The sequence below is a fragment of the Mesobacillus subterraneus genome (genome assembly GCF_000934845.1).
In the GTDB taxonomy this organism is placed as follows: Bacteria; Bacillota; Bacilli; order Bacillales; family Cytobacillaceae; genus Mesobacillus; species Mesobacillus stamsii.
On the sequence record NZ_JXIQ01000016.1, the window covers coordinates 57,672 to 115,342 of the forward strand.

Genomic DNA, 57,671 nt, shown 5'->3' on the forward strand with positions numbered 1-57,671 from the left:
AAAAAAACTTGGAAAAGGTAAGTTGCTTATGCTAGGAGTCGGCTTTGACCTTGACTTTGAATATAAAAAGGACATTGTCAATGAAATTGTCGGTAAAGCCGGAATCCAAAAACGTTTCAAAGTAACTGAGGATTTGGATATTACAGTGAGGGAAGGTTTAACTGGAGAAAAGTTCTTCTTTATCGAAAACTTTGATGAATATGAGAAGGAAACCGCAATCACTTATCAAGGAGTTGCTCTTTTCGAAGGTAAGAAGCTGACAATTCGCCCAAGGAGCGGTCTAATGCTACCTGTAAATGTATCCTTGAACAAGGAATTGACGATCGTTTACGGAACGGGTGAGATAAATACGACTGAAAATAAAAATGACAAGCTCTTAGTAACCTTTAGAGTAATCCAAAAGGAAGAGGTATTCATCTTTGATTCTGCAATCTGGATGGTTGAAAAAAATGAGTCGGTCAGAGTGGAAGTAATAGATGATAAAAAATATAAGATAACAATCCGCACAAAAGAAAACCTTGAAGTAATTAGTTTCAAGAAAAGAACTTGAAAGGGGGAATTAAGCGAGATTCTGTGCAATAGCAGCCATTAAGTCGAAGCTGTTATCCTAAACTATTAACTAATAAACTAATAAAACAGGAGTGGAAAAATATGAAGAAAATTTTATCGCTTTTGGCTAGTTTAACCTTATTATTCTCACTTGCAGCATGTACTGGAAATGATAACACGGAAAAGACCTCCAAAGAAGAAGACAAAAAATCTGGTGGAGAAGAAGTAACCATCACATACGCCAACTGGAACCTTGGAACTGAAGAAGAGCAAAACCTGGAACGTTTAATGATTAAGGCTTTTGAAGAGAAGTATCCAAATATTAAAGTTCAGATTGATGAATCAATCAACCCTGCTGATTGGAACGGGTCACTGGCTTCTGCAACGAGCGGAGGAAAAATGCCGGATGTATTTGCGCTTAACCAAATTCCATTGCCAGTTTCAAATGAATGGGTGATGGACATTTCAGAACTTGCGCAGGGTGATGAGGACTTCAAAAACATTCCCCAAATTGTCCAGGATTCATCTAAACTAAACGGAAAGCAATACGCAATTCCATTTGCACAGCATTTCCTTGGCTACCTTGTCAATAAGGACATTTTCAATGCTGCTAACCTTGACACTCCAGAATACGGAATGTCTATTGAAAAATTTACGCAAAGTGTTAAGGAAGCTACAAATGTAAGTAAAGGTATTGCAGGTACTAACCATCCATTTACAATCGGTGACTGGTATCCAGCAGCTGCAAATGAAGATCTTGGCTGGTTTACGTATAAGGACGGCGAATACTCACTGGATAGCAAGGAGTTCATCAACGGTATGAATCTTGCCAAAGAAATTGCCACTAATGGCTATGCATATGAAACGCTGCCAGATGATCAAAAGGCAAACTTTAAAGGTGAAGATCCAGAACAAGTGTGGCTGAATGGCGGAGTGGCTCTTAAATGGGATGGAACATGGGCGACTGGCCATATTGATGATAGTGCAGCTTTCGATTGGGATTTTGTTGGAATCCCTAGTGGCAGAACAGTTGTAGTTAATGACTATGTCGGAATTGCAAAATCAAGCAAGCATCCTGAGGAAGCCTTTCAATTCGTGAAATGGATGTCATTTGGAAAAGAAGGCTTCTTGAAGCGCGTTGAAATTGCAGATGCAGAAGGCAAGACCCTGAACACGTTGCCAGTTAACAGCGATCAGGAAGTATTGGATGCATACTTTGAGATTCTCGATGTACCTGGAATCCGTACAGCATATGACAATCTAGAAAATGCTATCGTTGAGCCGGTGAAAGTAGTTCCCGGTTACATTGAATCCAGATTTGAAGGAACAACAGGTGTGAAAGTTGGCGACAATGAAAACGCAACAACTGGCCAGTTGCTTGATAGCTTCTTCAAAGGCGAAAACAAGGTTGAAGATTACGCAAAACAACTTGATGAATTAGCAGACAAAAAGAGCAAAGAAGCAGCTGAGGCTTTAAATAAATAAGTCTAATCACAGGAGGTAAATGGTATGAAAACTAAGATGTTATTGATTTGGATGGTTATGCTGCTGTTTTTAATCCCAAAAGGGTCAGTATTTGCTGAAAATGGTGACAGTGCAGGCCGTCCTGCTGAAAACGTCATAGAATCGCGCTATTATACCATCCTGGAACAATGGGAAGAGAAAGGGATTGACAGCGTCTCGGATTTTGAGACGTCTGTCCCTCCTTCCAGTTTCATCGGTGAAGGCAAGAATGAATTGTTGCCTCCCGAAGAAAGTGAAGGATATGAGGATCGTGTATTCTATTGGGGAAATCAGAAAGCTGTATCGTTTGAAGTTAAAATCGAAAAAGAAGGACTTTATGAACTTTCTTTTGACTATTTTCCGATAAGCAAAGAGATTGTTCCAATAGAGGGTGCAATTCTGATAAATGGGAAATTCCCTTTCTATGAAAGCAGGAGAATCGTTTTTCCGGTTCAATGGAAAAGTGAAAATGAAGAATTTAGCAAAGACCGGTTTGGCAACGAAATCATTCCAAACCAAATTTCAGTATCAGAATGGAGTACAGTTAAGGCGGAAGATGCAAGCTATTTGCAGCCTTCACCATTGAAGTTTTTTCTGAACAAAGGCAAGAACATCATAACACTGAAAAACCTCCGGGGAGAAATGCTTCTTGGGAAGACATATATCAAATCTCCCGAAAACATTCCAAACTATGAAGAGTACAAGAATAAGCTGGATGGGAATGAAAGCAATCAAAGCCTTTTTACGGTAGAAGCCGAGAAACCTTATATTAAAAACAGTTCATTTGCACGACCATTTGCAATAAGGGATTCTTCAACTGTACCAAACGACACACAAAGCTTGCTTCTAAACAGCTTCGGAGAAAAATCCTGGAGCACGAGCGGCCAGAGAGTCAACTGGAAAGTAGATGTACAGAAAGATGGATATTATTACTTAACCTTTAAGGTGAAACAAAACAAAGAAACAGGGGGATCAGTATTCAGAAAGGTACTGATTGACGGAGAAATTCCTTTTGAGGAAGTGGCTCATTATACATTCGGTTTCAATAAAGAATGGCATAATGTGACACTGGGCGAAGAAGACGGAGAGAAGTATTTGTTTTACTTGACGAAAGGAGAACATCTTATTGGTTTGGAAGCAGATGCATCACCGGCCGAAAGAGTTGTAAACCGGTCAAACGAAGTGATGAAGGAAATTGAAGAACTAGCACTCTCAATAAAGAAGCTGACTGGAAATCAAAATGACAAGGCTAGAAGCTGGAAGATTACTGAATTTATTCCAGATATCGAGGATAGGGTCGATCGCTGGGCAAATATTCTGGAAAAGGAAAGTGAGTATTTACAAGGGGTCAGCCGCTCAGACAGCAAGTCGAATGAAGTCGTTTCATTGAAACTGGCAGTCGAAAAGCTCAGGACGCTTAATGAAAAACCTGATGAAATACCGAATCGAATGACTGAGCTTTCAGAAGGTACTTCATCTGTTGCCCAGCTACTTGGGAACCTACTTCTTAATGTTCAAAGTCAACCCTTACTGATCGATAGATTTTATGTTCACGGAAATGTGGAACTCCCATCTCCGGAAGCTGGATTTTGGAAGAGTACGGTGGATGGCATTAAACGTTTCTTCTTGTCTTTCTCTTCAGGAAATTATTCGGCATCAGAAACAGACAGTGAAACAATAGAAGTATGGATCAACCGCCCAAGGCAATACGTCGAATTAATTCAAAATATGGCAGACCGCCAGTTCACTCCGCAAACAGACATAAAAGTGAAATTTTCAATCATGCCAGATGAGCAGAAACTAATCTTATCAAGTGCTGCCAATAAACAGCCGGATATCGCGCTTGGCATCAGTAGCTGGCTCCCTTATGAACTGTCGATTCGAGGTGCAGCCGTAGATTTGAAGCAATTTGCTGATTTTGAGGAATATAGCGAACAGTTTTCACCAGGTGCATTCCTGCCCTTTATGATTGATGATTCTGTGTATGCTCTTCCAGAGACTCAGGATTTTTTCGTTCAGTTTTATCGCCGGGATATATTGGAGGCACTGAATATTCCGGTTCCTGATTCTTGGGAAGATGTAATCGGAATCCTACCAGAGCTTCAGCGCTTTGGAATGAATTATTACACACCAATCGCAGGTTCGATTGGTTTTAAACCGTTCCAGACAACAGCACCATTCATCTACCAGTTCCAGGGAGACCTTTATTCTAAAGATGGAATGTCGACAAATATTGACAGTGAAGAAGCGCTTAAAGCAATACAGTTCATGACAGACTTGAATACGATTTATAGCATGCCTTTACAGGTACCTAATTTCTATAATCATTTCCGTTATTCTACATTACCAATTGGCATTTCAAGTTTTCAAACTTATGTCCAACTGACTTCAGCTGCACCAGAAATTGCCGGATGGTGGGATATTGCTCCGTATCCGGGAGTAAAGCAGGGAGATGGAACGATTGAACGTTGGGCGACAGGTTCCGGCCAATCTGCGATGATTTTCAAAGGAACTAAAAATAAAGAAGAATCTTGGGAACTGTTGAAGTGGTGGCTTAATGCTGAAACACAGACGGAGTTTGCATCGTCACTTCAAACGATGTACGGACCAGAATATATGTGGAATACAGCCAATCTTGAGGCATTTGCAAACCTACCATGGCCAGATGAACATAAAGAGACTATTTTAAAGCAATGGAAATATTTGAAAGAAGTGCCAAAAACACCAGGTGCCTATATGGTAGAGCGTGAGTTAAGTAATATTTGGAACCGAATAGTCTTTGATGGAGAAAATGCAAGATCGACAGTGGATGATTCAGTTATTGCCATAGACAGAGAAATAAGCCGAAAAATGGAGGAATTTGGTTATATGAAAGATGGCAAGATAGTAAGGTCGTATCAGGTTCCTTCCATAGAAATGGTGGAAAGCTGGGGGAGAGCAAAGTATGAAAACTAGACAGCGTGAATATAATCACTGGATATTCCTGTCACCCTATATTCTATTATTCACAACTTTCATCATTATTCCCGTTGGTGCGGCAATCTTTTTATCTTTCACCTATTTTAACGCGATTGAAGCACCAAGTTTCATTGGTCTTGCCAATTACGTCAGTCTGATTACACAAGATGAAGTTTTTATGCAGAAAGTTGTTCCAAATACACTGACATTTGCCCTGATTGTCGGTCCTGGAGGGTATATTTTATCGTTTGTGCTCGCCTGGCTGCTTGCCCAGATACCAAAAGGTCCTCGTACCATACTGGCATTGATCATCTATTCCCCTTCCATGACTGCTGGCGTTGCGATGGCAGTTGTCTGGACCATCATTTTCAGCGGTGATGAAACCGGATATTTGAACAGCTTACTAATCAGCATGGGAGCATTGCTTGAACCAATCCAGTGGCTTCAGTCACCAGAATATTTGATGAAAATAATGATTGTTGTGACACTTTGGGGCAGCATGGGGGTAGGATTTTTGGCAATGCTTTCCGGTGTACTGAACATCAATACCGAAATTTATGAAGCGGGATATATCGACGGAATCAAAAATCGTTTCCAGGAGGTCATCTATATTACTATCCCTTCGATGAAGCCTCAAATGCTATTTGGTGCAGTTATGGCTGTAGTCGGAACATTCCAGGCCGGAGCGATTGGGGTCGCACTTTCAGGTGCCAACCCAACTCCGCAATATGCCGGCCAGCTGATGGTCAACCATTTAGAGGATTATGGATTTATCCGTTATGAGATGGGCTACGCGGCTGCAATATCAGTTGTCTTGCTTCTAATTGTTTATGCCTTCTCAAAGGTAGCTTGGAAATTATTTGGTGACAAGGATTAATTAACGGGAGTGATTAGGCATGTCGGCCTTTCAAGGAACTAAAATGAATCCGTCAAAGTTTCATAAAAGCCAATTGAAATTCTATGCAATTTTAATTCCACTGGCAATTTTTATGGCTTTGCCAATCGTTTTTATTATTTTTCATGCATTTAAGCCGATAGATGAATTATTTGCATACCCGCCGAGGTTTTTTGTGGAAAAACCTACGCTTCAAAATTTCGCGGACCTGTTTGCCCAGTCTAATGCAACCGGCGTTCCAATGTCACGTTATCTATTTAACAGTATTGTCATTACCCTGATCGTTGTATTTTTAACAGTACTGATCAGTACAATGGCTGGATATGCTTTGTCCAAAAAAGAATTCAAAATGAAGAAAATGATTTTTGAAATAAATACTTTGGCTTTGATGTTCGTTCCTGCTGCAGTAGCGATACCGAGATATTTATTGATTGAAAACCTTGGCTTGATCAATACTTTTATTGTTCATATCCTTCCATTGTTATCAATGCCGATCGGTCTATTCCTTGTTAAGCAGTTCATTGACCAGATACCAGATGAATTGTTGGAAGCAGCGAGGCTTGATGGTGCGAGCGATTTTCAGATATTTCTCATGATCATTATCCCTCTAGTGAAACCTGCACTAGCAACAATCGCGATTTTGAGTTTTCAATTAGTTTGGAACAGTGTGGAGACATCTACGTTGTATGTTAATGATGAAGGGTTAAAAACTTTCTCCTTCTATATGTCCACACTGGCCTCCCAGGTGACGGGTAATAATGTAGCGGGTCAAGGGATGGCAGCAGCAGCATCACTGATCATGTTCATCCCTAACCTGGTGATCTTCATCTTCCTGCAGAGTCAAGTAATGAGTACGATGGCTCACTCAGGAATTAAATAACAGATAGGAGGGAGGGAAATGAACCAATTTAAAAAAGTCATCGTCAGTCTCTGCTTTATTGTAATTTTTTCTTTGCAGAGCAATGCTTTTGCTTCTGCACCCTACATTACCGAAACATTATCACCTGACGGGAACCTAATTGAAACCCAGACGGCATTCAAACCGCTCGGCCAATTTTTACAGAATGCAGAAATTGTCGCCCCGGAAGATATCTATGCAGATAAAAAAGGCAGAATCTATATAGCAGATTCAGGAAATAAGCAAGTTGTAGTTGTGAATTTAGATGGTACAGTTAAAAAGCTAATAGGAAAAAACGTACTTGATCTGCCAACCGGTGTATTTGTAGATGAGGAAGGAGATATCTTTGTCGCAGATTACGGTAAAGAAAAGGTTTTCCGTTTCTCAAATGAAGGGGAGCTAAAAGGTGATTACGGAAGACCTGAGTCCCCACTATTCGGAAAGACATCTCCATATAAACCTCAAAAGGTAGGCATAGACCGAAGGGGAAATATTTACGTCATTGGGGAAGGATCTACTAACGGCATTATTCAGTTGAGCAATAAAGGAGAGTTTCTTGGGTACTACGGAGTAAATTCTACAGAAGTCAGTTTCTCCTCTTTTGTTAAAAATTTATTGACTAGTGAACAGCAAAAGGCGGGCATGTTTCTCAAAACTCCGCCTGCTCCAGATAATATTGCACTAGATGAGCGAGGTTTAATTTATTCAATAACAGAAGGTACTGAAACCGAAGTAATCAAAAAACTGAACGTTGCCGGAAAAAATATACTAAGCGCCGATATTATGGCTGCGAATAATCTTCAGGACATTAGCATTGATACAGATGGAAATATCTTTGTAGTCACCAGCGCCGGATTAATAGCTGAATACGATAGCTTCGGGAATCTTCTGTTTTTATTTGGTGGAACAGATGATGGATCAAACAGGCTTGGCCTTTTTAAACAGCCGACTGGAGTGGCCATTGACGAGAATGGTCGACTATATGTATCGGATAAAGAACGAGGCATGATCCAAGTTTTTGAAGCAACAGCCTTTGCCAATAAGGTGCATGAGGGAATTGGTTTGTTCAAGGAAGGACTATATGTTCAAAGCCAGAAGTACTGGGAATCTGTCCTTGAACTAAATTCATCTTTCGGTCTAGCACATACAGCAATGGGTAGAGCTTATTATAAGCAGCAGGATTATGAAAAATCGCTTGAAGAGTTCCGTTTCGCAGAAGATGTGTCAGGCTACTCAGATGCTTTCTGGGAAGTGCGCCATGCCTGGATGCAGAAATATCTCGGTTCTTTTTTTGGAGGGCTAATTGCAGCTACAGTTATTTATTTTCTTTTGAAATATATGAATGGGAAAACAGCTTTTTTGGAAAAACCCATAGATAGAATCCGTTCCATTAGACGAATCAGATTGATTAATGAACTCTTGTTTTTATTTCAATTTTTCAAACATCCGATCGATAGCTTTTATTATTTAAAAAGGAAAAAATATGCCTCGGTTTTGTCGGCAACGATTTTTTACATGGTCCTGTTCATTGAATATTTAATCAGTAAATTTCAGACTGGCTTTATCTTTACCAGCCTGAATGTAAGTGAAACGAATCTGGGAGCAGAAGCAACTAAACTCATTGTGCCAATTCTGCTATTCATTATTGTCAACTACCTAGTCAGTACCATCAACGATGGGGAAGGGAGATTTAAAGATATATACATCGGGACTATTTACTCTTTGGCACCGTATATCGTTTTCATTCTTCCAATTGTCCTGATATCCAATGTACTGACACTAAATGAATCATTCATTTATGACTTTGCAATAAGGATTGTTTATGCATGGTGCCTGATGATTCTAACCATAATGATAAAAGAAATTCACAATTATACCTTCTCTGAGACAGTAAGAAACATCTTTATTACTCTGTTTGGAATGGCCATTATGATTCTGGTAATATTCATTGTTTTTGTTCTTTTTGGTCAGGTTTACGACTTTGTCTATTCCATTATAAAGGAGGCTATGCTACGTGTTTAAGAAAATGAGGATTGCAGTTATACTTCTTTTGCTGCCGATTCATGCGATAGCAGATAGTACAACTCTGCTTGAACCGGAGACGACTCCTGAAACGATGACAAATGACAGTGAGAGCGGAATGAAATATGGATCAGCTCAATATACACTTACAGAAAGGGATCAGGAGCCTATTAAAAAAGAGGTTTCCTTTGAAGGATTCAATAAAATTGCAGAAAATATGAATCTCGCATTATATGTAGATGAAAAGTCCCTTGCTTTAAAAATCGAGAACAAACAAACAGGTTATGTGTGGGAATCGGGATTAGATTCAAAAAAGGAATACAGATTGAATGATACATGGACGGAACTGGCGCAATCCGCAATTACAATCGACTACCTTGACCGTAAAGGTAAACTGAAAACGGAAAGCATTTTGACAAATGACACACGCCCAAAGATCCAGCGGGATGATCAGGGATTCACAGCTTCAGTGAATCTGTTTCAGGCAAAGATCTCCTTCAATGTGCAAGTTGAACTAACTAAAGAAGGCATTACAGTGACAATACCTGACGAAAAGGTCAAAGAAGGCGAAAGAACTAAGATTGTCTCGATGAAGGTATACCCATTCCTTGGAGCCGTGAATGAGAATGAAATCAATGGATACATGTTCATCCCTGATGGAAGCGGTGCTTTGATTCGATATCAGAAAAGCAGCAAGAAATCTGCTTCTCCTTTTATAGGATCAATCTTCGGCCCAGATCATGGATATAGGAGCTTCAACTCGGTAAAATATGTTAATCCTGTTCAACTTATTAAGATACCAGTATTCGGGGCTATCCACGGTGTGAAACAAAACGGTTTTGTTTCCATCATTGAAAGTGGGCAGGAGTACGGTGAAATCGTCGCATTCCCTGCTGGTGTGTCGACAGATTTGAATTGGGTTCATTCCCAATATAACTACAGGTATGAATATTACCAGCCAACAAGTAAAAGCATGGATGGAATTAATGTATATCAAAAAGAACGAAATTCTTTTGATATAAAACTACAGTACAATTTTTTAAGTGGTGAAAACGCAGATTATGTAGGAATGGCAAAACGATATCAACAGTATTTGATTGAAAACGGAATGCTGGAGAAACAAAAAGACACTGCAGATATCCGTCTTGAATTCCTTGGTGGTGAAGTAAAAAAAGGCCTCCTGTGGGATTCTGTCATTCCGATGACGAAGGTGGGAGAGATTCCTGGATTCATTGAGGAATTGAATGGAGAAGGTCTGGTAGATCAATTCGTAATCTATAAAGGCTGGTCGAAAGGCGGATTAACTGGGACCCTGCCGGCCAAATTTCCTTTTGAAAGAAAGCTTGGCAGTATATCCGATTTACAGGATACAGTTAATCTGTTGAGCAAAAAAGATATACCAATGTACTTTTCCACGGATTATACAAAGGCTTACGAAGGTGCCAAAGGATTCTCCGGAAGTAAGGACGTAGCAAAAAAGATTAGCTCAGAGACAATTTCTTATAAGGATAAAGATTTGAATGCATTTTATCTTTCCCCAGGGATGTCACTTGAAATGGCAAAGGAAGATATTGAGCATTATAGTGATTACAATATTAAGAATCTTGCCCTGGATGCAACAGGATACATCTCATTCTCTGACTATAGCAAAGATAAAAAATCAAACCGAATTGAAACACTGGAGACATATAGCCAATTATATGAAGTGCTGTCAAAGCATGTTGGCGGACTAGCGCTCTATGAACCGAATTCTTATGCTCTTGCAGCAACGGAACGCTATTTGGACATTCCAATGTATTCATCAAATTACGTTTTTGAAACGGACACAGTTCCATTTTTACAAATCGTGCTAAAAGGCTACATTCCATATTACGCCCCATTCTCCAACTTTCATTCTGATCCGGAGGATGAGCTGCTGAGGATGATAGAGTATGGAGCTTATCCATCCTTTTTGCTGACTTCAGAGCCTTCCCAATTGCTAAGGAAGACGGCTTCAAAGGATGTGTATACTTCTGAGTATTCCATTTGGAAAGATGATGTTGTGCAACAATATAACGTAATCAAAGAAAGTCTTGGTCAGGTAAAAGGAGAAGAGATTGTTTCAAGATATATTCCGGCAAAGGGTATCAGTGAGGTCACCTATGCAAATGGGGTGAAAATCGTGGTGAACTATACAAACAAACCTTACAGCAGCCAGGAAATTAATGTTCCAGCGAAAGGGTTCGTTGTTGAAACAAATGAGGAGGGAGCAAAGTGAAGAGCAAATTAGCATCAAGAAATAGAATGATTGGCTTGCTATTCGTCTCCCCATGGATCATCGGATTTCTTGTATTCACTGCTCTCCCCCTTCTGTATTCTTTGTATTTGAGTTTTCATCGTGTAAAGATTACGACGAGCGGAATCAGAACTGAATTTGTAAAGTTTGGAAACTATCAGTTTGCTTTTACCGGAGATTCGATATTTATGGACCGATTGACCCAGTACATTGAAGAAATGGTCATATCAGTACCGATTATTATTGTATTTTCCTTGATCATTGCCTTGCTTCTTAACCAGAAAGTTAAATTCAGGAGCTTTTTCAGGACAGTATTTTTCCTGCCGGTGATTATTGCTAGCGGGCCGGTTATCAAGGAATTAATGGACCAGGGAGTCACAACAATACCATCAATCGAGCAATATGCAATTTATCAAATGTTAAACGCGAACCCTGAAGGCATTTTCAACGGAATGCTTCTCTATCTGATTAAAAACTTGATTGTTATCCTCTGGTTTTCAGGTGTTCAAATTCTTATTTTCCTTGCAGCCCTTCAGAAGATGGACCAGCAAACCTATGAGGCTGCAAAAATCGATGGAGCATCGAACTGGGAAATGTTTTGGAAGGTTACACTTCCAAGTATTACACCAATGATCATAGTCAACACGATTTATACGATTGTTATGTTCTCCATTTTTTCATTGAATCCCATTATTGAGCATATCCAGAAAAATATGTTCAAGGTGGATACGGGTTTTGGCTATGCATCAGCCCTGTCATGGATATACTTTCTTATCATTGCAATCGCCCTGGCTCTGACCGTAGGTGCGATGTCATTCAAAGGGAAAAGTAAATACTCATAAATGGAGGGATTTGAATGGAGAAAACAAAGAGGCAGCTATTTACTAATTATTATATAAAAATGAAAAGAATGATTCTTGGAATGCAGGGAACAGACGGAATTCTTTTTAAATTGCTGATTTACGGACTGCTTGTAGGAATTGGATTTGTATACATCTATCCTTTGATCTACATGGGATCATACAGCTTCAAAAGCTTGGATGATCTCCTAAATCCACTTGTTAACTGGATACCTACTCAGCTCTATCTAGAAAACTATAAAAGAGCGTATGAGGTTCTTAATTTCATTCCGACTCTTTTGGAAACGTTATATGTAGCTGCAATTCCGGCTGTAGCACAGACAGCTGTTGGGGCTGTCGTCGGTTATGGATTGGCACGTTTTGATTTTAAGGGAAAGAAAGTAATATTTATACTGGTGCTCGCAACATTCATCATTCCGCCACAGGTAACGTTGATTCCTAGATATATCTTCTTCAACGAATTGAATATTCTGGGCAGTCTGAATGCATTCCTGCTACCTGCAGCTTTTGGTCAGGGGTTGAACAGTGCCATTTTCATCCTCATTTTCTACCAATTTTTCAGGATGGTGCCTAAAGCTTTGGAAGAGGCAGCGCAGATTGATGGTGCCGGTCATTTCAGGATTTTCTTCACGATCGCTCTGCCAATGGCAGTACCAGGAATCATTATTTCATTCTTATTCTCGTTCGTATGGTATTGGAATGAAACCTACCTGGCAGCCATTTATTTTGGAGATTCTCTAACGACATTGCCGCTGCAGCTACAGAAGTTCGTTGCAACTTATCAGCAAATGTTTCCTGCAGAAATGGGTCTTAGTGGAAATAAGCTTAATGAAGGAATCAAGATGGCAGGAACTTTGCTTTCCATACTACCGCTGCTTATAGTTTATTTCATTACCCAAAGATGGTTTGTCGAGGGTGTGGACAGATCAGGTATTACGGGTGAATAGACTCAATACTTAATATATTAGACTTTGGAGGGAATTATTATGAGGAAATTGCCGTTTGTTATTGAATTAGAAGCCAAAAGAAGCTTTGAGTTTTTCTGGAATGAAGCGAATACGAACCCTGATTCACCAGGATACGGACTGATTCTGGATCAATCTGCAAACAAGGAAGTTGCGAGTATTGCCTCTGTAGGTTTCGGTCTTACGGCAATAATAATTGGCATCGAAAGAGGATGGATCACAAGAGAAGAAGGTTACGAAAGAACAAAAGGTACCCTGAAGACCTTCTGGAATAATGTTGAACATGAAAGAGGCTTTTTCTATCATTTTTTAAATATGGAAACAGGCAAAAAAAATGAATCTTTTTATGATTGTGCTTCCATCATTGATACTTCTATCCTATTAAATGGAGCCATAACCTCTGCTGAATACTTTGGTGGCGAGATTGCTGAACTCTTTGAGAAAATCTACGATCGTGTTGATTGGATGATGTATTATGATCATTCAGTCAATCAGTTTTACATGGGCTACAAACCGGAGACAGGAGGCTTTCACCATTGGGACATGTATGCTGAACAAATGATGCAGTACATTCTTGGAGTTGCTTCAGAGACGCATCCTGTCCCAGTGAAGATCTATGAGGGTTTTGAGAGAAGGCTGGGGGAATATGGCGGTTATGAATTTTATAATTCACCAGGTGGCAGCCTGTTCACACACCAATACTCCCATGCTTGGTTCGATTTCAACAAATACCTCGACAGTGATGGAATCGATTGGTTTGAGAATTCAGTAAAAGCATCAAAGGCGAACCGTCAATATTGTATCAATGAACATGGAAATTTTAAAACATACCACGAAAATTCATGGGGTCTTACAGCATGCTCTACCCCAAATGGATATGGCGGTCCAGGAACACCACCTTATCATCCGAATGTAACATCAAAAAATGATGGAACAGTTGCGCCATCGGGAGCAGCAGGATCGATTGTTTTTACACCAGAAGAATCGATTTCGGCTATGGAATACTATTATGGCAAACATTCAAAGCTATGGGGAGAATACGGCTTTGTGGATGCGTATAATTTGGATGTCACCCCGGAGTGGTACGCAAATCATGTCATCGGAATCGACAAAGGCATTACTCTTTTAATGATTGAAAATTACCGATCAGGCCTTGTCTGGGACTTATATATGAAAAACAAAGTTGTTCAAAAAGGAATTAAGTTGCTGGATTGGAATAAAAAGGATTCCGGATCTTTGTGAGGGAAGACTATACAAACTTGAATGCTTTTTTGGCCGCTATCTTTTTACTTAACAACGAAGTTCGAAAAAATTAGTCTATTAATTGATAAATGCAGAATGCTAAGGGAAGGAAGTGTTAGCGGTGATAGAAATCAAAGACAAACAAATTGTTATAGACGGTAAACCTGAGCTTATCATGGCTGGAGAAATCCATTATTTTAGGCTCCCACCAAGTGAATGGCAGGATCGCTTAGATAAATTAAAGCTTGCCGGCTGCAACGCTGTTTCTACATATGTTCCCTGGTTGATCCACGAGCCGACAGAAGGGAAGATTGACCTTATCGGTAAAACTCGTCCCGAACTGGATTTGAAAGGGTTCATTGAGCTTTGTGAAAAGAATGATTTCTACTTTTTCCTTCGCCCGGGCCCATTTATTATGGCGGAAATGAAAAATGAGGGACTACCATTTTGGATTTATGAAAAATATCCAGAAGTTATTCCGACAGGCTGGAACAAAAAGACAGCGACTACGAAGACTATTGATTATCTGGCTCCGCGCTTTTTAAATGCTGCAAAGAAGTGGTATAAGGCAGTTGTCGAAACGGTAACCCCCCACCTTCACCAAAATGGTGGAAAAATCATCGCTTTCCAACTTGATAATGAGATTGGTATGCTTTCCTGGGTCAGCAATACACCTGATTTGACTGAAAACGTCCTAATGGATTTTGCTGCATGGCTCGAAAAAGAATATAAGCCTGAGGTACTCTCTGAAAGGTATCCATTTGATTTACGCGAAATGCAAGCGCGAAATAATGCGATTCGGTCACCAAAGGAATCTTATGCACCGCAGCTTATGAAAGATCTTGGTTATTATATGAGAAATCGTTTTGCCAGATATGTCGCCACCCTTCGTGGCTATGCTGAAGAGTACGGAGTGAAAAATATTCCTTTCGTTGTGAATATTCACGGGACGGGCGGCCTGAGAGGTTTCACATTCCCCATTGGCATTAGTCAGCTGTACGAGTCATATACCCAGGGACCTGGTTATCTATCAGGCTCTGATATCTATTTTGGAGATTTAGAGATGAATAACTTTCAGGATCTTTATTTGATCAATGGTTTCATGGATTCAGTCCATCTTCCGGATCAGCCGCTGACATCCGTAGAATTCAATTGCGGTGATGGAAATTTTGGAAATACCTACGGTGGCCGATATGATCCATCAGCAGCTGATCTGAAGGCGAGAATGTGCATTGCTCAGGGAAATCGCATGATCAATTATTACCTGTTCACAGGTGGTTATAACTTTCGGTGGGATGTCCCTCTTAATGATGGAAATGACCGAATCGCTTTTACAGGCGAAAGGCATGGTTTTGCTGCACCTGTCAGTCCTGAAGGCGAGCTTAATTATACATTCCCGAGAATGGCTAGGGGAATCAGGACGATAATGGCAGTGGCAGAAAAGGCGGCTGCCATGGATGAGGAGCGAGATGATGTCAAATTTGCTTTCATTCCGGATTATTATATGACAGAATACCGCTATGCAAAGAGTGAGAAAATGGCTGCAATTACCGCCAATCTTGAAGCTAATCGCGCCTCCGGATCATGGGAAATGATGGCGAGAGGAATGCTACTATCAGGTTATCGTTTTGGAGCTACAGATATCCAGAATAGGCCACTTTCTCCTAAAGAAACTCCGGTTCTCGCGCTGCCTTCTGCCAGGTATATGAGTGCGAATATCCAGCTAAAGCTAGTGGAGTATATGGAAACAGGAGGCGGAGTTCTTCTTTATGGAGAGGTTCCACAATATGATATGGAGGGAAAGGACTGCACGATTCTGGCAGATGCCTTTGGCGTTAAGCATAAGGGAATACTGAGGGATTCTGGGGAATTTTACTTATCCCTCTATGCAGACGGATGGGCTGCTCCAAGACCGGAGATTCGTTCATATTTTGCTCAGGTGTTTGACGTGGACAAAACCACTCCGCTTTTCAGAGTATATGGAACCGATGAAGTTTGTGGTTTTCAGACAAGCAATGGAAAGGGAGGAGCCATTGTTATTGCCGGAGCTCTCCCTGGAGATTTTCAGTTTATCAAGGAGGCACTAGAAAGGCTAGGCGCAAAGGCTAAGTTAACACATGATTTCAAAGATCATGGAATTTTCATGACGTCTACAGCCAACAAGGAAGGGGAAAGATTCATCCATCTGCTGAATCTAGACGGTTTTGATAAGAGCTTCCATATCTGTGAACAAGGTACAGTTTTGTTCGGTGGGAAAGAAATAACCCTTCAGTGCAAAGAGGGCGTCATGCTTCCCTTCAATATGGCATTCGGTAACAGGAAAATCGTATGGTCTACAGCTGAAATCATAGCTATTAAGGAAGATTCAATTGAATTCCGTCTGACACAAAACCAGGATGTAATCGCCTTCAAAGCAGGAGTTGGAATAAAACCTTCTGAAAACTACGAGTTAAAGTTTGAAGAAACATTAGTGAAAGTAATTTCAAAGAATCATAGCAAGGTTAATGACCAACTGATTGTCCATTTTGCTTAAGCTATACAAGTCTATACCACATATGCTTTGTTCCTATTCAAGGAGGTGAAACACTATGTTGCGTAAACAAAAGAAAATCTCGATCCTGATTTTAGTCTTTGTTGTTGTAGTCGCAACATCACTAATTTTGTCTGCAATAAACAAGGCGAAGGAGGAATGGAATTTTAAAAAGGAACTAAAAACGATCGCAGAAGACACGTATCGCTACTTTGAGGATTTCACGGACTATGAAACTGGCTTGCCTTATGATATTGTCCGAATAAAAAATGAAGACCTAGAGGAAGGCAAGCATACATCTCCGACCAATATAGCTATGTATATGCTGAGTACTATTTCAGCGGATGAACTAGGTTTTATTTCCGGGAAAGAAGCAATCAGCCGTATTCAAAAGATACTGAACACACTGGAGAAGATGGATAAATGGAACGGCCTTTACTATAATTGGTATTATACGAAAGATGGGTCAATAATGAAGGACTGGGGTCAGTTCATTTCCCAGGTTGACAATGGTTGGCTGTCAGCAGGCTTGATTACTTCCGGCCAAGCATACCCCTCCTTGCAGAGCCAGACTAGCAAAATTGTAAAAAGTATGGATTTTTCTGCTTTATATGATCCAAAAGTTGGTCAGTTCCGCGGAGGATATTTTGTGGATAAAGGAGAATACACCGGACATCACTATGGAACTTTTTATACAGAACCTCGTCTGGGCAGTTATATAGCAATTGGAAAAGGGGATGTTAGCGCAGATCATTGGTGGAAAATGTATCGCACTCAGCCTGCAAAAGATAACTGGCAATCCCAGACTCCAAAAGGAGAAATGCGGAATTATCACGGGATTGACTTGTTCCAAGGACATTATGAATACAACGGAGTGAAATATGTTCCCACATGGGGCGGAAGTATGTTCGAGGCTATGATGCCCGGGATGATCATGAAAGAGAAAGAACTTGGGAAGAATGGGCTTGGTTTGAACAATCAGCATTACGTCAACCTTCAAATTGCATATGCCAAGGAGAAGGGATACTCTGCCTGGGGTTTATCTCCGGCAGCCACTCCTGATGGGTATAGTGAATTTGCTGCTACTCCGTTAGGAATTTCCGGCTATAAGGATGATGGCACCGTTACAGCATATGCATCATTTCTTGCCCTTGAATATGCAAAGCAAGATGTCATGGAAAATATAAAGGTGCTAAAGGAAATGAAAATCTACGGCAAGTATGGATTCTATGATTCTGTCAATTTGAATACCAATAGGGTTACAGAAGCCTATCTTGCTCTGGACCAGGGAATGATCATGGTTTCAGTTACGAATTATCTTTTGGATGGAATAATACGTGACCATTTCCACAGTAATAAGATTGCCAGCGAGGCTGAATATCTGCTTTTAGAAGAGGATTTTATGATCCGATAGCAGCTTGACATTGTTAATTAGAGAAAAAGCTTGCTCAAATGACCAAGCTTTTTCCCATTATCCCACAATTTTAATGAGATTTATTATTTTACCGAATCACCTTCAAAAAGGCTTACCTGGATGACTTGCTTTTTCTGAGCTGCTTCCACTCCGCTGATGGTAGCCAGTAAGGCATCTGAGGCAAGAGCACCCCAGCTTTTCTTTGAATAGGCAATCGTTGTCAGTCTCGGAACAATATATGCCGATACTTCAATATTATCGAAACCAATGATATTGATATCTTTGCCGATTTCATACTCTGTTTTAGACAAATAATCGTACATGCCGATGGCCATTTCATCGTTGAAACAGAACACTCCAACAGGCCCATTAAATCCAGTGGTAATTTGTTTCGCCGCCTGTTCCCCTGATTCTTTGTTGAAATGACCAGGAATCTCGGTATACTGAATGTCTTTATGCTGAGTCATCAAGCTCCTGACTGATTCAAGACGTTTGATGGAATCATAGGAATCAGATGGGCCTGTTACTGCGTAGATTTTTTTTAATGCTGCTTCAATAAGCCTGCCAATCGCCAGTGCTGCTCCGGTTTTGTTGTCAAGGAGGACCTGGGTGATATTAGGGTGATCGAGCTCACGGTCCAACACAACAATTTTATGACCCCGCTCCGCATATGAAATTAATTCAGAATTATCAAAATTCGCATCCAAAATGATTGCTCCATCAATCATCCGTTCAGGTAAGAATCTGTGGGATTGTTTTCCAGTGCAAACAATCAACTCATAACCATTTTTGGTAAGTGCTTCACGCATTCCCTGCAGAAGTTGTCCATAAAAGGATCCGCTATAGTCTGTTAAAAATGCTCCTATAATCCTTGTTTCCCGCTTTTTTAAGTTACGGGCAGCTGCATTAGGAATATAATTTAATTCCTTTGCAACTGCCAATATCTTTTTTCTCGTCTCCTCTGTGACTTTAGAGCTGCCATTTAAAGCATATGAAACAGTAGAAATTGAAACACCCGCACTCTTCGCGATATCTTTTATGCCTGCCACTTCGTTCTCCCCTATCTATTGCATGAACTATCCTTTTATTATAACTCTGTTTCCATAGTTTCATACAGTATTAGAGTGCATAGAGAGCCGGCAGCAAAACAATGGCTGCTGGCTTGAATTTATCCTAAAAGATTACAAAGCTTCATTACATATATATATATCAATCATATTGTTTTTTGCCAAAAGCTTTTCGTCAAGCAATTCCTTGCTGATTAGGAAGCCTCCTTGACGATAACGGTTTGATAGAGCAATTGCTTCGATTTTTTCACCATTAATTTCGACAGTTTGATTTTGGCTGCCTTTTAAATGGTAGTTAAAGGTTATCGGCTTGTTTTGATAGGTGAATTTAAACCTTAAGCCATCCAACTCGGAAGGAAGAATTGGGTCAATGATAAGATCCCCTGATTTCCTGCGTATTCCCAAGCTATTTGAGACCAACTGATTCATATAGATCCCAGGACCGCTAGAATAGATACGCCATCCGCCCTTTACAGGGACAGTACCTTTTCTTAATTCATCGAATCGTTCTTGTGCCTCGTAGCGGTTATTAAATTTACCATCTGAACTGCTGAAATATGCATTGCTTTGGCGTAATTCTGCATTTGGTACAGCATCCTGGAGACGGACTGGATTGATCATTTCCAACCCTTTCCATACTTCGTTAGTCTTGCCGAGTTTCGCCATTGCTTCAACAAAGCGGATGTGAGCATGCACATATTGAAGCCCGATTTCACGTCCGAAATTCGCTGCCTGTTCTGCCCGTTTAAAGTTGGTACTAACGCCGCCTTCATATTGGGCAGGACGATTCATCAGGCGAACGCCATCCGGGCAGTACAATTTTTCCTTTATCAACTTATAATGGTTCTCTGCCTGTTCTGGTGTCAGTAATTCACTGATTATGCTTCTTGTCATTGGCAACAGGCGATAATGGATACCCGTTTTTGTGTCCTCTGGATGAACCATCAATTCTAGCTTTCCGGGCTCCTCCATATAGACGAACCCAGGAACCACATCGGTTTGCAGCAAATATTTGTTAAAGTCTGTCTCAATGCCATCAGCCAGTGCCTTTAATTCCCTTGCCTCATCTGCTTCAACGCTTTCAAGAACACTCGAAAGAGTATTCAGTGCTTGATACGTAAGGGATACTGTCCAACTGCTGATCATATATTGCTTCAATTGTGCGTTTGCAGGCTGAAGCGTATCATCCCAATCACCGTCTCCATAGGAAGAAAGGAAAGTATCATGCAGGAAGTGGTCCTTAATATACTGGATTTCCTTCTTCGCATGCTCAAGAATCGTCGCTTCCTCTTCAGTGAACAGGAAGCTGCCTCTTATCGTATAAGGAACTTTTTCCTTTAAAAAAGCAAAATCACTGGTTACCCTTAAATAATCTGCGAGGACCTTTAATGGCCAGACAATAATATCCCCGTGGCTTTCATCTGCTTGGATCCGGAAATAATTATCGAACATAAACCATTGCGGCCAGTTCCCATCATCCTCAAATTGGTGTTTATAAACAGTTTTAATAATTTCTTTTACCGTATAGTCATTTTGGTTTGCCAGAAAGTATTCCACTGGCCCCTGGCAAACATCCCGGGTTCCCCAAGCGGCGCCGCCATATTGTTCAAGGCCGTGGGGGACAGAGAAGTGAACAAGCATATTGTGTGTATACCACCATGCCAGCGCATTAACTTTTTCGATTGAATCTCCGGAATTATCTTTTGATAACTTAAAGTCGTTCATCACTTTTTTGAAATAGCTGCGGTACTTAGCAATCTCTTCGCCCTTTGTTCCTTTGAACAGAGGGATTTCTTCACCATGAAGAAGTCCTTGGATGGTCATTGTCCATTGGGAGGACTTCTCCAGTTTCAATACAACCAAGCTTGAGACATCGGTTGCAAAGTCTGGAGAAAATACTTCTTCGCCTGCCAAGTTCATCTCTGCACCAACCAAATGGAGGCGATAACTAAGATTAGGGTATGTTTGGCCACTATCAGATCTTTCGTCAGCACGGAAGGTAATTGTCTGGCCTTCATTTTCGATATGGAAAGGCACTTCGTACTCATTTCCGTTCATCGTCACCTGATTCGTAACAATGAAACGGTAATCTTTTCCTAGTGATGATTTCACGTTCAGGATCAGCTCTGGTGAATCGACAGCAGTGAAGTTCGTAACAATGATGGTGTCTGCAGCAAATTTGTAATACCAGCGTGTGTAATTGAATCCCATTTCAAACAGTGAAGGCATAGTTAATTGTCGAAACTTGCCTTCAAGCTCGATATAGAGTCGCTGACCACTGGTTTTCAGAACGTTTAACGCGTTGCGTGCATTTGTCACCATTTTATTGAAGGATGTATTTCCAACAACGATTTGGGAATTGAAAATTCCATACATATAGGATGTTGTCGTCAAAGTGTTGGATTTTATGGAATCATTGTTTCCTGTCATCACGATTGTTCCATGCGGGCGCTCAACTAAAAGTTCCTTTTCTTTTAGAACGATATGTTCATATGTTGCAGTAAAGAAACTGAGCAGAGTGCCGTCTTTAGATTCCTCGAGGATCCGCTTGGGGAAAAGGTTGTCTATTTCTTCACTGGTGAACTTTTCAGTTTTAATTGGGCTTCCAAAGGTCTCTGATAAATGAATCTGTGGAACATCATTCCAATTACTATCAGTAGTTTGTATTGCTTTCCATGTCTTTTCAACTTCATCTCGAAATTCAATTTCAGTAACTGCTTCAGTGTGATTTTCTTTGAATAAACTGTAAAAAATGAATTGTTCCTTGCCATCGATCAAAACTTTGGCAGATTGTAATGCAGCGAATGCAAATTCATACTGATATACATAATTTGGCAATTCTAATTTTTTCAGCGCTTCTGGCTTATTAGTTTCCTTGTAGGATAATCCGTAAAACTGGAAACCGTCTGTTAAATAGCCGGTTGTCTTTGTAAGCGAACCTTGCTGCAGGTAGGGAAATCCTCCTGGCTGTGGCATATTCTGTCTTGAACAAATGACATAACCATTATTATCATTAAATACTTGATGATCAATATATTGCGACATATAAGATTCATTGGATCTTACTGCTCCCTGGCTGGCAAGGCCGATATCTTGTGCGTAAATTACATCTACCTCCGCACCTGAACCTTCTAGTTCGACATTCCAGAACCACACGCCGGATTCGCTAAGAATGAACGTGACTTTATATAATATCTGTCTCGCTGTGCCTTCCCAGACAACCTTCTTGTCTGAGTGTTTTAATGTGCTTTTTGACTTTACTCCTAATAATGGAACTGCATCTACAACCTCCCGCTCATCAAAAAAACGTAAGTAGAGATTATTTAGCGATCCGTCCACCGGGTTGCCAATGATCTGGTTTAGCATAATATGTTCATGTGTTGCAATGTAGAGGTCACCTGTGTTAAGAAATGTGAAACAGAACTTGCCTTCTTCAATTGTAAACATTGATTCTTTTAGGATTGGCATGATATAGCCTCCATTTATGTTTTTTTAAGAGTAAAAGAAAGGGATTTGACGTCCAGGCTGTTTGGCCCTATATATGCTGTAAATAATCCTGGATCACTTTTATACTCCGTGTTGGCATGATGATATTTAAGCATATCTTCAGTAATGGTGAATGTAATTTTCTCCAACTGCCCTGGTTCCAATCCAATTTTTTTAAATGCTTTCAATTCTTTGATAGGTCTAACTACCTCACCTGACATGTCTCGGAGATAAAGTTGAACAGTTTCTTCACCGAAAACACTACCTGTATTTTTTATAGTCACAGAAACAGTGATTGATGAATCAGGATTGAATTCGTCTGATGAGATAGCAGGATTACTGTACTCAAAGCATGAATAACTTAGACCAAATCCGAAAGGAAACAGTGGGCTATTAGGTATATCAAGATATTTTGAGACATAAGCCTGATCATCTTCATCATTTGCCTTTGGGCGGCCAGTGTTAAAGCTATTATAGTAAACAGGAATCTGACCAACTGAATAAGGGAATGACATTGACAAGCGTCCAGAGGGATTTATATCGCCGAATAAAATGTCAGCAACTGCTACGCCACCCTCAGTTCCAGGGTACCAAGCTTCAAGAACTGCATCTGCTTCATCAATTACTCCATGAAGATCAAGCGGCCGCCCATTGAAGAGGACTGCTACCATTGGTTTTCCAAGTGCATGAAGCTTCCTGACCAGTTCAATCTGGACTCGCGGCAGTTTGATATTAGCCCTGCAGTTGGCTTCTCCGCTCATTTCTGATTTCTCCCCGAGTGCTAGGACCAGGATATCTGCTCCCTTTGCAATTTCAATAGCAGCTATTAATTGTTCTTCAGTCCCCACATCTATTTCACAGCCTTTGGAGCTGAGAACGAGAGAGGTATCAATTTTTTTCAAGACACCTTCACGGAGTGTCACTGCGTCTTCTCTTTTACCATGCCAAGACCAGGATCCCAGAATATCGCTGTTTTCAGCAAACGGACCAATAAGTGCAATTTTCTGATTAGACTTTAATGGAAGTACTCCATTGTTTTTTAACAATACACAGGATTTTGCTGCAACTTCTCGTGCTATCTTCCTATTAGTATTAGAAAGAACGACTTCTTTTTCCTTATCTACGTCGGCTCCTCTGTATGGATTCTCGAATAATCCTAATTTAGCTTTTAACTGAAGAATACGGAGAACGGCTTCATCTATGAGATTCTCCTCTAACACTCCATTGTCGATAAGCTTTTTCAGGTTGTTTACATAGCAGTGTGTCATCATGTCAATATCAACACCCGCTTCGATTGCAAGCAAGGCCGCTTCCGTTTCATCGCTTGCGACACCATGGTCGATCATCTCTCTGATGGCATCCCAATCGGATATCAAAACCCCTTCAAAACCCCTTCAAAACCCCTTCAAAACCCCACTCATCTCGCAAAATACCACGCATCAGGGGTTTATTTCCAGTTGCCGGAATTCCGTCTACAGTATTGAAAGAAGTCATGACCATCTCACAGCCTTCCTCAAGAGCAGCCTTATAGGCAGGAAGATATTGTTCACGAAGTGTTCTTTCAGACATATCGACTGTATTATAATCACGTCCTCCTTCAGCGGCACCATATGCTGCGAAGTGCTTGACACATGCGGCAACCCGTGTATAGTCATTTGTTAAATCAGAACCCTGGAAACCACGTACGAAGGCTCTTGCAAATAGACTGTTTAAGTATGGATCTTCACCGGTAGATTCCATTACTCGTCCCCACCGCGGATCGCGAACCAAATCAACCATGGGAGCGAAGGTAACATGAACTCCGGATACTGCTGCTTCATGCGCCGCAATTGATGCTGACTTTTCGGCTAATTCAGCATCCCATGAACAGCCGATTGCAAGCGGAATGGGGAAGATGGTTTTGAAGCCGTGTACTACATCAGCCATAAATAATAAAGGAATGCCGTTTCTGTTTTCTTCTAAATATTTCTTTTGGATTCTAATTATTTCTTTTGCACCTGATGCACCAAGCACAGAACCTGAATTTCTAACTATTTCTTCTGATATCCCCATTTCTTCAAGTGGTCCTGTTATTTTCCCTCCATCAGAAGCTCCCTTATAAAACGGAGTTGCTAATTGGATAAGTTGGCTAATTTTTTCCTCTAAAGTCATTTTATTTAATATTTCTCCGATTTTAACGTGAGCCATCTATATTCCTCCAATCTTATCGAAACGTTTCGATAATGAAATTATAAACGCTTACACATATGCAGTCAACGAATTATCAACGGTTTTATTATGTTTTTAAACAGTTCAAAATTGCGTCACAAAATAGTCGTTAATTAATTCTAATGTCTGGAATATTTGATTTGACCATTAAATAAAAACTAACAAATTACAAAAATCAAGTTCCTTAACTTTCAAAATTTTAGGTGTTCTCGTTATTCCAAGAAGCTTGAAAAACAGCCCGAATTCACAGAATTCGGGCTGTTTTTTCCTGCTAGAAGTCGGTTGGGTTAATCTTCACAATGGTTCTGCCGCGGTTTTCGCCTTTTAAAATGCGTGTAAGGACGGCTGGCAATTCTTCCAATGACACTTCACTTTTGATGGTATCCAACAGTCCCTCCGGCTTCAAATCTGTGGCCATTCGCTGCCATAGAAGCTTTCTTGTTTTCATCGGGCAGTATACGGAATCGATGCCAAGGAGGTTGATTCCTCTCAGGATGAACGGGAATACCGTTGTTTGGACGTCTGTTCCGCCGGTCAACCCGCTGACTGCGACTGAACCGTTGTAATCGAGCTTAGGCAGGATGGCCGACAATGTCTTGCCGCCAACTGGGTCGACAGCCGCTGCCCATAACTGCTTATCAAGAGGTTTTATTTTTTCTCCGACTAATTCTTCCCGGCTGATGATCTCTGCTGCCCCGATTTTACGGAGGTATTCATGCTCTGATTGTTTTCCTGTGCTCGCTACCACGTGATACCCGCGTTTGGCGAGCATCGCGACTGCTACGCTGCCAACTCCGCCGGTTGCTCCTGTCACAAGGACTTTTCCTTTTTCCGGAGTTAGACCGTTTTCTTCCAGTCGATGGACAGACAAGGCTGCCGTAAATCCCGCGGTTCCGAAAACCATTGCTTCTTTTAAAGTAAGACCTTCAGGCAATGGGACAATCCAATCCCCTGGTATCCTCGAATACTCGCTGTACCCACCATAGTGGGAAACACCTATCTCATAGCTGGTCGCAATCACTGCCTCCCCTTCCTTGAAACGGCTGTCGTCAGAGGAGACAACTGTCCCGGCAAGGTCGATTCCAGGGATGAAAGGGTAAGACCTAACAATCTTGCCGTTTGGGATGCTCGCCAGCCCATCCTTATAGTTGACACTGGAATAGGCGACTTTGATCAGCACATCTCCTTCAGGAAGGTCCTTCTGTTGAATCATCCTTACTTCAGCAGAAAAATCCTCTTCCTTTTTGTTTACGATAAAAGCTTTGAAATTGTCCATAATTCCCAACCTTTCTTGGCTTGATAGTTCTAGTATAAGGAAAACTTTGCCTTGCTACTAATAACTCCACTTTACTAAATAGAATTGTTAACTCCGACGAAAACTTATTACGATTTTGTGTCCAGTTAGAATGGTGTGACGGACTTCACATATCTTTTAATCTGCCTCCCTTAAGATTTAGGTACGTAAGGTGTTCAGTGAGGGTAGGGCTGGAAAATAGGAGCCTATCAATTTTTCACTATCCACAATTTATTTACAATTTCACCCTATTTTATCTGTTTTTCCTATTTTTTAAATCGAGTACGATTTTACTGGAGGTAGCAAGCTTGTATAAATTCGAGAAATCCTTTTACTCCAAAACAAGTATGTATTCCTTTGTCGCTGTGATGATTTTATTTTTCTCTATGTGGTTTTCCACTTCAAACTTTGTCCATATTGACATGGCGCTTTTGGGATATGCCATTTCGTCAGCGGTTTTCGCGATTGGCTTGACAATCAGGATGAGCTTCTGGATGTGGCGCAAAGCGACGAACAGAGTGGCTAAACGAAGCATCGGGAATCTTTTTACGAAAGAAAGAATGAAACGGAATGGAAAAGCGCTAGTCAGAACATTGATCGATAACATCATCTTGCAGAAATTCATTTTTAAGCGCGGATTATACCGTGGGATTCAGCACTTGATGATTTCATGGGGCTGTATCATTTCATTTGGGATCACTTTCGGATTGACGTTTGGATGGATGCGCTTCGACTTGATCGATTCGGAAACATACCAAATTATCGTGTTCGATATGCCAACCATCACGATGGCAGCGGACGGGATTTTTGCAGAAATAGTCTACAACGGCCTGAATATCGGAGCGATTATGGTGTTAATCGGCACGGGGATGGCCCTTTACCGACGGATTACTGACTACGATGTAAAGGTCACACAGCGCTTCGAGTTCGATATTTTGCCATTGATTATTCTGTTGGCAGTAACAGTTACAGGGTTGTTCTTAACCATCATGTACACTTTCCTGGGTGGCTGGATGCACCATTATATGTCATTGATTCACCAGGTTACAGTTATCATTATGCTAATGTACTTTCCGTTTGGTAAATTATTTCACGTGCCAATAAGACCGCTCGCTACAGCTGTACCAATGAGTTATCAAGAGGTGATAAAGGTGGATACAAAATCATGTAAAAGCTGCGGACAGCCATACAGCAATGATGACCAGATCGCGGATGTCCAGGCTATTTTAAAAAGCCAAAATTTCGATTTGCAGCTTGCTGATGGCACCTATCTTTCCGATTACTGCACAGGCTGCCGCCGGAGGATGAGGGCAATGAAGCAAATGAATCTTGAATCTCCACAAGGAAACCCATACGGACCAGTAAACACAAATAATGGAATTCACTTATCAGGCTTCAGCAAAAAACGCTCGGAAGAGTTCTATGGACTTGACCAGGATGCAAAGGAGGAAAAAATCGATGAACCAATATCTCGTTAAAGAAGGCGTAAAGAACCAGATTCGCAAAGGGGAAAAGCTTGTCTCAACGCATTGCTGCTATTGTGGCATGCAGTGTGGCATGCACATTCGTGTTGATGAAAAGAACAATAAGGTTGTCGGTGTGGAACCACGTTATGACTGGGTTTTAACAAAAGGGAAAATGTGCCCAAAAGGGGTAACGGCTTACCAGACAATTGATCACCCAGACCGCATTAAGACCCCTTTGATTAAAAAGAACGGCCAGTTCGTCGAAGCAACTTGGGAGGAAGCGCTGGACTTGATTGAAAGCAAATATCGAGGACTCCAGGAAAATTACGGGAAAGATGCAATCGGCGTTTACGGCGGCGTATCGATGACGAATGAAAAATGTTACCTTGTCGGCAAATACGCCCGCGTAGGTCTTGGAACTCGCTATATTGATTACAATGGTCGCTATTGCATGAGTTCTGCTGCTGGTGGTTTTAACAAAACGCTTGGAATGGACCGCGGCTCAACACTTCCTTGGACGGAGCTTGAGCATTCAGATACCTTTTTTATGGCAGGATCCAACACTGCGGAATGCCACCCGACAAGCATTCAGTGGTTTTGGAAAGCGAAGGATAAAGGTGCGAAATTTATCGTCGCTGACCCTCGGGAAACGACAACTGCCCGCTTGGCAGACGTTCACCTCGATCTTCTGCCAGGAACAGATGCAGCGCTGGCAAATGGCATCATGCATCTTTTGATTAAGCATGATTATGTCGATCACGAGTATGTCCGGGAACGCTGCAATAATTTCGAAGAACTAAAAGAAATGACAGCCAAATTCACCCCAGAATATACGGCGAAAATTACCCGTGTGGCAGAAGAAAAAATTATCAAGGCTGCACACATCTTTGGGAAATCTCCTCGTTCAGTCGTCATGTTTGCGCGCGGAGCGGAACAGCAGACTGCGGGTGTTGATAACGTAAGCTTATACACATCCATGGCATTACTAAGAGGACAAATCGGAAAATTCGCTTCAGGTGTGGCTACTTTTACCGGTCAGGGCAATGGCCAGGGCGGTCGCGAACACGGACAGAAGGCAGATGCTCTTCCCGGATACCGTAAAATTGCAAATCCTCAGGATGTGGAGCATGTTGCAGGAGTTTGGGGCATCAAGCCAGAAGAAATGCCGAAAGAGGGCGTATCTGCATATGAAATGTTCCATCTAATGCAAAACAAGACGATCCGCGCTTTGCATGTCATCTGCTCGAATCCGGTTGTTTCATCGCCAAATATCAACTATGTCCAAGATTCATTAGAGAAGCTCGACTTCTTGGTTGTAAATGATTTCTTTATGTCAGAAACAGCGGAGCTAGCGGATGTCGTACTTCCGGCTGCAACCTGGGCTGAAGATGAGGGAACAACAACGAACATCGAAGGACGTGTGATCAGAATTCGTAAAGTAGTCGAGCCACTTGGCGAATCGAAGACTGACTGGGAAATCATGAGCTTGATTGCAGAACGGCTAGGAAAAGGAAAATACTTTGACTACAACGAACCAAGAGAGATTTTTGACGAGCTTCGGCTTGCTTCAAAAGGCGGAAAAGCAGACTACTTTGGGGTAACTTACGAAAAAATTGATGAGCAGGATGGCGTTTTCTGGCCAGCACCTACGGAAGACCACAAAGGAACTCCATCGGTATTCCAGGAGCGTTTCGCGACGGAAGATGGAAAAGCTAACTTGGCGGTCTGTGATTTTAAAGGACCGTCAGAAGTTCAATCCAAGGATTATCCATTATGGCTGACAACAGGACGTGTCGTCTATCACTATTTAACTGGCAATCAGACAAGACGCGTTGATTTCCTGATGGAGCAATGCTCTGAGCCATTCGTAGAAATGCATCCTGAATTAGCTAGCCGGTACCAGGTCGAGAACGGGGAAAAAGTGAAGCTTTCCACCCCGCGCGGCGAGATGATCACTCCGGTAAAAATTACAAAAGCAATCCGTAAAGACACAATGTTCGTCCCTTACCATTGGGGGAAAAAGCTATCAGTCAATCAATTGACCAGTCCGGCCTTGGATCCATATTCGCGGATGCCTGAATTTAAAGTCTGTGCTGTAAAACTCGAAAAGCTGACTAAATAGGAGGAACGGCTGTTATGAATAAAATTATGTACCTGGAATTTGAACGCTGTATTGGCTGCCGTGCCTGCCAGGCAGCCTGCCGAGAGTGTGGCGACCATGATGCAAAAGAACGGAACTTTGTAGAATATGTTGACTTTACCGAATCCCGCCAGACCTTCCCGATGCTGTGCATGCAATGTAAAGACCCGGCATGTGCCCGCGTCTGCCCGGCAAACGCGATCCAGATCACGGAAGAAGGCGTCGTGCTTTCGGCAATGGAAGAAAAATGCATCGGCTGCCGCAACTGTACGTTCGGCTGTCCATTCGGTATCCCTAAGTTTGATTTCGAAACGAACAAAATGTACAAATGCGATATGTGCTATGATCGAACACGTAACGATATCGCGCCAATGTGTGCATCTGTTTGTCCAAGTGATGCAATTCGCTTCATCGACTTTGAAGAAATGCAGCAATTGCGCAGAAAACGTACGCAGATGAATCTTGTCGAAGGCAAAAAGCCGCAAGAAGGCAACAAATGGGATTATGTACCGGAATTTTTCGGTGTTTATACAGATTCACAATCATAATTCATAAGATTCGTCTCCGTCTTTTATGATATTGGCGAAAATCTGATTTTATTGGCGGTTTTCACAAGTTTATTGGCGAAAAAATAATTTTATTGGCGAAAACCAAGATTTATTGGCGAAAATAAAATTATATTGGCGAACTGGAAATTTTCAATGATTTTTTCCAGTTTGATTTTAAAGAAAGTCAAAAAGAGGTGGTTAACATGCTTAAAGGTAATGTCCTGGCGGTGGCAAGCGGAAAAGGTGGAGTCGGCAAGTCTTCGTTATCGGTTAATCTTGCACTCGCATTGCAAAAGCTTGGCAAGTCAGTGGCGATCATTGACCTTGATATATATGGATTCAGTATCCCGAAAATCCTGAATATAGATACCAAACCAAAAACGTTCAACGGAAAAATCATCCCGGTTGAGGCGTACGGCATTAAAGTAATGTCCATGGGCTTCCTTGTGAAGGATAATGAACCGATTGTTTGGCGCGGACCGATGCTTGGAAAAATGATTCAGCACTTTACCGAGGATGTGCTGTGGGGAGAAATGGATTATTTTATCCTCGATATGCCGCCTGGAACGGGGGATGTTGCGCTTGATATGCACCTGATGATCCCGCAGAGCAAGGAACTCGTCGTGACCACTCCGCACAAAGCGGCCTCCTTCGTTGCGGAACGCGCAGGTTCGATGGCGATCAAGAGCAAGCATGAGGTCATCGGCGTGGTTGAGAATATGTCCTACTTCAAACCGGAAGACAGCGAACAGAAGTATTATATTTTCGGCAAAGGCGGCGGGGAGGAGCTGGCTGCACAGCTTGGCACGGAATTGCTGGGGCAGCTGCCGATCCAGGAAGCAGATGGAGAGAGTGAGACTCCAGCGATTGCGGCGGAAAACACGCTGCTTTTCAAGGAATATCTGAATCTGGCAGAAAACATCGATGCGAGGTTTCAGCTTTAGGAACAGGAGGATTTACCGATGAGTGAGGAAAAAAAGAACCATCATGAAGATGATACAGATATGATCAAGCTGATCGATAACCTGAACAGGAAAGACGATGTCCACTTGAACAGAAGGGCGTTCCTGAAAGCTTCCTTTGGTGCAACCGTTGCGATCGGGCTGGCGACGACTCCATTCGGAATCTTCACATTCCTGCGGGATGAAAACGGCGAAGTGAAGCGCGTGGAAGTCACTGATGTGAATGATCTGGCAATCGGGGAATCAAGAAATTTCAACTATCCGACAAAGACTGAGCCAGCCATTCTTGTCAGAACACCGGAAGACAAATTCGTTGCCTATAATAATAAATGTACACACCTTCAATGTCCTGTTTTTTACGAGCATAAAGAAAATGTCCTTCTCTGCCCATGCCACAAAGGCTATTTCAATGTTGACAGCGGTCAGCCAATGGCGGGGCCGCCGCAGCGCGAGCTACCGAAAATCCTGCTAGAAATCAAGGATGGAAAGGTATTTGCGGTTGGGAGGGAAGTAAGACATGGATAAAAAAAGAATCGCATTCCTCTCGATTTTTCTGTTTCTAGCGGTTAATGTCGTCGCCCTCTCAAACGCGATTGAAGGTTATTACGGACAGGAAGATGAGCGAGTATATGGCGCGGTTATTGTCGCTTTGATTTCAACCGGTTTGGCGACAACCGCTTTTTTCATCTGGAAAGGAACTACAAAATGAACAAAGCAGCGGAATGGATGATCTGTAAAAGAGTAAATAAAAAAGAGCAGCGGCTAAATCGCTGCTCTTACTGTTTAACCGAACTGATTAGTTGGCACGATCTTTATTTTCTCCGCTGCAAATTTCCTTTCGCCAAACAAGGTGATCAAGGTACAATTTTCAATTCGGAATGGAGTATCTCCGACTTGGTATTCAGCAAGAATCCCGGAACCAAGTTCTTCCCCGTTTTCATTTAAAACTTGCACATTCTGGCCCTCTAATGTCTTGAGTTTCGCTTTCATTAGGAATGCTTTCCATTCTTCCCAATTCTTGATTAAAAAGGCCTTTTCTCCATTCTCCAAGTAACCGAGCTGACAGCCACTTTCATCGATGGCATCTTCCATCCCGTAGCTTACCTCCACGATAATATCCCGCAAAAATTGGAATTCATCCAGGTCTAGATAGGGGTCGATGTGGAATTCCACTTCCTTTCCTATTCCTTTGATAGTGGCAAGTGTTTTATTGTTCATGATCACAGTTTTGTTTTTAATATGTTCTGATGTAATATTCTCGATGGGCGTGTCCAGTATTTTTAAAGTCAGCATGATAATCTCCTTTTCACTCCGCTTGTACTTTTCATTATAATGGTTTTGTCCTGTCAAGAATGTGACAAACTTCATTTTATCCCCAGAAACACGAATCCTAGTTCGAAAGATATAGAAGAAACCGATGATCCGACAAAAATTGACAAAACACTGGATGAATTATTAAAATCATTACATATTTTTCATGACTTGTAGCACAACTGAAAGCTTACTGAAATCTTGAATGAAATATAGTTTGATAGAATACAATGATAAGGTTTGAGGGCCTCCCACAAAAGGGAACAAGAATGGTATCTGAAACAAATTTCAAATTTTTTTAACGAATAGATCGTATCAAGAGGTCGGAGGAAAGCCATGACAGTTGAAGAGCAATTAATCAAAAAATCTTATTTTGAAATCTATACGGAATCAGGAAACCGGACACATCCAGTCCAGGTACTTGGAGAGCTTTACCTTGCTGAGCAAAAGAAGGATATGCCGGATTTAGCAAAGATTCGTTATGCGCAGGGAGAGGTTTATTTTCATCATAAAGATTATGAAGCGGCAATTTTTAAATGGGAAAATATCACGAATGAGTTGAAGCCATGGGCAAAAAAGAACATGGGGGATGCTTTCCTGGAGCTTGGTTTGCTGACATCGGCGGAAGAGCTATACCTTTCGATTGAGACAGACAGCGATGTCTTGAAAATGGAAAGCGGGCTGCAGCTGTTATCCGTTTACATACAGCAGGGAAAACTCGAAAAAGCAGTTGCTGTCATCAAACAGGCTGTCGCGCTAAATCCGGATTATCCGGGGGTGACTGAAATTGCCCGTACCTTTTTCGAGGAGCAAAACGATTGGGAAAATGGGGTGGAGCTTGCCGTCAATGAGGGAATCCGGACGGGGTCGCCAAAATGGTTTGATGTCTTGAACCATTATGTTGAACAGGGCTACACCGTCCAGTTCGCGCCTGACTATTTTAGCGAGGCATTATCTGTCTTATTCCAAGTCGACAGAGGGCGATTTGAGCAGCTCGCTGTATCCCTATGGCAAAGCTACCGAAACGAGAGCACCTACATGGCATGGATAAGGGAATTCAATCAATTATTCAGCGGGATGGACGGAAACAGGAGAGATGGCTGGATCCAGCTGTCAGCAATCTATCAGGAAAGCTATTTCGAGTTGATTAATGGAGACAGGCTGATCAAGGAAATTTCGCCGCTGATTCCGGAATTATTGACTAATTGGCTGAAAATAACTAGCCCAGTGAACAGCCTTGTAGCAGCATCATCGATCATTGCCTGGAATGAGGTGTTCCCTGGAACCATTACCGATTCGGCAATCCACGACGCGGAGACATTAGTTCTGCATTCCAATGAGTACCATGATGGTTATCAGGATAGCCTGATGTTGTTTGACTCGATCATGAAGTGGGCCGAAGAACATGACATTGAGGTTGGCAACAAGATTAAGTGGATGGTTCAGGAGCTACATGAGACAAATGTTCATAATATGCTGGTCGCCGGTTTGTCAGGCAATGGAAAGTCTTCCTTCATCCATACGATCTTGGGGGAAGACTTGCTTACAGCCCCGACTGCAGCTGTCATTCGTTTCATGGATCAGGGAAATCCGGTTGCCTATGAAATTACCGATACGGAAATACGGCAGATCACAGATGTGGAAGATTTCAAGGAAGCTGCAGGTGTCAGCCGCAAGAATCATCAAAATGAAACCATTATTGATTTCAAAGCTGACTTCCCATTCCTGCGCGAACATAACCTGGCATTAATGGATACTCCAGGGGTCAACCGCAATAATTACGATAAGCACCCGCTCTATCAGTACTTACGGTTTGCCGATAGTTTGCTATACGTCCTAAATGCCGCCGAGCCTTTTACGGAGAAAGACAAGGAAATCCTTGAGAAAATATCAGAGTATTTCCCGGATCTGCCGATTCACTTCCTGCTGAATAAAATGGATGTAATATACGGCCAGCAGGAGGCGGCGGAAGTTTTTGACCAGACATTGGCAGAAGTCAGCCAATACTATCCGGATGCAAAAATGTTTGCTTTCTCATCCAATTATGACAATGCTCAGGTGTTGAACGATTTTTCTCATTTCATCAAAGCAACTAGAAGTACAGTCGATCTTGACCAGGAACGGACCGCGAAACTGCAGTTCTTCGTCAGACGTGCCATTACCTATTTGCTTGATAAACGAGTTGAAATGGAGAAAAATCATCTGGAGTCGATCAGTTGGAATGAGGAAATGGTGAGCAAGCTGAATGGCGCACTCCATCAGTTAGCTGATATAGAAGAGGAGAAGGCTCGCTCTATTCAAAAGGCATTTCGGAAAATCAAGGATGAAACGCGTGCGGAAATCATCGAAAAGGTTCCAGAATTACTGCGCAGCTGCTCTGACATGGTGACGGAGGACAGCGATTTTGGGAAAATTCATTTAAAAATAGACGAGGAAATGAACAAGCGAATCGAGGAATATCTGAAAAAAAACGTTTTGCCAAAATTCCATGCCAATTTGAATGACTGGATCCAATTTTCAAAAGAGGAATTTGACCAGAGCCAAAATTATTTGGATGAAATGGCAGAGGGGTTCAACTCGCTGTACGGAGAAGAAAGGATCAATCTTGCCTGCGATTTCAAGGTGCTCGATGACTGGCGCCGCGACGCAGACAGGATGTCGAATGGGGTACATTTTGAGAAGATCAACATCATGAACCGTTCGACGCCGCAAGCGTTTTTTCTGAAAAGTGCCGGTAAGCTATTTGGCGCGTTGCCGCAAAACAATCCAATGCTTCATACTAGATATAGATCCTACGTAGAGACAGCGGATTATTATCAAGTTGCCGTAACAATTGCTAAAAGCTTCCTGCAGCAATTCGAATTCTTCGAAAAGTCAATGGAACGCGATGTAAATCTATTCTATAAACAGCCATTCCGCGTGCTTGAAGAATCTGCAGAAGAAGCGCAAAGCGAAATCGAGCACGGAAAGAACGAATTGGAAAAATTAAGAGTTAACCCTGAATGGTACCGTGATCCATTAACACTGTTTGAAGTAAAACTTCGCCAGTACGAATGGATGACCGCAGCCGGCAGGGGTTGATGGTTAGTGAAAGGAAGACTCCCTTTAGATTTTTTGGGGTCTTCTTTTATATTTGCTTCTGGAATACGGAAATTATTTCATAATAGATTCCCTCTTCTCGTCGAAGAAGGTTGATTAATCAACTTTGCAGGTGAAAGATACCCTTATGCAAGCGAACCTGTCCCCATAAGGGTACCATTCTGGATGAAAGATACCCTTATGCAAGCGAACCTGTTCCCATAAGGGCACCATTCGAGGTGAAAGATACCCTTATGCAGGTGAACCCATCCCCATAAGGGTACCATTCGGGTCGAAAGATACCGTTAATTTTTTCGAATAGACTAAAAGAGGGCTATTACATAGCGATTTTTCGGTTTTATAGCGGCTTTTCAAAAAACGGACGATTGGCATAGTAATACATCCAGCCCATCATGATTCCGCCGCCAATCAGGTTCCCGAGCGTGACTGGGATTAAATTGTGGATTACACCTGCAAATGTAACTGACTGTGGATCGTCAAGAACCATGCTGATCGCAAAAGTACACATATTGGCGATGCTGTGTTCATAGCCGGAAATGAAGAAGCAGTACACAAAAAACACCATTGCGAACATTTTTGCTCCGTCACCCTTCATCGACATCGGCAGGAAGAACGCTAAGCAGACGAGCCAGTTACAAAGAATTCCCCTGAAAAATAGTTCTGAAGTTGATGCGAGGGTCTTTTTTTCAGCGACGCTTAACAAGAATCCATTTACAGAATGATCATTAAACAAACCCGTTGTATAAATTAATAAAGCAAACGCCGCTGCACCGATGATATTGCCGATATAGCTGAAAATCCACATTCTAATTACTTGCGGCCAGGACATCTTTTTCCTCAGTGCCGCAAAGGTATAATAAAAGGTATTCCCTGTGAATAAGTCTCCACCACCGTAGGCAATCAGGATGATCGCAGCTCCGAAGGTAATGGCCGCAATAGGGTAAGCAAACGGTGAATGTTCCATGTAGAATGGATTCCCTGTCTTGAATGCAACAATTACCCCAAATCCAATAAACATCGACGCTAAAGCGGCCCGTGCAAGATAACGACTTTTGCTTTGCCTGAAAATTGCAACCTTCTTCAGGGCTAGCTTTTCAACCTCTTGAAGCGCTTGTACTTCCAAATTAAAACCACCCGTCGTCAATTTGTAATAAAAGTATTTTGCCTAAAACTTTCTCTCCTATGTAAACTTCCCTAAGAGAAAAGGGAAAAAACGCAAAAAAAGACTGAATCTGCTTGCAAGATTCAGTCTCTACTATTATTAAAAAGTATCCCTAACAAACTGCGGATGTCGCTGCATGGAAGCGAACAGGACGATCCCGCTTACTAACAGAAGGCTGCTCGTAAAGACGAATACCGACGTGAAGCCGAGGTAGCCCGAAAGGAATCCGCCGAGGACGGGTCCGATAATGTTTCCGAAGAAACGAAGACTGGTGTTATAGCCTAGTACTTCGCCCTGCATTGCGACCGGAGCCTCCTGCCTAATATAGGCAATCCTGACAGGGATGACACCTCCAATAGTAATACCAAGTAGGAAGCGAATCAGGACTAACTGCCAAATATTCGTGACAAAGCCGCCTGGAAAATAAATGATGGCGGATAAGAATAGGAGGAGGACAAGGATCTTGATATAGCCAATTTTGTCTGCAATCTGTCCCCATTTCCGGGCCATCAGCAAGTTTCCAAGTCCCGCTGCCGAAAAAGCGATTCCGGAAAAGAATGCCAGGTTTTCATGGCCATGCAGCTCGCCGACATATAGGGAGAGAATGGGCTGGATGCTGAAATGAGCAATCTGTACGAGCATGGACATAAGCAGGACATTAAGCATGATTGGATTTTTGAGGATATGTTGAAGCACTTCTTTCCGGCTGTAATTTGTTTTGCTGCCTTCCTTTACATCAATTCGGTATTCCATGACCAGGAATACAAGCAATCCGGACACGATGATAAAGGCGGAAGTTGAATGAAAGGTAAAGGCATAGCCTGATGAGTCGGCGAGGACACCGCCAATCATCGGACCAAGCAAGGATCCAGTAATAGAGCCAGTTTGCAGAGTCCCCAGTGTTTTACCAGCGTGTTCTTTTGGCGTCTGGGTTGAGACAAGTGCCTGAGATACCGGAATGAAGCCTGAAAACAAACCCATGAACATTCTGAGCAAAAATAGTTGCCACACGGAAGTGGCAAAACCGAGCAAGAAGACAGATAATCCCATTCCAAAGGCCATAAAAATCAGAATGCGCTTGCGGCCGAAACGGTCACCTAGCCGTCCGATGAAAGGAGAGAAGAGAAACGCGGTAACGAATGTGATGCTGAAAGTAAGGCCTGACCAATTCTGAACATATTTTTCCGAAAAATCTCCAAATGACTCAATGTATAAGGAGAGAAATGGCATTACCATTGTCATACTGCCTGCGATGAAGAAATTGGCGAACCACATGATCATCAAGTTTCGTTTCGCCATTTGCTGCTGAGTCATTACATCAACACTTCTTTCTCAGTACGAATATTTCGCTTTTCTAAATAGTATACCAAAATTTTGCTGTCTTGAAAACCGATACATCTGCAGAAAAACTCTCGGAGCATAAGCAAACGAAGGTTTTACTTGAAACAGGAATCATACGGCGAATGCGAGGGGGTTAAAAAAATAATATAATCAATATCATGAACAAAGCCTGCAGCGTTTATCACACTGCAGGCTTTGTTTTTTTTATAGGTAGGCATCGCTTGTTCGAGGCTGACCAAGGCGCCCTGAGCTTTCTTTATCAGCAGCAGCGCGAAATTTTACCGCCTTTGCCGCTGTATCTTGACTCCTGTGCTTCACAGAAGAATTCTTTTCTTGATTTCACTGGTCCATTTGGATGGTGGTGCGACATGTGATCAACATATTTTTCGTAACTTGGCATACCTACAAGCAGGCTGATAAATTGTTTTCTGTATCGAAGCATGCTTTTCACGATTTTAAGCATAATGTTTCAGGTCTCCTTCATTCCGTGGGATATAAGGATCCTCATGGAGTTCATACTTCTGGTTTGTCAAAACCTTGATCCAAATCCGAATTGCCGAAATCAATACTGTGATAACAACGATCATGAAAAATGCCGTTAAACCAGCATCAATATAATCGTTTAGCATTACTTGCTTCATTTCTCCAATAGAGGCTGCAGGTGCGAGAATTTTGCCGCTATCCAGTGCCTCTTTAATCACTTTAGAGTGGGCAAGGAATCCGATTTTCGGATTTTCATGGAACAGCTTTTGCCAGCCAGCTGTCATCGTCACGATCAAAATCCAGGTAGTCGGAATAAGAGTAACCCACACATAAGCTTTTTTCCCCATTTTATACAGAATAGTCGTTCCTAATAACAGGGCAATTGCTGCGAGCATCTGATTGGCAATTCCGAATAGCGGCCAGAGTGTGTTGATTCCACCGAGAGGGTCAATGACACCCTGGTATAGGAAATAGCCCCAGCCTACTACACAAAGAGTCGTAGCAATGATATTAGGGATTAATGAATCAGTTCTGGCAAATGGTTTGTAAGCAGTTCCGATGATATCCTGAATCATAAAACGGCCAACACGGGTTCCTGCATCAACCGTCGTCAAAATGAACAATGCTTCAAAAAGGATGGCGAAATGATACCAGAAAGCCATCAAGGATGTACCACCAATAATTTTTGAGAAGATAAACGCCATTCCGATGGCAAGAGTTGGCGCTCCGCCAGTACGGGAAAGGATGCTCTCTTCTCCCACATCATTTGCAATTTTTGAAATATCGTCTGGTGTGATTGTAAAACCCCAGCTGGAAACAGTTTGTGCTGCTTGGATGACATCTGTTCCAATCACTGCAGGGGGACTGTTGATAGCAAAGTAAATCCCTGGTGTAAGAACAGAAGCAGCAATCATCGCCATAATAGCGACAAATGATTCCGTTAGCATCGCCCCAAAACCGATCGGCTGTGCGTGTGACTCTGTCTCAATCATTTTAGGTGTTGTGCCCGATGATATTAGGGCATGAAATCCGGATACAGCACCGCAGGCAATCGTAATAAATAAGAAAGGAAACATACTGCCTGAAAATACCGGTCCAGTTCCATCGACAAATTGAGTTACAGGTGGCATAGCGAGATCTGGTGCCACAATGAGAATACCGATTGCAAGCGCTAAGATCGTCCCCACCTTAAGGAATGTACTTAAATAATCACGAGGAGCAAGCAGCATCCAAACAGGCAATACCGAAGCCACAAAACCATAGATAATCATCATGATGGCAATCGTTTTGCCATCAAAAGTGAACATGGCTGCCAAAGCTGGAGTCTCCGCAACGGTTTGTCCGTACATAATCGAGAAGAGCAGCAGGACGACGCCAATTGCAGATGCTTCCCCAACACGGCCCGGACGTATATATCTCATATAGAAGCCCATGAACACAGCAATCGGGATGGTTGCCGCAATCGTGAACATTCCCCACGGACTTCCTGTGAGCGCTTTCACTACAACTAATGCTAATACTGCTATTAAAATAATCATAATTCCTAGTATTCCGATCATTGCGATAAAGCCTGTTACTTTTCCTATCTCATCCTTAATCATTTCACCAAGCGATTTGCCATTCCTGCGCATGGACCCGAATAGGATGATAAAATCCTGGACTGCTCCAGCTAAAACAACTCCGACAATAATCCAGAGTGTTCCTGGCAAATACCCCATCTGGGCTGCGAGAATTGGCCCTACAAGCGGACCTGCCCCAGCAATTGCCGCAAAATGGTGCCCAAAGAGAACCCATTTGTTAGTTGGTACATAGTCTTTTCCATCATTATGGATTTCCGCGGGAGTTTTCCTGTTGTCATCAAGCTCGAATACCTTCCTTGCCATGAATCGACTATAAAAACGGTAAGCGATTGCATAAACACTGACTGCTGCAGTCAATAGCCAAATGGCGTTGACGCTTTCTCCGCTGTTCAAAGCTATAACGGCAAAAGCGATGGCACCGAGAGCAGAGACTAAACCCCAAATAATGATTGATTTGATTGCTTTCAACTTTCTCCCCACCTTTTCTTTGATATGATCACATTATATTTTATAATTACAAATTTTTAAACAAAAAAAATTATTTAGCAGGAATAAAAAACCATTGATTTAACTAATATCATTAGTTAAAATAAAACTAACGATAGTAGTTTAAATTGGAGGGTTCCGAATGAGGATCATAAAAGAAGGCTTTTTGTATCAGTTAACATTCATGCCAAGAGTTTTTCCAGTGAATTGTTATTTTATTGAGGAAGAGGAAGGGCTGACCTTAATTGATGCCGCGTTGCCAAACAGTGCCAAACCAATAATTCATGCAGCAGAACAAATTGGGAAACCAATCAATCGAATTGTTTTAACCCATGCTCACAGCGACCATATTGGAGCACTTGTGGAATTGAAGAAAAAGCTGGATGTCCCGGTTTATCTATCTGTACGTGATTCACGCCTTCTTGCCGGTGATACCTCACTAGACCCATCTGAACCTCAGACTCCGATTCGCGGAGGAGTACCGAAGAACATCAAAATAAAACCAGATGTGGTCCTAACGGAAGGGGATGAAATCGGCTCGTTAGTCGCATTTGAAACACCAGGACATACACCAGGATCGATGGCTTTTCTGGACAAAAGAACCCATTCTCTAATTACAGGTGACGCCTTCCAAACTAGAGGGGAAACAGCTGTATCTGGGGTGATAGTACCATGGTTTCCTTTTCCAGCGATGGCTACTTGGAACAGGAAACTAGCATTGAGAAGCGCAAAAAAAATTCTCGGGCTAAAACCAACAATTCTGGCTGTAGGTCATGGGGAATTGCTTCGTGAACCTGTCACTCACATGGAGAAAGCTATCCGAAAGGCAGATGCAATTTTACAAAAGAATGGAGCGTAGGAAATGTCACCAAGGCCTAAAATTGCCCTCGATAAACAAACTATTGTAATAGCAGCAGCACAGCTTGCGAATGAGCAGGGAAGTGATCGCGTAACGCTTGCCTTGCTGGCAAAGAAGCTTAATATCAAACCACCATCGTTATATAACCATTTTAATGGCCTGCCAGGACTTAAAAGAGAGCTTGCCCTGTTTTCACTTGAAAAACTGTATAACGAACTTGAGGCAGAAGCATTGGAAAAGTCTCCCGGGGAGGAATCAGTTCTGGCGATAACAGACGCTTATTTAGCTTTTGCCAGGGAAAATCCTGGTCTTTATGAATTTGCTTTGTCAGCTCCTGACCCTTCTGATGAAAAAGTCAATCATGCTGGGGAGAAAATTGTCACGCTTGTCCTATCCAAAATCAAGCCTTTTCATTTCTCAGACGTGGAAGCGATTCATGCAGTGCGAGGATTAAGAAGTTTAATGCATGGTTTCGCTTCTCTCGAGCAAAAAGGTGGCTTTGGAATGCCCTTTGATATTAATGAAAGCTATAGGCTGGCGGTACAGACCTTTTTCCGTGGCATGAAAAAATCAGGTTAATTTTCATCTTCTGAAATAGTTTCAATGGGTACTCACATACATATGTATAGATGCTACTTTTAAAAGAACAGGAGGCGCGCTATGGATATATATGTGAGAAGAGGAGAATCATTTTGGTATTTCAGCAACCTTTTCAATATCCCGCTTCAGTTGATCATAGATTCCAACCGCGATGTCGATCCGAACGCACTGACTGTGGGCCAGGCTGTAAAGATTCCCGGTTATGCTGCTGTTGATTACCGAATCCGTGCGGGCGATACGCTCTGGCAGATTGCCCAGAGCAGAAATATCCATTTGGATGCTCTCGTGTTGGCCAATCGAAATAGTAACCCTAATCAACTGTATATTGGCCAGATGATCAAAGTTCCAACAAGGATTACCTGGAGGATTGTCCAGGGAAAGAAGAGTTACGATTCCCGATCTTTCATGAATGATGTAAGGCGCTTGGAAAGTATTTATCCATTTATGAAAGTGCCGTCCATCGGCAAATCTGTTTTAGGAAAAAGAATTCCTGAAGCCCAAATTGGCAATGGAAATAAAAAGGTCCATTATAATGGAGCATTCCATGCGAATGAATGGATCACTACTCCCATCCTCATGACGTTCATTAATGATTATCTCCTGGCGCTGACAAACCATTCCTCGATACGAGGGCTGTCCATGCTGAACTTATACACCCAGATGGCTTTGTCGATTGTCCCGATGGTCAACCCCGATGGAGTCGACTTGGTTCTTAATGGTCCTCCTGAAGAGGAGCCATGGAATGAAAGGGTAGTAGAATGGAATAAAGGGAGCATCGACTTCAGTGACTGGAAGGCGAACATAAGAGGAGTGGACCTGAATGATCAATTTCCGGCGGAATGGGAACGGGAAAAAGCAAGAAATCCAACCGAGCCTGGTCCGAGGGATTATGTAGGAGAAAAGCCATTATCGGAGCCGGAAGCAATCGCTATGGCAGAACTGACACGCAAGCGCGATTTCTCGAGAGTGCTTGCTTTCCATACTCAGGGAAAAGTCATCTACTGGGGATTTGAAAACCTTGAGCCGCCTGAATCGGAGGCAATCGTTCAAGAATTTTCCAGGGTAAGCGGCTACCAGCCGGTAAAATCAATCGAAAGCTATGCTGGATACAAAGACTGGTTCATCCAAGATTGGCGCCGGCCAGGCTTCACAGTCGAACTCGGTTTTGGCATTAACCCATTGCCACTGTCTCAATTTGATGAGATTTATGAGGAAGCTCTGGGGATTTTCTTGGCAGGACTTTATATGTAAAGAAGGAGATTACCTGAAAAGGGGGATATAGTGAGCAGCAAAAAGCTCATTAGTAGCTCCCGACTCATAAATCGATATCCAAAAGAAAAGGCATTTTCTGCTCTTGAAAAAAATTAGAAGCATCGGGCAATGGGCACGATGCTTCTACCAATTTATTTTTCGAAAATACTGTTGGACAGGAGACGGAAGAGATAGTCTGTGTGATCGCGAAAACCTGCTTCAAGGCCAATTAACGTCACATCTTTATCCTGTTCTTTTACAATCACAGCTTTTCCTTGCGCGGCAACATTGTTTTTCCAGTGTCCGGCAACAAAGAAGTCTGAGTTGTCGTCAAAAGTTGCAGAAACCTCATCGTTGCCTGTGTTTTCATACCAAACAGGTCGATAGACGAAGCCAAAATCGTCTGAGATGTAGCCGGCAGTTACCCCTTCTCCCTGGTAATCAACTTTAGCTATACCGTTGCTGTTGTAATCTCCGACAACAACAGTGTTATCTGTAAGACATAACGTCTTCGTCGCATTCGATGCACCAGCACCAACTGCGATATATTTTCCACCGCTATTTAAGAACTCGTCTACATTAGCTTTGAAGCCATCAAACTGTGCTGGATTTTGGAAACCAAATTCTTTATTGCCAGCACGTGACTGGGTCCTGGCAATCAAGCTTTCCGTGCCGCTGTAAACAAATACATCAAAGCTGGAAAGACCTTGTTCTGCAACTTCTGCAGGAGATACTTCAGTAACAGCGAAGCCAAGGCGTTTGAGTGCGAGTTTTGTACCCGAGTGAGATTGGACCTTATTCATCCCGCCATCCTTTAAAATCGCAACCTTCATGCTTGCAACTTCAACGGCTTCGGCAGGCACCTTTGCTGATTCAATGTGCAGTCCGGATTGTTTGACTGTTGCTGAAATTGTGTTAGCGGCTGCTTCTGTATAAAAATTGCCTTTCTTATCACGTTTAACGTTGACTCCCTGAAGAAGGAGTGTATTCACCAGGTTGACAGCTTTCACGGAACTGTTTGGAATCAGGAATGGCCCTTTGCCGCTGACGCTGCCCTGGCTCTGTACTTGGTTCACTTTCGTCGCTGTTACTTCGAAATCACTCAGGACCGCAATCGCCTCGAAGCCCCAAAGTTCCGGCAGACTCCATGCTGAAATATCATACATCGCATCAACCTCTTCCGTGATGTCCTCGCCATCCCACAGCATCGTATTGGCAAGACCGGCCTTTGCCTGGTCCATTTTTACAATATATGTGCCTTTAGGATAAGATTGGCCGCCGGCTGTAAAATCCTTTGAAGCCTGGACAACTTCAATGTCGTTTTTCTGCAAATGATTAACGGCCTTATGAGTTACCGTTGGATCTTTAGGATCAAGAGGCAGAACGTAGGCAGAAGGGAAGAATCCTTCATCATGGAATGGGTGGTCAAAATTGATGCCGCGCCTGAACATCTCGATTTGGTCTTTGATCATTTCCTGCTTGTTATCCGTCGCATTTTTCAGCGCGCCCATGATGGCGTCATACATCCAGCGAACCCCGTCCATGTCATTCGTAGGTGTTTCAAGCGTATGACCATATGCACCATGGTACATAGCATACATTGGCGTAAAGATTGGCGGGTAATCATCCCAGCCCTCCGCGTCATCACGCTGAGGAATGTAGGTTCCTTCCATTGACTGATACAGGCTGCCGGTAAAGCTTCCCTTATTGGACATGATTTCGGTTTCCATCGCTTCTGCCTGGTCCATTGCCCACTTTTCATAAAGGTCATATTCATAATTTGGATTATGGGGAACAGTACATGGTTCAATTAGCCCCTGCTTGTTCGGTGCATAATTTTTCACATAGCCATGTGTATCAAGGAAGACCATTGGATTCCACTCTTTGATCAGTGCAACGGTTTCCTGTGTTTCCGGCTGTGACTGGGTGATGAAGTCACGGTTTAAATCAATTCCTTCTCCGTTGAATCGGGTAGCATTGATGCGCCCGTCAGGATTCTGAACGACATTGAAAATCAGAATATTATTCTCCAGAATTTCTTTCGTTGTCTCATCATTGTCAAATGAAAATCGTTCAATCAACTGAATGATCGCGTCACTGCCAACAAACTCAGTTCCATGGATCGAGCCATTGATCATGACAGGTACTTTGAAATCCGGATTGTTTGCAATCCAGTCCTGTGCTTTGTCAGGATTGTTGAACATCTGCTTTCTTAAAGCCTGAATTTTGCCGAACTTGCCCTGGGAATCTGGAGAAGCAATTGTCACGACATAAAGGGGTTGTCCTGTTGATGACTGACCTTTCACTTCAACCTTAACTCTGTTGGATTGCTTTTCTATTTCAGTAAGTTTTACGCCAATTTCTGAGAACTTCATAAAATCATAGTTTTCACTGTTGAATAGACTTCCATCCTGCTCTTCGTATGTATTTACATAATTCCATTTTAACGATTCAGCAAGTGCCGGTGTCCAGGGGGAAGCAGCGAGCAAACTAGCAGCGACTATTCCAGAGATTATTTTTTTATGCTTCATCGATTTATCCTCCAAAAAAAGTATTTGTATATTTATACATAATAATAAATAAATATTATTTCTACAATCATACAAAATTCCTATATTAGCTTGAGGAATAAATCCTATAATTCTTGAAAATTTAGATGTTGGTAATAAATTGAAAAAGGAGATAGGTAAATAGTCATTAAAAAAAAGGGGCCAGAGCCCCTGTTTATAGTAGTTGCATTGTCCGCTTACGTTTCCATTTTCTTGCTTTATTTTTTTGTTCAAGTTCCGCAACTGGCTTTGCAACCAATGCATTTTTGAATTCAACGGGTGTTTGTTTTATGGAAAAGACAACCGTATTGACAGCTTTCTTTTTCTTTTCAAAATTAGTCATTAGCTTTTGCTGTTTAAACTTAAGTGAATCTGTCTCTTCTATGATCGCATTCGTTTTGTTCTGGACACGGGTAACTGTCTCTTGAAGGCTATCAATCGTAGGTTTGGTATCTTTAAATGTTTTATAAGCTACATAACCAAGATACCCAATAGCTGCCAAGATTACAGTGATGCTAATATAAACAATGAACACAGAATCAGCCTCCTTTCCATTGCAAGATTTACCTATTTATACCCTTCTTCAGCAAAGAATAACAAATTTTAGCCGGAAGAGTAGTTTTAGGAACGATCCTGTTCTGCCTGATTGAGGCAAGAGAAAAAATTGTGTATCGCCAATAAAGTTGTGAAAATCGCCAATAAAATATATCATCATAGTCAATATCGCCAGAATGGAGACTGAACTAAGAAGAATCGCATTCGTAAACGATCGCTTTCGGGAAGAAAAGTTCGCCAGACTTTTTGAAGAAGCGAAAGTAGCAAGCACTCGCTCCTCGGCATTTTTTTCCTCAGCATCGAACTCCCCAGCACCTTCTTTCGCGACAGTTTTTTGCTCTTGCCCTTTTTTCAAAAAAGAGTAGAATGGAAATTATCGTTTAAATGAAGGAAGGAAACATCGTGAAAAATTCGAAAATCTACCTGATTCTGATCGGTATCATGTTCCTGTGGGGATTGAATGTGTCCGCACTTAAAGTAATAGTAGGGAATTTTCCGCCGATTACGATAACCGCGCTTCGCGTATTCACGGCCGGAGTCTCGGTGTTTATCATTCTCCTTTTTTTAAAAAAAATTCGCCTGCCATCAAGAAAAGAATGGAAATATATTATCGGTGGCAGCATCCTAAACGTAACCGGCCATCATCTGTTCCTGGGAATTGGATTGAACGTTACCTCGGCAGTTAATGGTGGTTTGATCCTTGGTTTAGGTCCGTTGTTAACCGCATTGATGGCTATTTTATTTCTCGGAAAAAAACTGACGTTTGTCCGGACTCTGGGATTTATTTTTGGAGGAATCGGGGTCTCCCTGACTGTTCTTGCAGGGGATACCAGCCTGTCAGGCATGTCAATCGGTGACTTTTATGTGTTTCTAGCGATTGTTTCACAAGCGATCAGCTTCATTATTATATCCAAAGCAGCGAAAACACTAGATCCTCGTCTGTTGACTGGCTATATGCTAGTCATCGGCTCGATTTTGTTGTTGTTGATCGGATTATGGAAGGAACCTGAAGGATTGGCGAGCCTAGGAAATGCTTCTGTCGGAATGTGGAGCATATTTTTCGCGTCGGCAATTTTTGCCACTGCAGTTGGGCACATGCTCTACAATTATGCGATAGGCCAGACCGGACCTGCAGAAGCGTCCATCTTTCTGAACTTGAATACATTCCTATCCATCCTGTTCGCAGGAATCTTCCTTGGCGAGCGGATCACATCCTCCCATATGCTCGGACTAATCTTCATCGTCGCAGGTGTCATCTTCGGATCAGGAGCACTTGAGGAACTGATGCTAAAAAACAGAGCGAAACGAAATGCAGCTTAATAGTAGAAACGGGCAGGGCTTCGGCTCTGCTTTTTGAAATGTGTCCATTCTCCAATGAAAACTGTCCGAATTTTAGACAGTTCCCCCTCTTAGTAGCTTTATTTTCCTGAAAAAATCCTTGGCATGATTCTTGCTTTCTATAAAAAGATAACTTTATAAAAGTGAGGTCAGGAAAAATGAAAATGAGCGAGATAAAAGCAATGGTGACTGGAGGCGCATCCGGGTTAGGGGAAGCGACGGTGCAAAGGATTGTCGAGCAAGGGGGAAAAGCGGCCATTCTGGATTTATCTGTTGAACGCGGTGAAGCTCAAGTGCAACAAATGGGAGAGAATGTTCTTTTTATCAAAACGGATGTGACGAGTGAGGAAGAAGTTAGGAATGCCGTTCATAAAGCAAGCGAGTCATTCGGTTCGATCAACACGGTTGTAAACTGTGCCGGGATCGGCGTTGCCGGAAAGCTGCTATCAAGAAAAGGCGTTCACTCCCTGGAGATGTTTTCAAAGGTCATTTCCATCAACTTAATTGGAACCTTCAATGTCATCAGGCTTGCGTCCGAGCAAATAGCTCAAAATGACCGAAATGATGTTGGCGAGAGAGGAGTCATCATCAATACTGCATCCGTTGCCGCGTTCGACGGTCAGATCGGGCAAGCCGCATACAGCGCTTCAAAGGGTGGAGTGGTAGGCATGACGCTGCCAATCGCAAGGGAACTTGCTGGATACGGCATCAGAGTGATGACGATAGCACCCGGTCTATTCCATACGCCAATGTTCGATTTGCTTCCAGCTGAAGCAAGGGAAGCGCTCGGAAAAACGGTGCCTTTCCCGCAGCGCCTTGGCTACCCGGAGGAGTTTGCTCAGCTCGTTGAAAGTATTATGGTCAATCCGATGCTCAACGGCGAAACAATTCGTCTGGATGGAGCAATCAGAATGCAGCCGAAATGATCATGATATCAAAACCTGCTCTTCACCTGGGCAGGTTTTTTCATGATTAAAAAGTGAAGTTTTTCTCAAAGTGTAATATAATTAAAATATTCAGAAATTTTTAACGGGAGGAGGGAAAAGAATGCTGGAATTCAGGGACATCGTGACCCCTGTGGACTGTCTGGTGACAGAGACAACCACTTTGCAAGAAGCGGTCGAAATCTTCATGGAAAAGAAATGGAATCTCCTACCCGTTACGGATCTTGAAAGGAATCTGCTTGGCGTTTTTACTCGCAGCGGTTTGTATCAAATGATCCTTGAAGGCAACCCCCTTGAAACGGCTATCCAACCATATATAAAGAAGGAAGCGCGATCGATTCGAATCGATACTCCTTATAATGAGATCGAGCAAGCGGTAAAAACAAGCCAGGTAGGTACTGGTGTAGTGCTGGATGAACAGGATAAGGTCATCGGTTTGCTAACGAAGACCGAAATGGTGCTCGCACTGCTAAAATCTGCGAATACTCTTAAGGAACAATTGGAAACAATCCTTCAGCACTCCAATATCGGTGTGCTCATGACGGACGGCAGCCAGCAGATGATTTATGCGAATGAAGCGTTTGCGAAAATCAGCGGACGGACTGTTGCTTCCATTATGTCCCGGAAGCTCGGCGATATTTTTCCTGGATTGCTGAATGGAGATGACATGCCTCATCATTATGAAAAATTCAAATCAATTCTCCATGTTTCTTCCTATGAAACAGTGAATCATGAAGAAGGGAAAATCCTGTTATTCCAGGATATATCCGAACTTGAAAAGATGGCAGAAGAACTAGAGACGGTCAAAAAACTTAAACTGACAATCGAAACGACACTGGAGTATGCATATGATGGAATCTTGATGACAGATGAAAAGAATAGAATCACCATGGTCAGTCCGCCTATGCTCGAACTGTTCAGCCTGGAAAAAAATGAAGTGCTGCACAAACCAGTCGAGCAAGTACTCCCGCAACTGAAGCTTGGCAATGTGTTCCAGTCAGAAATGGCGGAAGTCAGCGATTTTAACGAGATGAACGGAATTCGATATATTGTCAACCGAATTCCTATTAAAAAGGACGGCAAGGTGATTGGAGCAATTGGAAAAGTGATGTTTCGCCAGTTGAATGAGGTTAGCGAGTTGTTCAAGCGACTTCAAAAGGCGGAAAACAAGGCAAGCTTTTTTCATGAGCAGCTGCAAAAATCAGAATCGGCGAGGTTCACATGGGATCATATCTTCAGCAAGGATCCTTACATGGAAAAATTAAAGAAAAGTGCAGCAAAAGCAGCGAAAGGCAGATCCACTGTACTAATCAGGGGGGAAAGTGGTACAGGAAAGGAATTATTCGCGCATGCCATCCATAACAGCAGTGCCCGCAGTGAAAGGAAGTTTATTGTCGTCAATTGTGCAGCCATCCCAGAGGATCTGTTGGAATCAGAGTTTTTCGGTTATGAAGAAGGCGCCTTTACAGGGGCAAAACTGCGCGGCAAAATTGGCAAGTTTGATCTTGCGAATGGTGGGACGCTATTCCTTGATGAAATCGGCGATATGTCCCTGTCGCTTCAGGCAAAGCTGCTAAGAGTTCTGCAGGAACGGGAATTTTACAGGGTGGGTGGAAACGTGCGGGTGAAGGTCGATGTCCGTATCATTGCTGCTACAAACCGAAACCTGGAAGAGATGGTGAGACAGGGGAAATTTAGAGAGGACTTATATTATCGCTTGAATGTTATTTCGCTGAATATTCCGCCGCTTAGGGATCGTGTTCAAGATGTTGAATATTTAATTATGGAATTAATGAAGGAGTTGAATTCGATGCTTGGTACGAGCATCACAGGCATTGCTTCTTCGGCAAAAACTGCACTCCTTCGCTACGAGTGGCCGGGCAATGTGCGTGAATTGCGGAACGTCCTAGAACGCGCCATGACCTTTGCCGAGCATGGAAAAATACAGGCAGAGGACCTGCCGGATTACTTGCTTTCCCCACTTACCGAACAAATCAGCCTTGCAGAAGATGCTGAGCTTGGTGCGATCAGAAAGGCACTCTCCCAGACAAATGGCAACAAAGCAAAGGCAGCAAAACTATTGGGGATCAGCCGTTCAGGATTGTATGAAAAAATAAAGAAATACCAGCTGAGCGTGTAAGGGGCTTTATGAAAGATTTTTCATCTTGATTATTGAGAGTTGTACCAAACTGGGAAAAACACGTGTTTTTTTCCAGTTCGCCAATAAATCCTGGAAATCGCCAATAAAATGAAAAAATCGCCAATAAAGTTGTGAACTCCGCCAATAAATGAAAAAAATCGCCAATAAAAATAGGAAATCGCCAATATCGCTTTTATTTCACGTCTGAATTAACACCAATCAGTATATTATAAGCAATTTTCCGTCGAGTTGAATCTTCTCACTATATGTCCAAACACAGTGTCCAATTTCTGGACACTATGCAGCACATTCTCGCCAATTCCTGCCAGATTCATCGCGTTTATCACTTTTTGAAAATTGGCATAATTATTGCATATAAAAACATGAATGCGCTTTCAGAAATAACCAAGGAGGAAATATTGTATGGATATCGGATCCTATTTAGCACAAAATGCTAGGAAAACACCGGAGAAGCTTGCGATCGAATGTGAGGGAAGGAGCTATACCTACAAGCAGTTTAACGAGGAAGTAAACAAGCTAGCCCATGGACTGCTCAGGATGGGAATGAGCAAAGGCGATAAAATTGCGTTAATGATGAAAAACTCCGATCAATTTGTGTTTGCATTTTTTGCAGGCGCGAAAATTGGAGCGGTTATCGTACCGGTAAACTTCCGTCTGACAGCCTCCGAGGTTCATTACATACTCGAACAGTCCGGTACAGTACTGGTTATATGCGATGATGAGTATGAGGAAATCATCACTTCAGCACGTGAAGGAACAAATGTAGCTCATGTCATTACAGCTGGAACTTCCAAAACGGTTGGACATCATTCCTTTGCGAGTGTCCTTTCCACTGATGTCACCAATCCACAAATGGAGATCAGCGAAGACGATGATCTTGAAATCCTCTATACATCTGGGACGACCGGCCGGCCAAAAGGTGCCCTTTTTGACCATAAACGGGTCTTTAATGTTGGTCTGACGATGATGATCACCATGGGCATTAACCAGGAGGAACGAATCCTCCACATCGCCCCGCTGTTTCACTCGGCTCAGCTTAATTTATTCCTGGTGTCAGGCGTCGTACTTGGCGCAACCCATATCATCCATCGAGATTTCCACCCGGTGACTACTCTGCAGTCGATTCAAGAAGATAAAATTACCCACTTTTTTGGAGTCCCTGCCATGTATAACTTTATCCTTCAGGTGCCGAATGCAGCAGATTATGATCTTTCGTCGATTAAAAGATGTGGCTATGGCGCTGCCCCAATGGCGCCGGAGCTCGTCCGTAAGAGCATGGAACTATTCAGGACGGACCAGTTTTACAATCTTTGCGGTTTGACAGAAGCTGGCCCAGGCGGTATCCTGCTTGGTCCTGAAGGCCATAAACATCACCTTGGCAAAGGAGGAAAATCAGCATTCCTGACTGAAGCGAGGGTTGTCGATGGAGAAGGAATAGACATCATGCCTGGTGCAGTCGGGGAGTTCATCATCAAAGGGGAATCGATTATGAAAGAGTACTATAAGAAGCCGGAGGAAACGGCGAAAACAATCAAGGAAGGCTGGCTGTACACTGGTGACTTGGCAACGATCGATGAAAATGGATATATTACGCTAGTCGATCGGAAAAAAGACATGATTATTTCCGGTGGCGAAAATGTCTATTCGATTGAAGTCGAAGAAGTCCTCTATGAGCACCCCGCCGTTTTGGAGGCGGCTATAATCGGACTGCCGGATGAGGTATGGGGTGAAGCTGTCTGTGCAGTCATTGTGCCTAAAAAGGATGCAATGGTGGATGAGCAGGAGCTGAAGAGTTTTTGCCGCCAAAAACTTGCAGGCTATAAAATTCCGAGAAAAATATTTATCGAAGAAGCATTGCCTAGAAATGCTTCAGGTAAAATTTTAAAATACCAGCTTCGCCAGAAACTAGTTTGAGAGGGGAGAAGCAGGATGAAACACCCTTATTTAACGGATGACCATGAAATTTTTCGCAGGTCACTGAGAAAATTTTTAGAGAAAGAGGCATACCCTTTCTACGACCAATGGGAAGAGGAGCGGATGATCCCACGCTCCTTCTGGAGAAAAATGGGTGATCAAGGTTACCTCTGCCCTGATATTGACGAAGCATACGGAGGAAGCGAAGTAGACTGGGGTTTTGCAGTTGTCATCAATGAAGAACTAGAGCGGGTAGGCTCAGGCCTCGTTGGCGTTGGATTGCATAATGACATCGTAGTGCCTTATATCACAGCATACGGGACAGAAGAGCAGAAAAAACGCTGGCTGCCAAAATCTACGACGGGTGAAATCATTACCGCGATTGCGATGACAGAGCCGGGGGCAGGATCGGACCTGGCAAATATCCAGACGACAGCAGTCCTTGACGGTGATCACTATATTTTAAATGGACAAAAAACATTCATCACCAACGGAATCCAGTCTGATTTGGTAGTTGTAGCCTGTAAAACCGATCCAAAAGCAAACCCAAAGCATAAAGGAGTGAGCTTGCTTGTCGTTGAGCGGGATACACCAGGCTTTTCACGAGGAAGAAAACTGAATAAGGTAGGATTGCACTGCCAGGATACCGCAGAGCTCATTTTTGAGGATTGCTTGGTACCAAAGGAGAACTTGTTGGGGGAAGAAGGAAAAGGTTTTGTCTATTTAATGGAAAAGCTTCAGCAGGAACGGCTTTTGGTTGCGATTGCTGCCCAGATAACATCGGAGGTCATGCTGAAGCAAACAATCGATTATGTCAAAAGCCGAGAAGCGTTTGGCAAACCGATCAGCAAATTTCAGAACACGCAGTTCAAGATTGTCGAGATGGCGACAGAAATCGAAATGGGCAGAGCTTTCATCGACCAGCTGATTGCCGAGCACATCGAAGGAAAGGAGGTTGTCACAAAGGTTTCGATGGCAAAATGGAAGCTCACAGACAGCGCTAGGAAAATTGCCTCGGAATGCATGCAGCTTCATGGGGGTTATGGATATATGGAAGAATACGAGATTGCGAGAAGATTCCGTGATATTCCGGTTGCCAGTATCTATGCTGGAACAAACGAAATCATGAAAACCATCATTGCTAAAAATATGGGGTTATAGATAAAAAGATTTTTGGAAAGGAAGAGGAAACATGCGCGAAGTGGTAATCGTTGAAGCTGTCAGGACACCTGTCGGCAGGAGAAAAGGGTTGTTAAAGGATATCAGGTCGGATGAGCTAGCGGCACTAGTTTTGAAAGAGGTTGTCAAGCGGGCTGGCATCGACGCCGGTCTTGTCGAAGATGTCATTTTGGGGTGTGTGACACAATCAGGAGAACAGGCCGGGGATATTGCTAGGGTAGCTGCCTTGACTGCCGGTTTCCCAATTGAAGTACCAGGAACAACAATAGACCGCCAGTGCGGGTCTAGTCAGCAGGCCGTCCATTTTGCTGCACAGGCAATTCTTGCAGGGGACATGGATGTCGTCATTGCCGGCGGCGTTGAAAATATGACTCGTGTTCCAATGGGGTCTAATTACCAGGATGCCCACCCTTTTAGTTCTAAATTAAGAGAACAACACGAGATGATTCATCAGGGAATATCTGCAGAACGAATCGCAGAGAAATACGGTTTTACTCGCCAGGAGCTTGATGAATTCTCTGCTGAAAGTCACCGCCGTGCTTTGAAGGCGCAGGCCGAGGGTTATTTTAAAAAAGAAATCATGCCCCTTGAGGTAACACTTGAAAATGGGGAGACCACTTGGATGTCGGAGGACTCCGGCCCGCGGGAAGGAACAACACCAGAGGTATTGGCCGGGCTGAAAACGGTGTTTAAAGAGGATGGCGTCATCCATGCTGGGAACTCAAGCCAGATCAGTGACGGTGCAGGAGCACTGCTGTTGATGAACCGTGAAAAAGCAGAAGAGCTCGGCTTGAAACCGCGCTTTAAGGTCCATACAAGGGTAGTCGTAGGATCAGACCCGACACTGATGCTGTTAGGGCCGATTCCGGCAACAGAAAAGGTGCTCGAAAAAGCCGGATTGAAGCTGGAGGACATCGATGTATTCGAGGTCAATGAAGCCTTTGCACCTGTGCCAATGGCATGGCTGAAGGAAACTGGTGCGGATCCTGAAAAGCTCAATCCAAACGGCGGAGCAATTGCGCTTGGACACCCTCTTGGGGCAAGCGGCGCCCGCCTGATGATCTCGATGCTGCACGAGCTTGAACGGACTGGTGGCAGATTTGGATTGCAAACGATGTGTGAAGGCCATGGCATGGCGAACGCAACCATTATCGAGCGGTTAGATTAGATTTTTCTATTGGTGACCGAAATCAGCGAAATGGAGAAAAAGAGGTCACCAATCGGAGTTCCATATACAGCTTCTCTGAAAAGCATAAAATGACATTTCATTAGGAGGAATGTAAATGAGCACAACAATCGGCAAAATTTTTGACCTGACCGTAATGAAGTTTCCGAACAAGGAAGCCCTCTATGATGTCCGCAGAAATGTCCGTTATACGTACAGCGAATGGAATGATGAGGTAAATCGGCTTGCCAATGCGCTTCTCGCTGAAGGGGTGAAAAAAGGAGACAGGGTTTCTACCTTCACCTTTAACACAGAGGAGCTGGGCACCGCGTTTTTTGCTTGCGCAAAGATTGGTGCTGTTTTCAATCCTATTAATTTCAGGTTGCAGGGGGAAGAGGTCGCGTTTATTCTAAAAGACGCTGAGCCGAAGGTAGTTATTTTTGAAAAAGCAGTTGAGCAAGTGATTGCATCGATTGAAAACATGTTTCCGCATATCTCTTTCTGGTTTATCGATGAAAATGCCCCAGAATATGCACAGAGTTATCACGAAAAAGTGAAAGCGGCTGAGCCTAAGCCAGTTGAAATGAATGTTCAAGAGGATGACCTGTACGCAATCATGTATACAAGCGGTACGACCGGCAGGCCAAAGGGAGTCATGCACAAGCATCGAAATATGGTCGAACAAAGCATGCTTGTTATCGGTTCAACGAAATTGGATGCAGGTGATAATGGCCTAGTGACTGCGCCAATGTTCCACTGCGCTGAACTGCATTGCGCTTTCCTGCCGAGAGTCCATGTCGGTGGCAGCAATGTCATCCTCCATCAATTTGCTCCGAAGAAAGTGCTTGAACTGATAGGTTCCGAAAAAATAACCAAGTTCTTCGCTGCGCCAACGATGTGGAATATGCTTTTACAGGAGAATCTATCAGACTATCATATTGAAAGTCTGAAGCTTGGATTATATGGAGCAGCTCCGATGGCGCCATCGCTTGTCCATGCCTGCCATGAGCGACTTGGCATCAAACTTGTTCAGGCTTATGGAATGACGGAAATGGGTCCGGCGATCACCTTCCTTTCCGAGGATGACCAACTGACTAAAGCAGGTGCAGCTGGTCAGGCTTGCCTAAACCACGAAATCAGGATTGTCCGCCCGAATGAGGAGGGTCCGTCCGAACCGGAAGACGTCCTTCCGCCTGGAGAAAGCGGGGAAATAATCGTCCAAGGTCCATGCATGATGTCCGGCTATTTCCATCGAGAAGAAGCAACAGAAAAAGCGTTATACAAGGGTTGGTACCATTCTGGAGATATCGGTTACCTTGATGAAGATGGTTTTCTGTGGGTGAAGGACAGGGTGGATGACATGATCATCAGCGGCGGGGAAAATATTTATCCGCGTGAGGTCGAGGACGTACTTCATGCCCATGAAGGGGTGCTTGACGTCGCGATTGTCGGGCAGCCTGATGACCGCTGGGGTGAATCTGTAACAGCCTTTGTTGTGAAAAAAGATCCGCAGCTGTCAGAAGAAGCTCTGGACGAATGGTGCAAAAACAGCGACAGCCTGGCAAATTACAAACGGCCTCGCAAGTACATTTTCGTCGATGTGTTGCCGCGGAATGCGAGCGGAAAAATCCAGAAATTCATGCTGCGTAAACAGATGGAAGATATGGTTTCAAAAGGGATGCTGACTTAACGGAAAGGTTTGTAAAAAAATGTTGAAGGATATTAAAATTATAGACTCCACGAATTATATCCCGAGTCCGTTTGTAACACTGAGGCTAGCGGAATTTGGGGCAGTAAGGAAGCAGGGAAATAAATATTCTTAATTTGCTTTGCGGAAGGGGAATGGTTAATTATGATGAATACTCCATTGACAGTAGGATCACTATTAGAAAGAGCTGAAAAGTTTTTCCCGAAAAAGCTGGTAGTGTCGCGGACACTATCAGGTATTCACCGGTTTACCTACAAGGAGATTGGCGAGCGGACCCGGAGGCTTGCTAGTGCGCTTGAAAAGCTTGGTATTGAAAAAGGCGACCGGGTCGGAACTTTTGCCTGGAATCATCATCGTCATCTAGAAGCCTATTTCGCCGCACCTGGTATGGGGGCTGTGCTCCATACGATCAATATTCGATTATCACCTGAGCATGTCTCTTATATCATCAATCATGCGGAAGATAAGGTATTGCTTATCGATGAGGATTTGGTACCGCTGATTGAGCGGAACAAGGATCAATTTAAAACGGTGGAAGCATATATTATCATGACTGACAAAGATGAGCTGCCGGAAACAACATTGGAACCTGTCTATTCCTATGAAAAACTATTGCGAGAATCCAGCCCTAAGTTCGAATTCGTAAAAAATATAGATGAAAATGACCCTGCCGGAATGTGCTATACATCAGCCACAACAGGGAA

General features: G+C 42.8%; 40 protein-coding genes and 1 pseudogene (2 of these 41 cut by a window edge). 30 read left to right on the top strand and 11 right to left on the bottom strand.

Translation table 11 applies throughout. The annotated features are described in order from the left end of the window. The 12 genes from UB32_RS02440 to UB32_RS02495 form a co-directional block, all read left to right on the top strand. Nucleotides 1–550, top strand: partial view of a beta-galactosidase gene (locus UB32_RS02440; RefSeq protein ID WP_044390905.1) — the final stretch only. 1,817 nt of this gene lie to the left of the window's left edge; only the last 550 of its 2,367 coding nucleotides appear in the window; the start codon falls outside the window, past its left edge; its stop codon occupies nt 548–550. 101 nt (nt 551–651) lie between these two features. Then, the gene (locus UB32_RS02445; RefSeq protein ID WP_044390906.1) at nt 652–2,034 is read left to right on the top strand and encodes an ABC transporter substrate-binding protein; all 1,383 of its coding nucleotides are present in this window, start codon (nt 652–654) and stop codon (nt 2,032–2,034) included. Nucleotides 2,035–2,058: 24 nt separating this feature from the next. Further along, entirely contained in the window at nt 2,059–5,007 is a 2,949-nt protein-coding gene (locus tag UB32_RS02450; protein WP_044390907.1) for an extracellular solute-binding protein, read from the top strand. Beyond that, nucleotides 4,997–5,887: a carbohydrate ABC transporter permease gene (locus UB32_RS02455; RefSeq protein WP_044390908.1), complete on the top strand. Its 891-nt coding sequence runs from the start codon at nt 4,997–4,999 to the stop codon at nt 5,885–5,887. The genes UB32_RS02450 and UB32_RS02455 overlap by 11 nt, the downstream gene beginning before the upstream one ends. A 19-nt stretch (nt 5,888–5,906) precedes the next feature. After that, the gene (locus UB32_RS02460; protein ID WP_044390909.1) at nt 5,907–6,785 is read left to right on the top strand and encodes a carbohydrate ABC transporter permease; all 879 of its coding nucleotides are present in this window, start codon (nt 5,907–5,909) and stop codon (nt 6,783–6,785) included. A gap of 18 nt (nt 6,786–6,803) precedes the next feature. Next, nucleotides 6,804–8,825: a YIP1 family protein gene (locus UB32_RS02465; protein WP_044390910.1), complete on the top strand. Its 2,022-nt coding sequence runs from the start codon at nt 6,804–6,806 to the stop codon at nt 8,823–8,825. Further along, nucleotides 8,818–11,082, top strand: a complete 2,265-nt coding sequence (locus UB32_RS02470; RefSeq protein ID WP_044390912.1) for a DUF5696 domain-containing protein — start codon at nt 8,818–8,820, stop codon at nt 11,080–11,082. Before UB32_RS02465 ends, UB32_RS02470 begins: the two co-directional genes overlap by 8 nt. Then, complete coding sequence (locus UB32_RS02475; RefSeq protein WP_044390914.1) at nt 11,079–11,942, top strand: carbohydrate ABC transporter permease; 864 nt, start codon at nt 11,079–11,081, stop codon at nt 11,940–11,942. The genes UB32_RS02470 and UB32_RS02475 overlap by 4 nt, the downstream gene beginning before the upstream one ends. Nucleotides 11,943–11,956: 14 nt before the next feature. Continuing rightward, entirely contained in the window at nt 11,957–12,907 is a 951-nt protein-coding gene (locus UB32_RS02480; RefSeq protein WP_044390915.1) for a carbohydrate ABC transporter permease, read from the top strand. Between the two features lie 39 nt (nt 12,908–12,946). Continuing rightward, a complete protein-coding gene (locus tag UB32_RS02485; RefSeq protein ID WP_044390916.1) occupies nt 12,947–14,167 on the top strand; it encodes a glucoamylase family protein in 1,221 nt (406 codons plus the stop codon). A 121-nt stretch (nt 14,168–14,288) separates the two neighbouring features. Continuing rightward, nucleotides 14,289–16,700 carry a beta-galactosidase gene (locus UB32_RS02490; protein ID WP_044390918.1) on the top strand — a complete coding sequence of 804 codons (2,412 nt, stop codon included), beginning with the start codon at nt 14,289–14,291 and terminating at the stop codon, nt 16,698–16,700. A 55-nt stretch (nt 16,701–16,755) separates the two neighbouring features. Next, nucleotides 16,756–18,111, top strand: coding sequence for a glucoamylase family protein (locus UB32_RS02495; RefSeq protein WP_084221689.1), 1,356 nt, complete (start codon nt 16,756–16,758; stop codon nt 18,109–18,111). 83 nt (nt 18,112–18,194) lie between these two features. Here UB32_RS02495 and UB32_RS02500 read toward each other — a convergent pair whose 3' ends face one another. The 4 genes and pseudogenes from UB32_RS02500 to UB32_RS02515 form a co-directional block, all read right to left on the bottom strand. Continuing rightward, nucleotides 18,195–19,160, bottom strand: a complete 966-nt coding sequence (locus UB32_RS02500) for a LacI family DNA-binding transcriptional regulator (protein WP_044390919.1) — start codon at nt 19,158–19,160, stop codon at nt 18,195–18,197. Between the two features lie 132 nt (nt 19,161–19,292). After that, nucleotides 19,293–22,646, bottom strand: a complete 3,354-nt coding sequence (locus tag UB32_RS02505) for a GH36-type glycosyl hydrolase domain-containing protein (protein WP_044390921.1) — start codon at nt 22,644–22,646, stop codon at nt 19,293–19,295. 14 nt (nt 22,647–22,660) lie between these two features. Next, nucleotides 22,661–24,851: pseudogene (locus tag UB32_RS02510) on the bottom strand (glycoside hydrolase family 3 N-terminal domain-containing protein). Between the two features lie 292 nt (nt 24,852–25,143). Further along, nucleotides 25,144–26,148, bottom strand: a complete 1,005-nt coding sequence (locus UB32_RS02515; protein WP_044390923.1) for an NADPH:quinone oxidoreductase family protein — start codon at nt 26,146–26,148, stop codon at nt 25,144–25,146. A 326-nt stretch (nt 26,149–26,474) separates the two neighbouring features. Between UB32_RS02515 and UB32_RS02520 the strand changes: the two genes are divergently transcribed. The 6 genes from UB32_RS02520 to UB32_RS02545 all read left to right on the top strand — a co-directional run bounded on the left by UB32_RS02520 (nt 26,475) and on the right by UB32_RS02545 (nt 31,991). Then, nucleotides 26,475–27,644, top strand: coding sequence for an MFS transporter (locus UB32_RS02520; protein WP_241768412.1), 1,170 nt, complete (start codon nt 26,475–26,477; stop codon nt 27,642–27,644). Then, nucleotides 27,625–29,754 (top strand): formate dehydrogenase subunit alpha, encoded by a 2,130-nt coding sequence (fdhF, locus tag UB32_RS02525; protein ID WP_128721474.1) that lies wholly within the window; start codon nt 27,625–27,627, stop codon nt 29,752–29,754. Before UB32_RS02520 ends, fdhF begins: the two co-directional genes overlap by 20 nt. Nucleotides 29,755–29,768: 14 nt before the next feature. Then, the gene (locus UB32_RS02530) at nt 29,769–30,320 is read left to right on the top strand and encodes a 4Fe-4S dicluster domain-containing protein (RefSeq protein WP_044390925.1); all 552 of its coding nucleotides are present in this window, start codon (nt 29,769–29,771) and stop codon (nt 30,318–30,320) included. A 203-nt stretch (nt 30,321–30,523) separates the two neighbouring features. Continuing rightward, nucleotides 30,524–31,264, top strand: a complete 741-nt coding sequence (locus UB32_RS02535; protein ID WP_052806927.1) for an Mrp/NBP35 family ATP-binding protein — start codon at nt 30,524–30,526, stop codon at nt 31,262–31,264. A gap of 18 nt (nt 31,265–31,282) precedes the next feature. Next, complete coding sequence (locus UB32_RS02540) at nt 31,283–31,807, top strand: ubiquinol-cytochrome c reductase iron-sulfur subunit (RefSeq protein ID WP_044390927.1); 525 nt, start codon at nt 31,283–31,285, stop codon at nt 31,805–31,807. After that, nucleotides 31,800–31,991, top strand: coding sequence for a hypothetical protein (locus tag UB32_RS02545; RefSeq protein ID WP_044390929.1), 192 nt, complete (start codon nt 31,800–31,802; stop codon nt 31,989–31,991). Before UB32_RS02540 ends, UB32_RS02545 begins: the two co-directional genes overlap by 8 nt. Nucleotides 31,992–32,065: 74 nt before the next feature. On the opposite strand, the gene UB32_RS02550 is transcribed toward UB32_RS02545, so the two are convergent. Further along, nucleotides 32,066–32,650, bottom strand: coding sequence for a hypothetical protein (locus UB32_RS02550; protein ID WP_044390931.1), 585 nt, complete (start codon nt 32,648–32,650; stop codon nt 32,066–32,068). Between the two features lie 279 nt (nt 32,651–32,929). Between UB32_RS02550 and UB32_RS02555 the strand changes: the two genes are divergently transcribed. Continuing rightward, complete coding sequence (locus tag UB32_RS02555; protein ID WP_044390933.1) at nt 32,930–35,674, top strand: dynamin family protein; 2,745 nt, start codon at nt 32,930–32,932, stop codon at nt 35,672–35,674. A gap of 355 nt (nt 35,675–36,029) precedes the next feature. Here the strand turns inward: UB32_RS02555 and UB32_RS02560 are convergent, their stop codons facing one another. The 4 genes from UB32_RS02560 to UB32_RS02575 all read right to left on the bottom strand — a co-directional run bounded on the left by UB32_RS02560 (nt 36,030) and on the right by UB32_RS02575 (nt 40,726). Further along, nucleotides 36,030–36,815, bottom strand: coding sequence for a formate/nitrite transporter family protein (locus tag UB32_RS02560; protein ID WP_044390935.1), 786 nt, complete (start codon nt 36,813–36,815; stop codon nt 36,030–36,032). 138 nt (nt 36,816–36,953) lie between these two features. Further along, complete coding sequence (locus UB32_RS02565; protein ID WP_044390937.1) at nt 36,954–38,168, bottom strand: MFS transporter; 1,215 nt, start codon at nt 38,166–38,168, stop codon at nt 36,954–36,956. Between the two features lie 286 nt (nt 38,169–38,454). Next, complete coding sequence (locus tag UB32_RS02570; protein ID WP_044390938.1) at nt 38,455–38,658, bottom strand: YbdD/YjiX family protein; 204 nt, start codon at nt 38,656–38,658, stop codon at nt 38,455–38,457. Then, nucleotides 38,651–40,726 carry a carbon starvation CstA family protein gene (locus tag UB32_RS02575; RefSeq protein ID WP_044390940.1) on the bottom strand — a complete coding sequence of 692 codons (2,076 nt, stop codon included), beginning with the start codon at nt 40,724–40,726 and terminating at the stop codon, nt 38,651–38,653. Before UB32_RS02575 ends, UB32_RS02570 begins: the two co-directional genes overlap by 8 nt. Before the next feature lie 160 nt (nt 40,727–40,886). Here UB32_RS02575 and UB32_RS02580 point away from each other — a divergent pair, with 160 nt between their 5' ends. The 3 genes from UB32_RS02580 (at nt 40,887) to UB32_RS02590 (ending at nt 43,454) form a co-directional block, all read left to right on the top strand. Then, the gene (locus tag UB32_RS02580; RefSeq protein ID WP_044390941.1) at nt 40,887–41,603 is read left to right on the top strand and encodes an MBL fold metallo-hydrolase; all 717 of its coding nucleotides are present in this window, start codon (nt 40,887–40,889) and stop codon (nt 41,601–41,603) included. Between the two features lie 3 nt (nt 41,604–41,606). After that, on the top strand, nt 41,607–42,182 hold the full coding sequence (locus UB32_RS02585) for a TetR/AcrR family transcriptional regulator (protein ID WP_044390942.1): 576 nt from the start codon (nt 41,607–41,609) through the stop codon (nt 42,180–42,182). 81 nt (nt 42,183–42,263) lie between these two features. Then, entirely contained in the window at nt 42,264–43,454 is a 1,191-nt protein-coding gene (locus UB32_RS02590) for a M14 family metallopeptidase (protein WP_044390943.1), read from the top strand. 152 nt (nt 43,455–43,606) lie between these two features. Here UB32_RS02590 and UB32_RS02595 read toward each other — a convergent pair whose 3' ends face one another. Further along, nucleotides 43,607–45,985 carry a M14 family zinc carboxypeptidase gene (locus UB32_RS02595; protein WP_044390944.1) on the bottom strand — a complete coding sequence of 793 codons (2,379 nt, stop codon included), beginning with the start codon at nt 45,983–45,985 and terminating at the stop codon, nt 43,607–43,609. 193 nt (nt 45,986–46,178) lie between these two features. Next, nucleotides 46,179–46,538, bottom strand: coding sequence for a DUF948 domain-containing protein (locus tag UB32_RS18925; protein WP_052806928.1), 360 nt, complete (start codon nt 46,536–46,538; stop codon nt 46,179–46,181). A 422-nt stretch (nt 46,539–46,960) separates the two neighbouring features. Between UB32_RS18925 and UB32_RS02610 the strand changes: the two genes are divergently transcribed. From UB32_RS02610 to UB32_RS02645, 8 genes are all read left to right on the top strand, one after another. After that, entirely contained in the window at nt 46,961–47,878 is a 918-nt protein-coding gene (locus tag UB32_RS02610) for a DMT family transporter (RefSeq protein ID WP_128721476.1), read from the top strand. 176 nt (nt 47,879–48,054) lie between these two features. Further along, nucleotides 48,055–48,822, top strand: a complete 768-nt coding sequence (locus UB32_RS02615; RefSeq protein ID WP_044390949.1) for a 3-hydroxyacyl-CoA dehydrogenase — start codon at nt 48,055–48,057, stop codon at nt 48,820–48,822. A gap of 121 nt (nt 48,823–48,943) precedes the next feature. Further along, nucleotides 48,944–50,980 (top strand): sigma-54-dependent Fis family transcriptional regulator, encoded by a 2,037-nt coding sequence (locus tag UB32_RS02620; protein WP_044390951.1) that lies wholly within the window; start codon nt 48,944–48,946, stop codon nt 50,978–50,980. Nucleotides 50,981–51,403: 423 nt separating this feature from the next. Further along, on the top strand, nt 51,404–52,915 hold the full coding sequence (locus tag UB32_RS02625) for a class I adenylate-forming enzyme family protein (protein ID WP_044390953.1): 1,512 nt from the start codon (nt 51,404–51,406) through the stop codon (nt 52,913–52,915). Nucleotides 52,916–52,930: 15 nt separating this feature from the next. Beyond that, a complete protein-coding gene (locus UB32_RS02630; protein ID WP_044390954.1) occupies nt 52,931–54,076 on the top strand; it encodes an acyl-CoA dehydrogenase family protein in 1,146 nt (381 codons plus the stop codon). A gap of 31 nt (nt 54,077–54,107) precedes the next feature. Next, entirely contained in the window at nt 54,108–55,262 is a 1,155-nt protein-coding gene (locus tag UB32_RS02635; protein WP_044390955.1) for a thiolase family protein, read from the top strand. A gap of 115 nt (nt 55,263–55,377) precedes the next feature. Beyond that, nucleotides 55,378–56,949: a fatty acid--CoA ligase gene (locus UB32_RS02640; protein ID WP_044390956.1), complete on the top strand. Its 1,572-nt coding sequence runs from the start codon at nt 55,378–55,380 to the stop codon at nt 56,947–56,949. 162 nt (nt 56,950–57,111) lie between these two features. Continuing rightward, nucleotides 57,112–57,671, top strand: the 5' end (the start) of a protein-coding gene (locus UB32_RS02645) for a long-chain fatty acid--CoA ligase (RefSeq protein WP_084221690.1). The gene runs 1,060 nt beyond the window's last position; 560 of the gene's 1,620 nt are visible here — the first part of the coding sequence; the start codon lies at nt 57,112–57,114; its stop codon lies beyond the right edge, outside the window.

Excerpts from the sequence above, each read along its gene's own strand:
- UB32_RS02445 (WP_044390906.1), top strand. The coding sequence starts at position 652 with ATGAAGAAAATTTTATCGCTTTTGGCTAGTTTAACCTTATTATTCTCA.
- UB32_RS02450 (WP_044390907.1), top strand. The coding sequence starts at position 2,059 with ATGAAAACTAAGATGTTATTGATTTGGATGGTTATGCTGCTGTTTTTA.
- UB32_RS02455 (WP_044390908.1), top strand. The coding sequence starts at position 4,997 with ATGAAAACTAGACAGCGTGAATATAATCACTGGATATTCCTGTCACCC.
- UB32_RS02460 (WP_044390909.1), top strand. The coding sequence starts at position 5,907 with ATGTCGGCCTTTCAAGGAACTAAAATGAATCCGTCAAAGTTTCATAAA.
- UB32_RS02465 (WP_044390910.1), top strand. The coding sequence starts at position 6,804 with ATGAACCAATTTAAAAAAGTCATCGTCAGTCTCTGCTTTATTGTAATT.
- UB32_RS02480 (WP_044390915.1), top strand. The coding sequence starts at position 11,957 with ATGGAGAAAACAAAGAGGCAGCTATTTACTAATTATTATATAAAAATG.
- UB32_RS02485 (WP_044390916.1), top strand. The coding sequence starts at position 12,947 with ATGAGGAAATTGCCGTTTGTTATTGAATTAGAAGCCAAAAGAAGCTTT.
- UB32_RS02495 (WP_084221689.1), top strand. The coding sequence starts at position 16,756 with ATGTTGCGTAAACAAAAGAAAATCTCGATCCTGATTTTAGTCTTTGTT.
- UB32_RS02505 (WP_044390921.1), bottom strand. The coding sequence starts at position 22,646 with ATGCCAATCCTAAAAGAATCAATGTTTACAATTGAAGAAGGCAAGTTC.
- UB32_RS02515 (WP_044390923.1), bottom strand. The coding sequence starts at position 26,148 with ATGGACAATTTCAAAGCTTTTATCGTAAACAAAAAGGAAGAGGATTTT.
- fdhF (WP_128721474.1), top strand. The coding sequence starts at position 27,625 with ATGAACCAATATCTCGTTAAAGAAGGCGTAAAGAACCAGATTCGCAAA.
- UB32_RS02530 (WP_044390925.1), top strand. The coding sequence starts at position 29,769 with ATGAATAAAATTATGTACCTGGAATTTGAACGCTGTATTGGCTGCCGT.
- UB32_RS02535 (WP_052806927.1), top strand. The coding sequence starts at position 30,524 with ATGCTTAAAGGTAATGTCCTGGCGGTGGCAAGCGGAAAAGGTGGAGTC.
- UB32_RS02540 (WP_044390927.1), top strand. The coding sequence starts at position 31,283 with ATGAGTGAGGAAAAAAAGAACCATCATGAAGATGATACAGATATGATC.
- UB32_RS02545 (WP_044390929.1), top strand. The coding sequence starts at position 31,800 with ATGGATAAAAAAAGAATCGCATTCCTCTCGATTTTTCTGTTTCTAGCG.
- UB32_RS02550 (WP_044390931.1), bottom strand. The coding sequence starts at position 32,650 with ATGAAGTTTGTCACATTCTTGACAGGACAAAACCATTATAATGAAAAG.
- UB32_RS02555 (WP_044390933.1), top strand. The coding sequence starts at position 32,930 with ATGACAGTTGAAGAGCAATTAATCAAAAAATCTTATTTTGAAATCTAT.
- UB32_RS02565 (WP_044390937.1), bottom strand. The coding sequence starts at position 38,168 with ATGACTCAGCAGCAAATGGCGAAACGAAACTTGATGATCATGTGGTTC.
- UB32_RS02570 (WP_044390938.1), bottom strand. The coding sequence starts at position 38,658 with ATGCTTAAAATCGTGAAAAGCATGCTTCGATACAGAAAACAATTTATC.
- UB32_RS02580 (WP_044390941.1), top strand. The coding sequence starts at position 40,887 with ATGAGGATCATAAAAGAAGGCTTTTTGTATCAGTTAACATTCATGCCA.
- UB32_RS02585 (WP_044390942.1), top strand. The coding sequence starts at position 41,607 with ATGTCACCAAGGCCTAAAATTGCCCTCGATAAACAAACTATTGTAATA.
- UB32_RS02590 (WP_044390943.1), top strand. The coding sequence starts at position 42,264 with ATGGATATATATGTGAGAAGAGGAGAATCATTTTGGTATTTCAGCAAC.
- UB32_RS02595 (WP_044390944.1), bottom strand. The coding sequence starts at position 45,985 with ATGAAGCATAAAAAAATAATCTCTGGAATAGTCGCTGCTAGTTTGCTC.
- UB32_RS02615 (WP_044390949.1), top strand. The coding sequence starts at position 48,055 with ATGAAAATGAGCGAGATAAAAGCAATGGTGACTGGAGGCGCATCCGGG.
- UB32_RS02620 (WP_044390951.1), top strand. The coding sequence starts at position 48,944 with ATGCTGGAATTCAGGGACATCGTGACCCCTGTGGACTGTCTGGTGACA.
- UB32_RS02625 (WP_044390953.1), top strand. The coding sequence starts at position 51,404 with ATGGATATCGGATCCTATTTAGCACAAAATGCTAGGAAAACACCGGAG.
- UB32_RS02630 (WP_044390954.1), top strand. The coding sequence starts at position 52,931 with ATGAAACACCCTTATTTAACGGATGACCATGAAATTTTTCGCAGGTCA.
- UB32_RS02635 (WP_044390955.1), top strand. The coding sequence starts at position 54,108 with ATGCGCGAAGTGGTAATCGTTGAAGCTGTCAGGACACCTGTCGGCAGG.
- UB32_RS02640 (WP_044390956.1), top strand. The coding sequence starts at position 55,378 with ATGAGCACAACAATCGGCAAAATTTTTGACCTGACCGTAATGAAGTTT.